The organism is Pseudomonas reactans (assembly GCF_013387025.1).
Lineage (GTDB): Bacteria > Pseudomonadota > Gammaproteobacteria > Pseudomonadales > Pseudomonadaceae > Aquipseudomonas > Aquipseudomonas reactans.
Genome location: NZ_JACAQP010000042.1, coordinates 1 through 57,671 on the forward strand (window position 1 = coordinate 1; position 57,671 = coordinate 57,671).

The following is a 57,671-nucleotide window of genomic DNA, read 5'->3' on the forward strand; positions in this document are numbered from 1 at the left end:
CTACTTCAGACCATCCTTAGTGAGATCCGCTTTTTCAGCGATGGCGGCTGCGAGTTCTGGTTTACGCATAAGTGAAGCCTCTTTGACGGTTTTTTGTTGTTATGTCCGTGCTGCTCTCTTCTGGAGCAGCGCCCAAAGCGCCGCAGGCTCTACTCTGCGGCAGACGGGAGTGAGGATGGCATGCCCTCGCACGCTCCGCCAGTCTTGCGGCGACCTTTCTAGGGTGAAAAACGCGGTTATTCCGACAGAACGACCGGTATTTACGCCAGTAACGGCGGAAGCTCTTTATTGAGGGCGAGTTTTTCCATCACGGCGCTGCCGGTCAGGGCATAGCCCAGCAGGCGGCCGCTGGCATCGCGGCACAGGGCCTTGATATCGGCGCCTTCGCCTTCAACACTCCAAACGCCTTCGGTGCCCCGTGGCGGTGGCGAGACCACCAGCGGGCAGACTGGCGTCTTGACGGTCACCGGCATCGGACCGTAGCTGACCGCCGTGGCGTTGCCGGCCAGCGTCTGGGCCAGCGCGCGGGCGCAGCTCATCAGCGGCATCACGTACAGCAGGTTCAGTCCGTCGACTTCGGCGCAATCGCCCAGAGCGTAGATGTTGGCGTGGGAGGTCTTGAGGTGGCGGTCCACCATGATCCCGCGATTGGTCTGCAGGCCGGCGGCGGCGGCCAGGTCGACGCGTGGGCGCAGGCCGATGGCCGAGACCACCAGGTCGCAGGCGATCACTTCACCGTCCGACAGGTGGGCCTCCAGGCCGTCAGCGGTGCGCAGCAGGCGATTGAGCACTGGACCGAGATGGAAACGCGCGCCGAGGCTTTGCAGTCCGGCCTGTACCGCTGCGGCGGCGGCCGGGTGCAGCAGGGTCGGCATGACTTGCTCGCAAGGTGCCACCAGGTCGATTTCATAACCGCCCAGAATCAGGTCGTTGGCGAATTCACAGCCGATCAAGCCCGCGCCGAGCAACAGCACACGGCGCTTGCCGGCAGCGGCGGTACGGAAGCGTGCGTAATCTTCGAGGTCATTGATCGGGAAAATCAGCTCAGCCGCATCACCTTCCACCGGTACACGCACGGTTTCGGCGCCCCAGGCCAGGATCAGGTCGCGGTAAGCCACCGCTTCCTCACCAATCCACAAGCGCTTGTGGCCAGGGTCAATGCCGCTGATACGGGTGTGAGTGCGCACTTCGGCCTTGAGTTGTTCGGCCATGGTGCCAGGTTCAGCCATGCTCAGGCCATCGGCTTCCTTGTTCTTGCCAAAACCGGTGGAGAGCATGGGCTTGGAGTAGGAGCGCCCGTCATCTGCGGTGATCAGCAGCAAGGGGGTCTCGCTGTCGAGCTTGCGAAACTCCCGGGCCACGTTGTAACCGGCCAATCCTGTGCCGATGATCACGACAGGTGCGTTCATTCCTTTCTCCTTGTAGTACTTATCTGAAAACCAAAAATCAGCCGATTTCGATCATTTCGAAATCCATTTTGCCCACGCCGCAGTCCGGGCACAGCCAGTCTTCCGGGACGTCTTCCCAACGGGTGCCAGGCAGAATTCCGTCATCCGGCCAGCCGTCTTTCTCGTCATAGATCAGGCCACAGACTACACATTGCCACTTCTTCATCACTTGCTTCCTCAGGGTCAGGCATCTTGGCCGACGGTCGATAGACCCGCGTTGCCGTGCGGCTCAGGGCGTTTTGTACTGATCGGGGCCGGCAGATGCAAGCACGATCGACGCAAACAGCCGGTTCGGTCCGGCAAAAACCCAGGGCACCATGGTAAGCTCGCCGCCTCTTTTGCTGCCAATACTGACTCACCGTGCCGCACTCAATCGACCCTCCCGATGCTTGCCAATGGCTGATCCAGAGCCTTCTGCTCCCTGCGCCCGCGCCCTTGACCCTCAATTGGCTGTTCAACGAAGACTCGCTGACGCGGCGGCTGACGTGGCTGTCCAACGATGGTTTCAGCGTGACGCCGCTGTTCGAGGGCTGGCAACCGCTGCGCGACGATGAATGCGCCGCACTGGGCCTGCCCCCGGCGACTATCGGCTGGGTACGCGAGGTGTATTTGCGTGGGCACGGACAGCCGTGGGTGTTTGCCCGCAGTGTGGCGGCACGCAGCGCCTTGCAGGGCGACGGCTTGCATATGGATGAATTGGGCAGCCGCTCACTGGGCGAATTGCTGTTCTGCGACCAGGCATTCACGCGCCAGGCCATCGAGGTGTGCCATTACCCACAACAATGGCTGCCTGTGGCGGATCAGGTCGACGGCCTATGGGCGCGCCGTTCACGTTTTGATCGCGGGCCGCTGAGCGTGTTGGTCGCGGAGATCTTTCTGCCCAACTTCTGGCACGCGTTGCACGCCCATCCGGAGAACTGCTGATGTACCAGCGTCTGCTCAAATCCCTGAACCATCTGAACCCCAGGGCCTGGGATTTCATCCAACTGACCCGCATGGACAAGCCCATCGGCATCTACCTGCTGCTGTGGCCGACGCTGTGGGCGCTGTGGATCGCCGGCAAGGGCTCGCCCTCCCTGCTCAATATCGTAATTTTCGTGCTGGGCGTGGTGCTGACTCGCGCCGGTGGTTGCGTGATCAATGACTGGGCCGACCGCAAGGTCGACGGCCATGTGAAGCGCACCGAGCAGCGCCCGCTGGTGAGCGGCAAGATCAGTTCGAAAGAGGCGCTGGTATTTTTCGCGGTGCTGATGGGCATCAGTTTCCTGCTGGTGCTGCTGACCAACGCCACCACCATCCTGCTGTCCCTCGGCGGCCTGGCCCTGGCGGCGAGCTATCCGTTCATGAAGCGCTACACCTACTATCCGCAGGTGGTGCTGGGGGCGGCGTTTTCCTGGGGCATGCCGATGGCGTTCACTGCCGAGACCGGCAGCCTGCCTGCCACTGCGTGGCTGCTGTATATCGCCAACCTGCTGTGGACGGTGGGCTACGACACGTATTACGCGATGACCGACCGCGATGACGATTTGAAGATCGGCGTGAAGTCCACGGCCATCCTGTTTGGTGAAGCCGATCGCGTGATCATCCTTACCCTGCAGGGGCTGTCGCTAGCGTGCCTGCTGCTGGCCGGAGCCCGGTTTGAGCTGGGAGGATGGTTCCACCTGGGGCTGCTGGCAGCGGCGGGCTGTTTTGCCTGGGAGTTCTGGTATACGCGGGACAAGGATCGGATGAAGTGCTTCAAGGCCTTTTTGCACAACCACTGGGCAGGGTTAGCGATATTTGTCGGGATTGTGGCGGATTACGCATTTCGATGAGGGGCCAGGCCCCTCACCGTTAGAGGTATGCATCAAGGTTTGGCGACTTTCCAGGCCCCGTCCATTTTGCCGTCACCGGTCATGTCGCCCGCCTTCTTGTCCATGATGAAGGTATAGAGCGGCTTCCCGCTGTAAGCCCATTGGCTTTTCTGATCATCACGGGTGACGACGGTCCATTTCCCCATGGGCTTATCGGTGGACTCAGCCATCAGTGGAGGCCAGTTGGTGGCGCACTTGTCGTTGCACATGGACTTGCCATCGGCGTCCTTGGCAAAGGTGTAGAGGGTCATGCCCTTGTGGTCGACCAGCATCCCGTCTTTCGTCATCGCCGGTTCCGCCGCGAATGCCAGGGTCGGCAGCGTCAACGCCGCCGTTACCAGCAGGGCTTTCCAGGAAATCATGCTGTAAGTCATCGGAACCTTCCTTTTGTGGTTGTCAGGATTCGGACCCAAAGCGTAGTCCAGAGAGGCGGGAATTGCCCGAGCGACTAAATTACTGTCACACGACTGCAATAATTCCGTTATCTAATGCGGCGCAAGACAGTTAAATGACAAGAGGATTTTTGAGCATGGTTGGCAGGAGCATTCTGATTGTTGACGACGAAGCGCCCATCCGCGAGATGATCGCCGTTGCGTTGGAAATGGCCGGCTACGACTGCCTGGAGGCCGAGAACTCCCAGCAGGCCCATGCCATTATCGTCGACCGCAAGCCGGACCTGATCCTGCTGGACTGGATGCTGCCCGGCACCTCCGGCATCGAGCTGGCCCGCCGCCTCAAGCGCGACGAGCTGACCGGGGACATCCCGATCATCATGCTCACCGCCAAGGGTGAAGAGGACAACAAGATCCAGGGCCTGGAAGTTGGCGCCGATGACTACATCACCAAGCCGTTTTCCCCACGGGAACTGGTCGCACGCCTGAAAGCCGTATTGCGCCGTGCCGGCCCGACCGACGGCGAAGCGCCGATCGAAGTCGGCGGCCTGCTGCTGGACCCGATCAGCCACCGCGTGACCATCGACGGCAAGCCGGCCGAGATGGGCCCGACCGAATACCGCCTGCTGCAATTTTTCATGACCCACCAGGAGCGCGCCTACACCCGCGGCCAACTGCTGGACCAGGTGTGGGGCGGCAATGTGTATGTGGAAGAGCGCACCGTGGACGTGCATATCCGTCGCCTGCGCAAAGCCTTGGGCGATGCCTACGAGAATCTGGTACAAACCGTGCGCGGCACGGGCTACCGCTTTTCAACCAAAGGCTGAGCCGGTCCCTTCCTTCCTTAACAGCTGACAAGGACGCATGTTTAAGTGAACCAAAACTGGCATGGCACCCTGATCCGCCACATGCTTTTGCTGATCACCGGCTGCCTATTGGTGGGTTTGGTCAGCGGTTACTACGGCTGGAGCCTGGCAGCCGGTATTGCCTTGTACCTGGGTTGGACCCTCAAGCAACTGCTGCGCCTGCACGAATGGCTGCGCCAGCATAAACCCGACGAAGCTCCGCCCGATGGCTACGGCCTATGGGGCGAAGTGTTCGACAGCATTTACCACCTGCAACGCCGCGACCAACGGGTGCGCGGACGCCTGCAAGCGGTGATCGACCGGGTGCAGGAATCCACGGCCGCGTTGAAAGATGCGGTGATCATGCTCGACAGCGACGGCAACCTGGAATGGTGGAACCGCGCCGCCGAGACCCTGCTGGGCCTCAAGACGCCCCAGGACAGCGGCCAGCCGGTGACCAACCTGGTGCGCCATCCGCGCTTCAAGGAGTACTTCGAACAGGAGAACTACGAAGAAGCCCTGGAAATCCCCTCGCCCACCAATGACCGCGTGCGCATCCAGCTGTACCTGACGCGCTATGGCAACAACGAGCACCTGATGCTGGTGCGCGACGTCACCCGCATTCACCAGTTGGAACAGATGCGCAAAGACTTCGTCGCCAACGTCTCACACGAGTTGCGCACACCGCTGACGGTGATCTGCGGCTACCTGGAGACGCTGCTGGACAACGTCGACGAGATCAACCCGCGCTGGAGCCGTGCCCTGCAACAGATGCAGCAACAGGGTTCACGCATGCAGACACTGCTCAACGACCTGCTATTACTCGCCAAGCTGGAAGCCACCGATTACCCGTCGGATAACCACCCAGTGGCGGTGCAGAGCCTGCTGCAGACCATCAAGAACGACGCCCAGGCCCTGTCCGGCCAGCGCGGGCAGCAGATCACCCTGGAAGCCGACCCGGCCGTGCTGCTCAAAGGCAGCGAAGGCGAATTGCGCAGCGCGTTTTCCAACCTGGTGTTCAACGCCGTGAAGTACACCCAGGACAAAGGCAATATCCGCATCCGCTGGTGGGCCGACGAACAGGGCGCGCACCTGAGCGTGCAGGACTCCGGCATCGGCATCGACGCCAAGCACTTGCCGCGCCTGACCGAGCGCTTTTACCGCGTCGACTCCAGCCGCAACTCCAACACTGGCGGCACCGGGCTTGGCCTGGCGATCGTCAAGCACGTGCTGCTGCGTCACCGCGCACGTCTGGAGATCAGCAGCGTGTTGGGCCATGGCAGTACGTTTACCTGCCATTTCCCGCCGGCACAGATGACCCGTTCGCGAGTCATTGACCCAGGTGCCTAGCGCCCCGCCCGGCAGTGGGCACTAGGCAAGCGCCCCGTCAGCCGCTACATTGGCCGACTTGCGCCTGCCTTTCAGGCCCACCTGCCACCCCTTATTGAACACACGGAACCTGCAAAACCCCATCATGGACCCTTCCCCTGGTATCACCCTCGCTACACTCTTCGCCGACTTCGGCATGATTCTTTTTGCACTGATCCTGGTACTGCTCAACGGTTTCTTCGTTGCGGCGGAATTTGCCATGGTCAAACTGCGCGCCACCCGGGTCGAGGCCATCGCCCATAAGAACGGCTGGCGCGGACAGATCCTGCGCACCGTGCACAGCCAGCTCGACGCGTACCTGTCGGCCTGCCAGCTGGGCATCACCCTCGCCTCCCTGGGCTTGGGCTGGGTCGGTGAGCCGGCCTTCGCGCACATCCTCGAACCGCTGCTGGGCGCCGTGGGCGTCGAGTCGCCGGAAGTGATCAAGGGCGTGTCGTTCTTTGCCGCCTTCTTCGTGATTTCCTACCTGCACATCGTGGTCGGTGAGCTGGCGCCCAAGTCCTGGGCGATTCGCACACCCGAGCTGCTATCGTTGTGGACGGCGGTGCCGCTGTACCTGTTCTACTGGGCCATGTACCCGGCGATCTACCTGCTCAACGCCAGCGCCAACGCCATCCTGCGTATCGCCGGCCAAGGCGAGCCTGGCCCGCACCACGAACACCATTACAGCCGTGAGGAACTCAAGCTGATCCTGCACTCCAGCCGTGGCCAGGACCCGAGCGATCAAGGCATGCGCGTGCTGGCCTCCGCCGTGGAAATGGGCGAGCTGGAAGTGGTGGACTGGGCCAACTCCCGAGAAGACCTGGTCACCCTGGACTTCAATGCCCCGCTCAAGGAAATCCTTGCGCTGTTCCGCCGCCACAAATTCAGCCGCTACCCGGTGTATGACGCGGTGCGCAACGAATTCGTGGGCCTGCTGCACATCAAGGACCTGCTGCTGGAACTGGCGGCCCTGGACCACATCCCCGAGTCGTTCAACCTGGCCGAGCTGACCCGCCCGCTGGAGCGTGTGTCGCGACACATGCCGCTGTCGCAACTGCTGGAACAGTTCCGCAAAGGCGGCGCTCACTTTGCTCTGGTGGAAGAAGCCGACGGCAAGATCATCGGCTACCTGACCATGGAAGACGTGCTGGAGGTGCTGGTGGGCGATATCCAGGACGAACACCGCAAGGCCGAGCGCGGCATCCTGGCCTATCAGCCGGGCAAGCTGCTGGTGCGTGGCGACACGCCGCTGTTCAAGGTCGAGCGCCTGCTGGGCGTGGACCTGGACCACATCGAAGCCGAAACCCTGGCCGGCCTGATCTACGACACCCTCAAGCGCGTGCCGGAAGAGGAAGAAGTGCTGGAGGTGGAAGGCTTGCGCATCATCATCAAGAAGATGAAAGGGCCGAAGATCGTGTTGGCCAAGGTGCTGCTGCTGGATTGACCCTCAATTGCCCAACGCAAAGTTGGGCAATGCTCCCACGGGCTGGTTGAACTCGTACGGGATCGACACCAGCCCCGCCTCAGTGGCGCGCTGTACCACGAAATGCAAGTGCGGCCCGCTGCTGTTGCCGGTATTGCCCGACAGGGCCAGCGGGCTTCCCACCGCCACACGTTGCCCTGTCCGAACGCTGACCGAACCTTGCTTGAGGTGCAGGTACACCGCCTCACTGCCGTCGTCATGACGCACTCGCACAAAATTCCCGGACGCATCATTGCCACGCCCGACCTGCTCATTCTCGGTCTTCACCACCATTCCGCTGCGTGCCGCAATGATCGGCGTGCCTTCGGGCATGGCGATGTCCATGGCGTAGCGGCTCTTGGCGTCGGTATGGCTGAAGCTGCCGTTGGGGCCTTGGCTCAGGCGGAATGGGCCGCCACGCCAGGGCAAAGGGTAACGGTAGGCCTGCTGTTGATTGCTCGGTTTGGGCACGACCAGCATCGGCGGCTTCACGCGTTCAACCCTACGCTCCTGGATCACAAATACCTGGGCGCCCGGGGTATGCCGGTCACTGAAAAACACCACGCCATTGGCATCGGTGGATTTGTAGAGGGTCATGGCCTGGGTCGACAGAGCGACCGTTGCCAGCCCACCGCACAGCAATAAGCGCATGAGCATGGCGTGAACCTGCCGGGATGACTTGGCGGCAGGTTAGCGAGGTTTGATGACAACTTTAGGCTGGCAGCCCGTTGAAACAAATATCCACGTTCATTTGGGCGGCGGCCGACAGATTGACCAAGGCATCCAGAGAGAGCTTGTCGATCTTGCCGGTGAGGACGTCGTTAAGTCGGGGCTGACTGATGCCCAACCTATGTGCCGCCTCTTTTTGAGAAAGCTCCCAGCTGCGAATGGTCTGGCACAGCCCCAAGAGCAATTTTGACCGCAGCCGCATATTGGCGGCTTGCTGGGGCGTATCCTCCAAAGCGTCCCAAACACAGCTGAAACGCTCACCGTAAACTTTTTGATTGGTCATGGGCTCAACCTAACTCCTGCAATCTGGCGCGAGCCAGCTCGATATCATGCCCTTCGGTTTTTTGTGTGGTCTTGCGCAGCGCGTGCAGCACATAGATGGCCTCTGGCCGGTTGACCACATAAAACACTCGAAAAGCTCCTGACTCCTCAGTAATCCGAATCTCACTGACGCCTCTTCCGATGGTTTTCATCGGCTTGCAATCAAAGGGTTGCTCACCCTGTTGCAAGAGATCCAATTGAAAGCCTGCAGCCCTACGGGCGTCGAGAGGAAACGTTTTGAGGTCCTTGAGCGAACTTCCTAGAAACACCACATCCTTGTGCCTTGGCATTGGCTTCTCCTTTCCTGGAAAGAAAAAGCGTAATCGACGATTCGGCCAAGGGTCGTAGAGGTTTGTTTCAAGGCATAGCGAAGGCTCGATAACCCTGAGGCATTATCAGGAGACTATATCGAAACAGATATAAATCAAGCCAGACACCGGGAATCAGACAGTCGGTCGATTCCCAGTATTCAGAGGATTACGCACCCGGCACAAAATGCTTCTGCGCCGTACCCCGTGCGATCAGGCGGGAGATGTAGTCGAGCTTCTGCGCGTCCTGGTCGATAAACCGGAAGGTCAGCTGCAGCCAATCGCTGTCAGGCTTGGGCTCGAAGGCGACGATGGCGTGCAGGTAGCCATTGAGACGAGCGACTTCGGCGTTGTCGCCCTGCTCCAGGTCGAGCACGGCGCTTTCCAGTACCTGAGGCAGGACTTCGCCACGACGTACCACCAGCAGCGCTTCCTTGATGCTCAGCGCCTTGATCACGCATTGCTGGTTGCCGCTGGACAGGCGCAGTTGGCCCTGGCCACGACCGCCAGCCGGCGCCGCTGAAGGTGCCTGTACCGGTGGGCTGTTGAGCAAGCCTTTGCTCGGCGCTGGGGCAGCTGCAACCACTGGCGCTGCACGCGCCGCTTCGGGCTTGCCGCCGGTCAATGCGCTGAGGGAGTCGTTGCCGAACGCCGAGTTCATCTTGGTGGGCGCGCTGGCGACCAGCGCGTCGAGCCGACCGATCTTGTGCAGGGCCTGCTTGACCTTGTTCAGCAACTGTTCGTTGGTGAACGGCTTGCTGACATAGCCCGAAACTCCGGCCTGGATGGCCTGGACCACGTTTTCCTTGTCGCCACGGCTGGTCACCATCACGAATGGCATAGCCTTGAGGTGAGGCTGCTCACGGCACCAGGTCAACAGTTCAAGGCCAGACATCTCCGGCATTTCCCAGTCGCACAGCACCAGGTCGAAGCTCTCGCGCATCAGGATGGCCTGGGCCTTTTTGCCGTTCACCGCGTCTTCAAGCTTGATCCCGGGGAAGTAGTTGCGCAGGCACTTCTTCACCAGGTCGCGGATAAACGAGGCGTCATCCACCACCAATACACTGACTTTACTCATCGACCCTTCATCCTAATTAAAACTTCGGCACGCAAGACGCCTGACTGATGGCATTTTGCCAAAACTCGGTAGTCACGTTGGGAATTTATCTCGCTCAACGTGCAAAAAATTCAGTGGCCACAAACAAAAACGCCCGACCAAAGGCCGGGCGTTAATTTCTCGGGCAACCTTACTTATCGTCAGTTTGGCCCGGAACATTAGGGATAAGATCAGCCGAACCTTCAACTTCGGCCTTCATGCGCTTGAGGCCCATGTGCCGTACGTCGGTGCCGCGCACCAGGTAAATCACCAATTCCGAGATATTGCGCGCGTGGTCGCCGATACGCTCCAGGGAACGCAGCACCCAGATAATGCTCAAGACCCGCGAGATAGAGCGTGGGTCTTCCATCATGTAGGTCGCGAGTTCACGCAGCGCGGTCTTGTATTCGCGGTCGATGATCTTGTCGTACTGGGCCACCGACAGTGCCAGCTCAGCATCGAAGCGAGCAAAGGCGTCGAGGGCATCGCGCACCATGTTGCGCACCTGGTCGCCGATGTGGCGCACTTCCACGTAACCGCGTGGCGCTTCGCCTTCTTCGCACAGTTGGATGGCGCGGCGGGCGATCTTGGTGGCTTCGTCGCCGATGCGCTCCAGGTCGATCACCGACTTGGAGATGCTGATGATCAAACGCAGGTCGGACGCTGCCGGCTGGCGACGGGCCAGAATGCGCAGGCATTCTTCGTCGATATTGCGTTCCATCTGGTTGATCTGGTCGTCGATCTCGCGCACTTGCTGGGCCAGGCCCGAGTCGGCCTCGATCAGCGCGGTGACGGCGTCGTTGACTTGCTTCTCCACCAGCCCGCCCATCGCCAGGAGGTGGCTGCGCACTTCCTCAAGCTCGGCGTTGAACTGCGCGGAGATGTGGTGGGTAAGGCCTTCTTTGCTAATCATGTTGGCGTCCTTGGAGCGTCCGGTAAGGTGCGGAGAACCGCAGCGTCAGTGCGAGGAAAATCCCGGCATCCTAGCCGTAGCGACCCGTGATGTAGTCTTCGGTCTGCTTCTTCGCCGGATTGGTGAACAGGGTATCGGTATCGCCGAATTCCACCAGTTTGCCCATGTACATGAACGCGGTGTAGTCGGAAACCCGCGCCGCCTGTTGCATGTTGTGGGTCACGATGACGATGGTGAACTTGGACTTGAGTTCGTAGATCAGCTCTTCGACTTTCAGCGTCGAGATCGGGTCGAGTGCCGAGCAAGGTTCATCGAGCAGCAGCACTTCCGGCTCAACCGCAATGGTGCGGGCAATAACCAGACGCTGTTGCTGGCCGCCGGACAGGCCGAGGGCCGATTCGTGCAGGCGGTCTTTGACTTCGTCCCACAGCGCCGCGCCTTTCAAGGCCCACTCGACTGCTTCGTCGAGGATGCGCTTCTTGTTGATGCCCTGGATGCGCAGGCCGTAGACCACGTTTTCGTAGATGGTCTTGGGGAACGGGTTGGGCTTCTGGAACACCATGCCCACACGGCGACGCAGCTCGGCCACGTCTTCGCCCTTGCGGTAGATGTTGGTGCCGTAGAGGTTGATGGCACCGTCTACGCGGCAGCCGTCCACCAGGTCGTTCATGCGGTTGAATGTGCGCAGCAGCGTGGACTTGCCGCAGCCCGACGGGCCGATGAAGGCGGTCACGCGCTGCTTGGGGATGTTCATGCTGACGTCGAACAGCGCCTGTTTTTCACCGTAGTACAGGCTCAGGCCCGGCACTTCGATGGCCACGGTTTCCTGGGCCAGGCTCAGGCTCTGCTTGTCGCGACCCAGGGCAGACATGTTGATGCCGTGGGTGTGGGTGTCTTGTTGCATGGGATGCTCCCTGTGCTACCAATTCGTTGTGTTGAACCGCAGGCATCGGGCCTGCGGCAAGCAATATTCAGATCAGCTATCCAACGCTTTGTATTTTTCGCGCAGGTGGTTACGGATCCACACCGCCGACAAGTTGAGCGTGGCGATCACCAGCACCAGCAGCAGCGCGGTGGCGTACACCAGCGGCCGTGCGGCTTCGACGTTGGGGCTCTGGAAGCCGACGTCATAGATATGGAAGCCCAGGTGCATGATCTTCTGGTCCAGGTGCAGGTACGGGTAGTTGCCATCCAGCGGCAGCGACGGCGCCAGTTTCACCACACCGACCAGCATCAGCGGCGCCACTTCACCGGCGGCGCGGGCCACGGCGAGGATCATGCCGGTCATCATCGCCGGGCTGGCCATCGGCAGCACGATCTTCCACAGCGTTTCCGCCTTGGTCGCGCCCAGTGCCAGGGAGCCTTCGCGTACGGTGCGAGGAATCCGCGCCAGGCCCTCTTCGGTGGCCACGATCACCACCGGCACCGCCAGCAGCGCCAGGGTCAGCGAGGCCCACAACAGGCCCGGCGTGCCGAAGGTCGGGGCCGGCAGGGCTTCGGCGAAGAACAGGCGGTCAACCGAACCACCCAATACGTACACGAAGAAGCCCAGGCCGAACACGCCGTAGACGATGGCCGGTACACCGGCCAGGTTGTTCACGGCGATACGGATAACGCGGGTCAGGGTGTTTTGCTTGGCGTATTCACGCAGGTACACCGCCGCCAGCACGCCGAACGGAGTGACGATCATCGCCATGATCAGGGTCATCATCACGGTGCCGAAGATGGCCGGGAAAATCCCGCCTTCGGTGTTGGCTTCCCGTGGATCATCGCTGAGGAATTCCCAGACCTTGCTGAAGTAGAAGCCTATCTTGGTGATCGTGCCCATGGCGTTCGGCTGGTAGGCGTGCACCACTTTGCCGATGCCGATTTCCACTTCCTTGCCATTGCCGTCACGAGCGGTCAGCGCGTCGCGGTTGAACTGGGCGTGCAGGTCGGCCAGGCGGGCTTCGATGTCCTGGTAGCGGGCATTCAGCTCGGCGCGGTCAGCATCCATGTCGGCCTGGGCGGCAGCGTCGAGCTTGCCTTCCAGTTCCAGTTTGCGGCCGTGCAGGCGAATGCGTTCGAGACCGGCGTTGATCGCGCCGATGTCGGATTTCTCCAGGGTCTTGAGCTGGGCGGCCAGCTTGTTGACGCGATCCACACGGGCCTGCAGCTCCGGCCATGCGGCCTCGCCTTCGGCGATGACTTTACCGTCCTGTTTGACGTTGACCAGGGTGCCGTAGAAATTGCCCCACTCACGGCGCTCGATGGTCATCAGGTTCGCCGGCGTGGTCTGGTCCTTGAGCCACTCGCCGACGATCCAGGTGAAGTCGTTGCCGTTCAGGTCACGGTTGCCCACCTTGATCAGCTCGCGGGTCATGAACTCCGGGCCTTGGTCCGGCACCGGCAGGCCAGCGCTTTTCAGGCGCTCGCGGGGGACTTCTTCTTTCTGCACCACTTCGCCGATGACGATATGGTTGGCCTGGCCCGGCACGTTGTAGTTGGCCTGGATCAGGTCGGCCGGCCAGAAGTGGCCCAGGCCACGCACGGCGATCACCGCCAGCAAACCAATGGTCATGATGACCGCGATGGACACCGCGCCACCGCTGATCCAGACGCCGGGGGCGCCGCTCTTGAACCATCCATTCAGGGAGTTCTGTTTCACAGACTTCTACCTTTCTTAAAGCGACGAGTATTTCTTGCGCAGACGCTGACGGATCAGCTCCGCGAGGGTGTTCATGATGAAGGTGAACAGCAGCAGTACCAGTGCCGAGAGGAACAGCACGCGGTAGTGACTGCCGCCTACTTCCGACTCGGGCATTTCCACTGCGACGTTGGCCGCCAAGGTGCGCAAGCCTTCGAACAGGTTCATCTCCATCACCGGGGTGTTACCGGTGGCCATCAACACGATCATGGTCTCGCCGACTGCACGGCCCATGCCGATCATCAGCGCCGAGAAAATGCCCGGGCTGGCGGTCAGGATGACCACGCGTGTCATGGTCTGCCACGGCGTGGCGCCCAAGGCCAGCGAGCCCAGGGTCAGGCCGCGTGGCACGCTGAACACAGCGTCTTCGGCGATGGAGTAGATGTTCGGAATCACTGCGAAGCCCATGGCCAACCCCACTACCAGAGCGTTGCGCTGGTCGTAGGTGATGCCCAGGTCGTGGGAGATCCACATGCGCATGTCGCCGCCAAAGAACCAGGTTTCCAGGTACGGGCTCATGTACAGCGAGAGCCAGCCCACGAACAGGATCACCGGGATCAGGATCGCGCTTTCCCAGCCATCGGGAACGCGCAGGCGGATCGATTCAGGCAAGCGGCTGAAGATGAAACCGGCGACCAGGATGCCAATCGGCAACAGCATCAACAGGCTGAAGATGCCCGGTAGATGCCCTTCCACATACGGCGCCAGGAACAGGCCGGCGAAGAAGCCGAGGATCACCGTCGGCATGGCTTCCATCAGTTCGATCACCGGCTTGACCTTGCGGCGCAGGCTCGGGGCCATGAAGTACGCGGTGTAGATCGCGGCGGCAACGGCCAGAGGCGCTGCCAGCAGCATGGCGTAGAACGCAGCCTTCAAGGTGCCGAAGGTCAGCGGGGCCAGGCTCATCTTGGGTTCGAAGTCGGTGTTGGCGGCGGTCGATTGCCAGACGTATTTAGGCTCGTCGTAGTTCTCGTACCAAACCTTGCTCCACAGTGCGCTCCAGGACACTTCCGGGTGCGGGTTGTCGAGCATCAACGGCTGCAGCTTGCCGCCGGCTTCCACGATCACGCGGTTGGCCCGTGGCGACATGCCGTACACGCCTTGGCCATCGACTACAGGTTCGACCAACAGGGTGCGGTGCGCGGTGCTGTGGAACACACCGAACTTGCCGGAAGCATCGAGGGCGGTGAAGCCTTTGCGACGTTCTTCGGCAGAAATTTCTACGATAGGCGTGGTTCCCATCTGGAAGGTGCGGATCTGCTTGAAGCGCTGCTCGCCATCCGGGTCGCGGGCCATGAACCACTGGGCCAGGCCGCCTTTGGAGTTACCGACGATCAGCGAGATACCGCCCACCAGCTGCGTGCTGGCGGTGACTTCAGCGTTGCCGTCTTCAAGCAATTTGTAGCGACCGTTGAGGCTCTTGTCGCGCAGGCTGAACACGTCGGCCAGGGCGCGGCCGTTGATCACGTACAACCATTGCTGACGTGGGTCGATGAAGATCGCTTTCACCGGTTCGGTCATCTGCGGCAGCTCGATGCGCTTCTGCTCGCTGGTGACTTCGCCGGTCATCATGTTTTCTTCGCGGCTCAGGGACAGCACGTTCAAGTGCGAACCGGCGGAACCCGCAACCACCAAGGTTGAATCGGTGGCGTTAAGGGCGACATGCTCCAGCGGGCGACCGGCGTCATCCAGCACGATCGGCGTTTCACCGTAGGGGTATTCGATCGCAGGCGTAATGGTTTTCTTGCCGTCCGGGTAGGACACCTTATAGGTGTGGCGGAACACCATGGACTGGCCATTGGACAGACCCAGGATCACCAACGGGCTACCGGGCTGGTCTTCACCGATAGAGGCAACGCTGGTGCCGGCAGGCAGTGGCAGGTCGACACGCATGAGTTCGGCGCCGGTTTCCACATTAAAGAACAGTGCCTGGCCCTTGTCGGAAACCCGCATGGCGACTTGATTCTGCTCTTCGAGGGAGATCATCAGCGGCTTGCCCGCGTCCTGGATCCAGGCCGGGGTCAGGGCGTCTTCCTTGGTCAATGAGGCACCTTGGAACAGCGGCGCGACGACATAGGCAAGAAAGAAGAAAATCAGGGTGATGGCGCCGAGGACGGCGAGGCCGCCGACCAGCACATACCAACGGGTCAGGCGATCCTTGAGCGCGCGAATGCGGCGCTTGCGTTGCAGCTCAGGCGTATTGAAATCAATGCGCTTGGGGGGAGAAGTCGTCGTCATGGTGGAATTGGCCAGATCATTCATGCGCACACCCTAGCGATCCTGTATGACAGAAAGATGACAGTGCAGTGACGCAACAAATCCGCCGCGAAGCAAGGCTGGCAGCGGACTAGAAAATTCGGATGCGGGGCCGGTACTCCGGCCCCGCAGAGGCAATCAGTTGCCTTCTTTCAGACCCAGGTCAGCCAGGGCCTTGGCGGCGACTTTGGCTGGCAGTGGGATGTAGCCGTCTTTCACCACAACTTCCTGGCCCTGTTTGGACAGAACCAGCTTCACGAACTCAGCTTCCAGCGGGGCCAGAGGCTTGTTCGGGGCTTTGTTGACGTACACGTAGAGGAAACGCGACAGCGGGTATTTGCCGTTCAGGGCGTTTTCTTCACTGTCTTCGATGAAGTCAGTGCTGCCTTTCTTGGCCAGGGCCACGGTTTTCACGCTGGCGGTCTTGTAGCCGATGCCCGAGTAACCGATGCCGTTCAGCGAGGAGCTGATCGACTGCACGACCGAAGCCGAGCCCGGTTGTTCGTTCACGTTTGGCTTGTAGTCGCCTTTGCACAGGGCTTCTTCTTTGAAGTAGCCGTAGGTGCCGGATACCGAGTTACGACCGAACAGCTGAACCGGCTTGTTGGCCAGGTCGCCGGTCACACCCAGGTCACCCCAGGTTTTCACGTCGGCTTTGCCACCGCACAGGCGAGTCGAGGAGAAGATCGCGTCGACTTGTTCCATGGTCAGGTGCTGGATCGGGTTGTCCTTGTGCACGAACACGGCCAGGGCATCCACGGCAACCGGGATGGCAGTTGGCTTGTAGCCGTACTTCTGCTCGAAGGCCGCCAGTTCGGTGTCCTTCATCTTGCGGCTCATCGGGCCCAGGTTGGAGGTGCCTTCAGTCAGCGCAGGTGGCGCAGTAGCAGAACCGGCAGCTTGAATCTGGATGTTGACGTTCGGGTATTCCTTTTTGTAACCCTCGGCCCACAGGGTCATCAGGTTAGCCAGGGTATCGGAACCGACGCTGGACAAGTTGCCCGACACACCAGTGGTCTTCACGTACGCCGGGATTGCCGGATCAACACCAGCGGCCACCGCGTTGGCGGTCGCAACGCCAGCAGCGACAAAAGTCATTGCCGCCATCAAACGTTTCAGTTTCATGCCTTGCTCCTAGCAGATAGGGATAGTTGGATCGGGGCCAAGTATCGGGAGGCCGTGTGAACACTCTATGTCTGGAATGTGACAGTTAGATGAAAGGCCACTATTGGCAAGGAGAAGGGCCGCAGCGAGGAGTTGCCATCGCTCCCACGCAGGACGCGGGAGCGAGCATGTCAAGGAATCAGCGCGAACGCTTCCACAGATACCCACCCACCACCATCCCCATCAGACACAGGGCGGCAACGTAGTAGGCCGGGCCCATCGGGCTTTCCTTCATCAGCAGCGACACCGCCAACGGCGTCAGTCCGCCGAACACGGCATAGGCCACGTTGTAGGAAAACGACAGGCCACTGAAACGCACAACAGGCGGGAAGGCTTTGACCATCACATACGGCACCACGCCGATGGTGCCCACGAACAGGCCGGTCAGTGCGTACAGCGGGAACAACCAATCCGGGTGGGCCATAAGGCTGTGATACAGCGTCCAGGATGTCGCCAGCAGCAGTGCACAACCGGTGACCAGCACGCGGCCGGCGCCGAAGCGGTCAGCCAAGGCGCCCGAGGCGATGCAACCCAGGCTGAGGGTGACGATGGCCAGGCTGTTCGCCTGCAGCGCAACGGTCGGGCTGAAGTGGTAGACGGTTTGAAGCACGGTCGGGGTCATCAGGATGACCACCACCACGCCAGCCGACAGCAGCCAGGTCAGCAGCATCGACAACACGATGGCGCCACGGTGATCACGCAATACCGCACGCAATGGCAGTTCGGCGGCCAGGGTCTTGCGCTGCTGCATCTCGGCGAAGATCGGCGTCTCATGCAGCCAGCGACGCAAGTACACCGACAGCAGGCCGAACACGCCGCCGAGCAGGAACGGAATGCGCCAGGCGAAATCCGAAACCTGCTCCGGGCTATAAAGGGTGTTGATCGCGGTGGCCACCAGCGAGCCCAGCAAAATACCGGCAGTGAGGCCGCTGGTCAGGGTGCCGCACGCATAGCCGATATGGCGAGGCGGCACGTGTTCGGAGACGAACACCCAGGCGCCCGGTACTTCTCCGCCGATTGCCGCGCCCTGGATGATGCGCATCAGCAGCAACAGGACCGGTGCCCACAGGCCGATCTGCGCGTAGGTTGGCAACAGGCCCATGATCAGGGTCGGCACGGCCATCATGAAGATGCTCAGGGTGAACATCTTCTTGCGGCCCAGCAGGTCGCCGAAGTGCGCCATGATGATGCCACCCAGGGGGCGGGCCAGGTAGCCGGCGGCGAAGATGCCGAAGGTCTGCATCATGCGCAACCATTCGGGCATGTCCACGGGGAAGAAGAGTTTTCCGACCACGGTGGCGAAAAACACGAAAATGATGAAATCATAAAACTCCAGCGCCCCGCCCAAGGCAGACAGCGACAGGGTTTTGTAGTCGTTGCGGGTCAGCGGGCGCGAAGGTTGCGCACTGCTTGCGGGCACAGAGGACATGGCAAGGCTTCTCTTATAGTAATCGGGACGGCAAGCCCGGGACTTGCGGCAGGCTTGGCAAGATAGCAAATCGCTAGAAAAAGCACAGCGTTGAGCGAATAACAGTTCAAAGGCACTAAATATTCCCCATTAACTGCGCCCAGAAGCACAGTTGCCGGAAAAAGCCGCGATACAGCCGCTAAATGCCGACCAAATGAACGCCCAGAGGTCGTCGTGGCGACAGGGTCTCGATATACTCGGCCCTTGCAAGCGCAAGAACCGCAGTCTTGAGGGGCTGCTGTGCCAAAACGCCGTTGGGTGCCATCCAGCCGATTTGGCAGAGTTTCCCTTTAGTACGCCTTACGAGAAACGCATCACGCGGTGTATGTTGGTGCTGAAACGTTTTTTTCGAAGACGGCTATCCACTTGAAATACCCATGAAGCGTTACGGGTCAGAGGCCCTCGGCATGATCGAACTCGAACAAGAAGATCCTATCCCGCAAGGCGATCTCGCCCTGCAAATCACCGCGCTCCCGCGTGAAACCAACGGTTTTGGCGACATCTTCGGCGGCTGGCTGGTCGCGCAGATGGACCTGGCCGGCACGGCCATGGCCAGCAAGGTCGCAGGTGGGCGTGTGGCAACCGTGGCCATTGATCGCATGGCGTTCCTGGTACCGGTCGCGGTGGGCGCGCAGCTCTCCTTTTATACCCAGGCCCTGGAAATCGGCCGCAGCTCGATCCAGATGATGGTCGAAGTGTGGAGCGACGACCCGCTGTCCAGCGAATGGCGCAAGGTGACCGAGGCGGTGTTTGTATTCGTCGCCATCGACGGCAGTGGCCGCACGCGCTCGGTTCCTTCGCGCGCACGTTAAACCTCGCCGGGATTTGACGGTCAATTGCCCCATTGCCTGCCATGAAGAGTGCTTTGTTATGCCGACGCCCCACGTTGAAACCGTGAAAATCGACGAGCTGGACTGCTGGCGCATTCGCCACAACGGCGCCGAACTGATGGTGGCCCAGCAGGGCGCGCACATCTTCAGTTACGGGCGCGATGGCGAACAGCCGCTGATCTGGCCGAACCCTGAAGCGGTGTTCAAGAAGGGCAAGGGCATCCGTACTGGCGTGCCGGTGTGCTGGCCGTGGTTTGGTGTATTCGACCGCAACCCGCAAAGCGTCAAGGCGATGCGCCAGAGTGACCAGCCCGCCGGCGCCCACGGTTTCGTGCGCACCGCGTTGTGGGAATTGGCCGCAACCGAGCTTGAAGGTGAAGCGCTACGCGTGGATCTGGTACTGCCGGTGCCGGCAGGCGGCTATCCTGGCTGGCCCCACCAGGTTGACCTGACGCTGAGCCTGCTGCTGGATGAGCAACTGCATATCCGCCTGACCAGCCATAACCGTGGCACCGACACCGTGACGCTCAGCCAGGCACTGCACACCTACTTCGCCGTCAGCGATGTGCGCAATGTGCAGGTCGAAGGCCTGGACGAGCGGGCTTATATCGATACCGCAGACAACTGGGCCGAGAAGACGCAATCCGGCCTGCTGCACTTCACCGCCGAGACCGATCGCATCTACCTCGATACGCCGTCCCAGTTAACTATTTTCGACAACGACTGGCAACGCCGTATTCAGCTCACTGCCGAGGGTTCGAAGTCGACGGTGATCTGGAACCCCTGGACCGAACGTGCCAAGGCGTTTGACGACATGGCCGATGATGGCTGGCAAGGCATGCTGTGCATCGAGACGGCGAATGTGCTGGATGATGTGGTGACGCTGGCGCCTGGCGAAAGCCACACCTTGGGTGTGAGCATCACCGGGGTCAGTCTGTAGGCAGATTCACTGCAAGAGTCGGATTTACAAATCCGACTCTTTCACTACCCGTACCTTCCCCGCCTCCAACGCATACGCCGCATCCGCCAGATCGTTATTCACCTTCTCCACCTTCAACGTGCCGGTGACCCACAGCGGCGTATAGATATCATCCAGCTTCAAGCCCTTGGGGTAGCGCACCAGCACCAACTGGTTCGGAGGTGGCGGCGGCACATGGATGCACGCGCCTGGGTACGGCACCAGGAAGAACAAGGTGCTACGGCCCTTGGCATCGGTCTCCAACGGCACCGGGTAGCCGCCGATGCGGATGTTCTTGCCATTCATGGCTGCGACGGTCTTGGTGGAATACATCACCGCCGGCAGGCCTTTGCTTTGCTTCAGGCCACCTTTGTCGGTGAACGTGCCTTGGGCTTCGGGGGAGTTGTGGTCGATCTCGGGCATGGCTTCGAGGGCTTTCTGGTCGGAAAGCGGCATCAGGTCGAGCCAGTCGGTTTCCGGCAGTTCACCGGCGTGCGCCAGGCCAGGGCCCAGCAAAAGGAGAGTCAACAGAAGACGGCGCATGAAGAGGCTCGGCAAGTACAAGTGCCGAGCATTCTAGCCCCCTGCGCCTGCGCAGCGCAGAGGACTTTGTCGGCTGATTACTTCTTTTTGATCAGGCCGTAGATCACCAGCAGGATGATCGCGCCAACCAGGGCACCGATGAAGCCTGCGCCTTGGCCCGCTTGGTAGATACCCAGCGCCTGACCACCGTAGGTCGCGGCCAGGGAGCCGGCAATACCCAGCAGGATGGTCATGATCCAGCCCATGCTGTCGTCGCCTGGTTTCAGGAAACGCGCCAGCAGGCCGACGATCAAGCCGATAAAGATGGTTCCGATGATACCCATGGCATTTCCCTCTGATTGAAGTGAGCTATGCCAAAGCCTAGTCAGGCTTTGGCATCCTGCAATCAGAGAGACGACGGTCACCAATGGTTCCCGTCGGACTTGCCTTATTGCTCGGCGATCAGGGCTTCAACCTTGAGGATCTGCGCTTCCAGCGTTGCGCGGTCCTTGCAACGCAAGTTGGCGTGGCCGACCTTGCGCCCGGCCTTGAAGGCCTTGCCGTAGTGGTGAAGGTGGCAGTCGTCGATGGCGATGACTTTTTCCACCGCCGGCACGGTGCCGATGAAGTTGAGCATGGCGCTCTCGCCGACCTTGGCGGTGGAGCCCAATGGCAAGCCCGCGACCGCCCGCAGGTGGTTTTCGAACTGGCTGCACTCGGCGCCTTCGGTGGTCCAGTGCCCGGAGTTGTGAACGCGCGGCGCGATTTCGTTGGCCTTGAGGCCGCCGTCGACTTCAAAGAACTCGAATGCCATCACGCCGACATAATCCAGCTGCTTGAGCACACGGCTGGAATAATCTTCCGCCAGGGCCTGCAACGAGTGATCGGTGCTGGCCACGGACAGCTTGAGGATGCCGCTGTCGTGGGTGTTGTGCACCAACGGGTAGAAGCGGGTTTCGCCATCACGGGCACGCACGGCGATCAGCGAGACTTCGCCGGTGAACGGCACGAAGCCTTCCAGCAGGCAGGCCACGCTGCCCAGTTCGGCAAAGGTGCCGACTACGTCAGCGGCGGTGCGCAGGACTTTCTGGCCCTTGCCGTCGTAGCCCAGGGTGCGGGTTTTCAGCACGGCCGGCAGGCCGATGCTGGCGACGGCCGCGTCCAGGTCCGCCTGCGACTGGATGTCGGCGAAGGCCGGGGTCGGGATGCCCAGGTCCTTGAACATGCTTTTCTCGAACCAGCGGTCACGCGCGATGCGCAGGGCTTCGGCGCTCGGGTACACCGGCACGAACTGCGACAGGAAGGCCACGGTTTCAGCCGGGACACTTTCGAATTCGAAGGTCACCAGGTCGACTTCGTCGGCCAGTTGGCGCAGGTGGTCCGGGTCGCTGTAGTCAGCGCGCAGGTGTTCACCCAAGGCGGCCGCGCAGGCGTCCGGCGCCGGGTCCAGGAAAGCGAAGTTCATCCCCAGCGGGGTTCCCGCCAGGGCCAGCATGCGGCCCAGTTGGCCGCCACCGATTACACCGATTTTCATCGTCAACAACCTCAGGCGATGCGTGGGTCTGGATTGTCCAGCACGCTGTCTGTCTGCTCAGCACGAAATTTCTTCAGCACCGCGTGGAACTGCGGGTGCTTGGCGCCCAGGATGCTGGCGGAGAGCAAGGCTGCGTTGATCGCGCCGGCCTTGCCGATCGCCAGGGTCGCCACCGGAATGCCGGCCGGCATCTGCACGATGGACAACAGCGAATCCACGCCCGAGAGCATTGCCGACTGCACCGGCACGCCGAGTACCGGCAGATGGGTCTTGGCCGCACACATGCCAGGCAAATGCGCTGCACCGCCGGCACCGGCAATGATCACCTCGATGCCACGGGATTCTGCTTCATCGGCATACTGGAACAGCAAATCCGGAGTGCGGTGGGCAGAGACCACTTTCACTTCGTAGGGAATGCCGAGTTTTTCCAGCATATCGGCGGTGTGGCTAAGGGTGGACCAATCGGACTTGGAGCCCATGATCACGCCAACCAATGCACTCATCGTCGTGCCTCTTCTCTCTGGGCGCCCGCAGGCGCGTCAAAAAACAACAAGCCACGCGGGAAATCCGGCGTGGCTTGGTGTACGAATTAAGGCCGGTTGGACCGGCCGAAGGCCGCGCAGTATACCGTAATAATCGAGATAAACAGCCCCTCGGATGACCATCTGTCTAGCGGCGCAAACCGGCGGTTTTATTGACTCTGAGGTCAGCGCTCCCCGGCCGGATTCTGCGCTGCTCCACCTTCCAGTTTTCGCCACAATAACCGCACATTTGCCTTACGTACCAAGGCGCAGCGATACAGGCGAATCTCCAGCGGAACATGCCATTGCGGGCCGCCGCACACCACCAGCTCACCGCGCGCCAACTCCGCCCGTACGCTCAGTTGCGGCACCCAGGCGATGCCCAGCCCTTCCAAAGCCATGCTCTTGAGGCTGTCAGCCATGGCGGTTTCATACACGGTGGTGAAGCGTAGGGCGCGCTGGCGCAACAGCAGGTGCACCGAACGACCAAGAAACGCACCGGCGCTATAGGCCAACAACGGCACGCTGCCCTCGCCTTCCAGGTCGAACAGCGGCTTGCCATCGGCATCGGCAGCGCATACCGGCAGCATTTCAGTGTTGCCCAGGTGCAGGGAGGGGAAAATTTCCGCGTCCATCTGCATCGCCGCATCCGGATCGTAGAACGCCAGCATCAGGTCACAACCGCCTTCGCGCAGGGCATGCACGGCATCACCGACGTTAGTGGCGACCAAACGCGTGGCAATGTTCAAGCCTTCGTTACGCAATTGCGCAATCCAGCGTGGGAAGAAACCCAGCGCCAGGGAATGCGCCGCCGCCACTTGCATGACCTCGCCCTGCCCGCCTTCCAGATGATGCAAATGGCGCAGCACTTCGCCGAGCTGCTCGACCACAGTACGTGCGGTGACCAGGAACAGTTGCCCCGCTGCCGTCAGTTCAACCGGCGTGCGTGAGCGGTTGACCAAGGTCAAACCCAAAGCGGCCTCAAGGCTGCGAATGCGTCGGCTGAACGCCGGCTGGGTAACGAAGCGTCGCTCCGCCGCCTGGGAAAAGCTGCGGGTGGCCGCCAGGGCGCTGAAGTCTTCCAGCCATTTGCTCTCAAGGTTCATCACTTCCTCCCACGGGTACGCACCATTTTGGCACACACGCCCGTCATCATAGCTGGGTCACACTCACATTATGCCGTTTGTGCATAGGCCAGTGTTTAACAGCATTGGCCCAAAAACTTCCACAAGCCTAGCATTCGCAGCGTTCCGGCCAGTTCCGGGTCCCTATCGAGATGATTTCCGTCATGTCCTCTGCTGCATCATTCCGTACCGAAAAAGACCTGCTTGGCGTACTCGAAGTACCGGCTCAAGCGTATTACGGCATCCAGACCCTGCGAGCGGTGAACAACTTCCGCCTCTCGGGTGTTCCGATTTCGCATTACCCGAAATTGGTGGTCGGTCTGGCAATGGTCAAGCAAGCGGCGGCTGACGCCAACCGCGAGCTGGGTCAGCTCAGCGAAGCCAAGCACGCTGCCATCAGCGAAGCCTGTGCCCGTCTGATCCGCGGTGATTTCCACGAAGAGTTCGTGGTGGACATGATTCAAGGCGGCGCTGGCACTTCAACCAACATGAATGCCAACGAAGTCATCGCCAACATCGCGTTGGAGGCCATGGGCCACAACAAGGGCGAATACCAGTACCTGCACCCGAACAACGACGTGAACATGGCGCAGTCGACCAACGACGCCTACCCGACCGCGATCCGCCTGGGTCTGCTGCTGGGCCATGACGCGCTGCTGGCCAGCCTCGACAGCCTGATCCAAGCCTTCGCCGCCAAAGGTGTCGAGTTCGGCCATGTGCTGAAAATGGGCCGCACCCAGTTGCAAGACGCCGTGCCGATGACCCTCGGCCAGGAATTCCGCGCCTTCGCCACCACCCTGAGCGAAGACCTGGCCCGCCTGAAAACCCTGGCGCCAGAGCTGTTGACCGAAGTGAACCTGGGCGGCACCGCCATCGGCACCGGCATCAACGCCGACCCACGCTACCAGGCCCTGGCCGTGCAACGCCTGGCCACCATCAGCGGCCAGCCGCTGGTGCCGGCAGCCGACCTGATCGAAGCTACCTCCGACATGGGCGCCTTCGTGCTGTTCTCCGGCATGCTCAAGCGTACCGCGGTGAAGCTGTCGAAGATCTGCAACGACTTGCGCCTGCTGTCCAGCGGTCCACGTACCGGCATCAACGAGATCAACCTGCCGGCCCGCCAGCCAGGCAGCTCGATCATGCCCGGCAAGGTCAACCCGGTAATCCCGGAAGCCGTGAACCAGGTCGCGTTCCAAGTCATCGGCAACGACCTGGCCCTGACCATGGCAGCCGAAGGCGGCCAACTGCAACTGAACGTGATGGAGCCGCTGATCGCCTTCAAGATCTTCGACTCGATCCGCCTGCTGCAACGCGCCATGGACATGCTGCGCGAGCACTGCATCGTCGGCATTACCGCCAACGAAGCGCGCTGCCGCGAACTGGTCGAGCACTCCATCGGCCTGGTCACCGCGCTGAACCCGTACATCGGCTATGAAAACGCCACCCGCATCGCGCGTATCGCTCTTGAAAGCGGCCGTGGCGTGCTGGAACTGGTGCGTGAAGAAGGCTTGCTCGACGACGCCATGCTCGACGACATCCTGCGCCCCGAAAACATGATTGCCCCACGCTTGGTCCCGCTGAAGGCCTAAACGTTTGTTGCACCGCTCACCAGGTTGAGGGACTAGACACCTCTCACCTTTTGAGGGCCTGAAGGCTCGTTCTTCAGGCCCTTTTTTTTTGCTTGAAATACGCTCGACCGAACACCGAAGGACCTTGTGGGAGCCGGGCTTGCCCGCGATGCGGTGTGTCAGGCACCCACACTATCAACTGACCGGGCCTCATCGCGGGCAAGCCCGGCTCCCACAGGAGATGTGCCGTGCGCAAAGCATTTTGGTGAAACCTTTAATCAGCCCAAGCAGACGGATCACGTTCGCCTAGGTATAGTGCCGCCCCTCTTCGCGTCAGAGATCGTCGGTAACGAGGTCCTGGACAGCGCGAAACCGCATGAATAACAACCCGCAAAAGGATTGGGGTCGAACTGCCGCGCACTGCCTGGTGCCATGCGGCGTGGTCGGACCGTCCTGCGTTTGCCATTAGAAAAATCAGCGAGGAACACTCCATGCTCGAAGTCATCAACGACTTCCTCTCAGGGAAAGTACTGATCGTGCTCATTGTCGGGCTCGGCGGTTATTTCACGATTCGCTCGCGTTTCGTTCAACTGCGTCACTTTTTCCACATGTTCTCGGTGTTCAAAGACAGCCTGAAGAGCAGCTCTGGCCAGCTCAGTTCCTTCCAGGCCCTGATGCTCAGCCTGGCCGGCCGCGTGGGTGCCGGCAACATCGCCGGTGTCGGCATTGCCGTGACCCTGGGTGGCCCCGGTGCCGTGTTCTGGATGTGGGTCACCGCATTGGTGGGCATGTCTTCGAGCTTTATCGAGTGCTCCCTCGGCCAGCTGTACAAGCGCACTGACGCCGAAGGCACTTACCGTGGTGGCCCGGCCTACTACATCCAGCACGGCCTGCAGAAGCGCTGGCTGGGTATGGTCATGGCTTTCCTGCTGCTGGTGACCTTCGGTTTTGCGTTCAACGGCCTGCAAGCCCACGCCGTGACCCACTCGCTGAACAACGCTTTCGGCCTGGACACCACCTACACTGGCCTTGCGCTGGCTGTGCTGCTGGGCCTGGTGTTCATCGGCGGGATCAAGCGTATTGCCTCGATTGCCGACCTGCTGGTGCCGGTCAAGACCCTGGTCTACATCGCCGTGACCCTGTACGTAATCGTGCTGCAGTTCGACCACGTTCCGGCCATGCTCGCGACCATCGTCAAAAGCGCCTTCGGCCTCGACCAAGCCTTCGGTGGCCTGGTGGGCAGCGCGATCATCATGGGTGTGAAGCGCGGCGTATTCGCCAACGAAGCCGGTCTGGGCAGTGCGCCTAACGTGGCGGCGGTGGCTTCCGTAGAGCACCCGATCGCCCAGGGCGTGGTCCAGGCGTTCAGCGTGTTCCTCGACACCTTCGTGATCTGCACCTGTACTGCGTTGCTGATCCTGCTGTCCGGTTTCTACACCCCAGGCTTTGAAGGCGACGGCATTGCCCTGACCCAGAACTCCCTGGCGGCCGTAGTGGGTGACTGGGGCCGCATGTTCATCTCCGTGGCCCTGGCGTTGTTCGTGTTCACTTCGATCATGTACAACTACTACCTCGGCGAGAGCAATCTGCGCTTCCTGGTCGGTAACAACCGCAAGGTGCTGATGGGCTACCGTGCGCTGGTGCTGGTGTTGATTTTCTGGGGTTCCATCGAGAACCTGAGCACCGTGTTCGCGTTTGCCGACATCACCATGACCATGCTCGCCTTCGTCAACCTGTTCGCCCTGGCGTTCCTGTTCAAGATCGCCATGCGCATCCTGAACGACTACGACAACCAGCGCGCAGCCGGTATCAAGACTCCGGTGTTCGACTCCAGCCAATTCCCTGACCTGGACCTGGACCGCAAGGCCTGGCCGGCCAATCCGGTAAAACCGGAAGCGGTGCCATCGGCAGAGCTGAACGCTCAAACGCAACGCTAAGCGTAGATAGATGACACGCCGCCTCGCCTTGGGCATGCTCTGGGCCCGGCGGCGTTTTTCGTTCAGGAGAATCTCAATGTCAGCATCCAACAACGTCATGGTGCTCTACACCGGTGGCACCATCGGCATGCAGGCCAGCGCCAATGGCCTGGCCCCGGCGTCCGGTTTCGAAGCGCGCATGCGCGAACAGCTTGCCAACGAGCAACTGCCCAACTGGCGTTTTCGCGAGATGGCGCCACTGATCGACAGCGCCAACATGACTCCGGACTACTGGCAGCGTTTGCGCACGGCCGTGGTCGAGGCGGTGGATGACGGCTGCGATGGCGTACTGATCCTGCATGGCACCGACACCCTGGCCTACAGCGCGGCGGCCATGAGCTTCCAATTGCTCGGCCTGCCTGCTCCCGTGGTGTTTACCGGCTCGATGCTGCCCGCCGGCGTGCCCGACAGCGATGCCTGGGAAAATGTCAGCGGCGCGCTGCTGGCTTTGGGCGAAGGCCTGGCGCCGGGTGTGCAGTTGTACTTCCACGGCAAGCTGATGGTGCCGACGCGCTGCGCGAAGATCCGCAGCTACGGGCGCAACCCGTTTGCCGCGCTGCAGCGTAATGGTGGCGCGGCCAAGGCTGATTCGATTCCGGCGACACTGAGTTATCGCCAGGCCAAAGCGTTGGCCGGCGTCGGCGTACTCCCTCTGGTTCCGGGTATCGCGGCACAACAACTGGATGCGTTGATCGACAGCGGCATTCAGGCGCTGCTGCTGGAATGCTTCGGCAGCGGCACGGCGCCGAGCGACAACCCGGCGTTTCTTGCCAGCCTCAAGCGCGCACAAGCGCTGGGCATCGTTGTGGTCGCCCTCACCCAATGCCACGAAGGCGGTGTTGAGCTGGATGTGTACGAGGCCGGCAGCCGCTTGCGTGGTGTGGGCGTGCTGTCCGGTGGTGGCATGACCCGCGAAGCGGCGTTTGGCAAGTTGCACGCCTTGCTCGGCGCGGGACTTGGCGCCGACGAGGTCCGCCGCCTGGTGGAACTTGACCTGTGCGGTGAACTGTCCTGATTAAAACTCATGGGGCGACTACATAGTTACCCTCTCTCCTGACTTGCCACTTTCTAGCATGCCGAAGCTGTTCTTCCGGCAGCGTCCATGAAATGGCAAGGCAGGAACCCATGAGCCCACAACCTTCACCCCCTCCTTACAACCCCACCCACTCGCTGCTCACCCAACTCTGCGTGGGGCCCGCGTTCAGGGAAGTAGCCGGCGTGTTGTTGCGCCAGTCATTGCAAGAACTCTACCCAGAGCTGGACATCGACCCGGACATTGCGATGGTCGGCACGCCGGCGTGGGACATTGTCGGCGATGAGATCATCGTCGGCCCGCCCAGGCACCAACACCTTTCCGACATCCTCGCCCATCAGGCGGTTTCAGGCGTGCCCACGCTGTACATCGAAGGCGTGCATTACCTTATCCAGCAAAAAAACACACACCCGACCACCCACTTGCCGGTGCGCATCAGCGAGATCGCCAACTTGCTCAACGTGCTGGCGCCGGTGATGCTCACCGCCTTTCAGGAGCAGCAAGTGGCGTACTGGAATGCCAGCAACGGGAACGACCGACCACACTGGAGAGCCTTGTCCGACACATTGCGGTCGGCCTGGAATGTGACCGAAGTCGAAGGGTGGACTTGGGAGGAATGCAACATGGCCTTCACGCTGTACCGTTCGCCCGAACTGACACGCCGCCAGGAATATGAAACCCATGAAACCCGGGCCTGCCTGATCGATGTGGACCGGGTGGTAGGGGAAACCGTCAAACACTGGGGCATATTGTCGATCGCCGTGCTGATCGGCACCGTTGAGGAACAATCCGTGATCCTCACCTATTCAATGCTCAACGGTTACCAGAAGTTCACCTCACTGGAGCAGTTGGGCCAGAGCTTGACCGACTACCTGAAGATCCATGCACCAGAGAAGATCCAATGGCGACTGTTCGAACCCAGCGGGCATTTTTTCGATCACCAGGCTTGCACACTGATTGCCCAACAGTTGGCATTCATCGGGCAAATCGATCTGCTGCACGCACGTCGCACCCACCCTTTTGAGTCATCACTCAATATCCCACCGGCCACCCAGGAACTGGCCGGAGGAAACCAGCCGCAGCTCAAACCCTACCTGGACGCGCTGCCTGACTGGCTGACACAGGGCTCGTCCACCGACCTGAGCCTTTACGCACGCTACTTGAAAGACCTTTCCGCCCTGCACACCCTGAATGCTGGCAAGTCCTATGACGATGACATCCCGAACATCCAGAAATACGCGCTGAACCGGCTGCGCGAAGAAATGCTCAAGGAACATTCGGACGCTGGGAACCTGCGCCTGGAAAAGGTCGAGATCCGTGTACGCAGCGTCATTGTCTGGGGCAGTTTTACCCTGCCGGGCAAGTTCGAGGACACCACCTTCACCCTGGCAGAACTCGCCCTGCAAAACCTGATCAGTCTGCCCATCGGCGAAAAAAACATTCGCCTGCACAACGGCAATACCCTACCAGCCTGGCTGACCGTGCCCTACGTTGAAACCCTGATCCGCCGGGTGGACATCGGCAAAAACTACCCAATACTGGCCAAGAGCAAATTGCTCGATGACGTGCTGGAATCCAACCGCAGGAAAGCCCTGTTCAGCAGCCACTTGCGCATCCAACTGCCACTGCTGGCCTTGCAATACAAAATGAGTGAGAAAGCCGGGCTCGACGAGTTGGGGTACCGCTATGTGGTTGGCGTGCTGGCGCCCGAGGCAGCGGACCGCAAAATCGACGGGCTGACCATCGTCCTTCGCCCTCTGGCCTTCGTGCCGAAAAACCGCGGCAACGGTTCGCCCGATGTGGTGACCAACATGTTTGTGATCGGCCCCGAGGACTTGGGTGCCGGTCCTTGCCTGTTGTACCGCCCCATGGCCGAACAGCAACTGGTGCAATACGCTTCACCGGCCGACCTGCTGTATGCGGTTCGGCAATCCCCGCACTTACGCGACTCGGTCCTGGCCTGGCTGCCGGACAGCGTACGCAGCGACTACGCCCGCTACGCCTTCCCTGGCGAATTACCCTCGCCCTGGGCGGCCGTGGAACTGTTGGTAGACCCGGTCAAACTGTTGATGATGAGCGGCCCCATGGACCTGGGTACCGACGTACTCAACGGCGACCTGCCCGGCGAGCTGTTCAAGGCCAACGCCAACGCGCTGATCACACTGGCAGAGCGCCAATCGGTATCCAACAGCGAGGCGCGCTGGGCATCGATCAAACAGGCGGGCTGGCTGGTCTTCAATGCAGCCTTGCCTTTTTTGGGCCGGACCGTGAATACCGCCGCCTGGATCTGGCAGATTCTGGACCAACTGCAAGACGTGGCCGACGCGCAGCAACAAGGCGACAAACCGGCCGAGTGGTCCGCCCTGACGGCGTTGCTGCTCAACCTGGGCATGGCGTTGACCCTGCATATCGCCAGCCGCAGCGCACCGCCAGGCATGCGCTTGACCGACGAGGAGCAGGAGCTGAAAAAGCTCACCGAGGCTCCCGAGGTCAAGACGCCTGCCGCAGTCAAACAGGTTGCCGACCTCGTGACACCCTCCCTGCCAGGCGATCACCCCCATGCGCTGCACACCCTTGGGGCGCTCAACCGTGATACCAACAGCCTGAGGCGTTTGCTGGACAGTTTCGAAACCACAAACCCGGACGTGCCCGACCCGGCCGTAACCCGCGTCGGGGCGCGGCGCTACCTGTATCCACGCCTTGATAAATGGTATGCACCGGTAGGTGAACGCTGGTTTGAGGTGACGGTGGACGAAAATGACCACGTCCAGATAACCGACCCGAAACAACCCACCCGCAAAGGCCCCTTTCTGATCAGCAACCTCAGAGGCAACTGGTTTGTAGACACCCGGCTGCGCTTGCGGGGCGGTGGCTCAAGGAGTCGGGTCAGGGCCGCCAGGGCGGTGGCCGAACTTGAAGCGGCCAAACTGCGCAAGCAAATCACCGACTTCGAGCAACAGAAAAAAGCCGCCCAGGAGCGTCTGCAAACCACCCAGCGAGCGATGAGTGAAGCGCCCTCCACCTCGACGCAAACTGCACGCGAGGCCTACCTGCGCCTGCTGGACAGCCAGCGCGCTGGCTACGAGACAGCCCTGCAGAACCTTAAGGAATTGAACGTCTTTGATCCGACACCCGACTTCCAGCCCAAGAGCATCGGGTACATCAAGGCGCAACTAGGCCTGAGCCAGGCGGGCCTCTTTGAGGTCATGAAAGTCTTCAGCCCCAAGCTCAGGACAACCCTGGATAACATCGACCGTCAGGCCGAGAACCCACAGGTGCGCCATATCGCAGCAGCGCGCGAGATGACCGAAATGCTGCGCGAAATGATCAGGCGCCTGGACTACTTCCAGACGCGCTTCGACGAATTGCGTGAGCTTTCGGCCGCAGGGCTGCGTGTGATAACCATCGCTAAAGGCCAGCTGCCCAGCTACGGCAGCGAAACCCTCAAGACGCTGCAAGTCACACTGGCCCGTAACCTGTGCCTGCATGAAAACAGCACCCTCAGCACCCCGCTGGCGTGGACGGCCATCGACCATATCGTCGACGCCTGCGACATCGCCATCCAGGCCCTGCACGATACGTTAATCGAGCGCAGCAACCGGCGGATCGATGAACGTATCGACAGCTTGGGTAGCCTGATCGAACAGTTCACCGTGCTGGGCGAACGCCTGCAAGACCTGCCCGACGAGTTCCCAGGGGTCACGCTGGAGGAGTCCTTGACCCGTTTGGGCGATCAGCTCAGTGAGTACAAGAAAAAAGCGGCCATTCACCTCGCACTCTTGACCGACGACCGTAACGCCCTGCGAGCGAACCCCAGGTTGCCAGTCACTGCGCCACGCCCAGAGAAGAAATTTATCCGCACCCGCTACAACGGTGTAGTGGTCGGCGAGCCGCAATTGTCTGCGGTGGGTCAGGACACGGGATTGGTCGACGTTCGCTCGCCGCTGTCAAACAAGGTCGTCGCCACGTTTCACGAGAAGACGCCTGGTGTCTGGGTCCAGCAGCACCGGAGTGTGCCAGCGGTAAGTGCTCCCGCCGACCTGCACACCAGCGTGGATGCCGGCCAGGAGTTGCTCGACGAACTGCCGGCGTTCAAGCGACGAGTCACCCTGCTTGCAGAACAGCCCCAGCGAACCCCCATCGGCATCGAGTACCTGTTCCACCAACACGCCCAGCGCCTGGAACAAGCTACTCGTAACATCGAACAAGCCCTGACCCGCAAAAACCTTGCGCATGGGGACATCGCCTTAGCCAGCAGCGCCAAAAAATCACTCAGCGATGCCGCCACCGCACTCTATAAACAAGCCACAGACCAAGTGCTGAAAATGACCAAGCAGCGCCCGCCCACACCCTCCGGCGTGCAATGGCTCAAGGACCGCAACGCAATCGTCATCAAGAAAACCGTTACCCGACGACGTATCAAGTCTAAGTCTCCGGACTATCTGGACGAGTACACCCTCACTGACAGCGTCACCCATAAGGTGCTCTGGTATGCGCACTTTCATTACTCAACAGACTGGACCCCGCCAAGAGCGTTTCTCAGCGCACGCCTGAAAACACCACAGGAACACAGCCTCGGCGCGGCAGCCGATACCACCCACGGCATGACCAACGCGCAGCGTGTGGAGTTCCACCGCAGCGAGATCGGCGAGCAGCAGGCCAGGGCGTTGTTTTTCACCTGAGCCAACGGCACGTAACTTGCTCCAATCCAGCACCTGTTACGTTGGAGCCATCGATGCTGCATGCTCATCTCACGACCCTTAATGCGGTGTCGCTGGTGCTCGACACCTTCAAGGCCCAGGGCCTGCCCAGCGAGGCCTTGCTGGCGGGCAGCGGCATCTGCGCGGCGGACTTGAGCCGCGCCGACACGCGCATCACCACCAACCAGGAGATGCGCGTGTGTGCCAACGCCGTGGCCCTGCGCCGCGACGTCGGCCTGGTGCTGGGCCGCCAGATGCATGTGTCGGCCTACGGCATGCTCGGTTACGCCCTGCTCACCAGTGCCACCTTCGGTGACGCTTTGCGCCTGGCGCTGCGTTATCCGGCACTGTTGGGAACCTTGTTCGAGCTGAGCCTTGAGAGCGACGGCGAGCGCATCTGGTTGACCGCCAGCGATTACCGGGAAAATCCAGACCTGGAAATGTTCAATGTCGAGTTGTGCCTGGCCTCGTTGAAAGTGATCTGCGACGACCTGCTCGGCCAGCCCCTGGCGTTGCTCGGCGCACGCTTTGAATACAGCGCGCCGGATTATCGGGCGCGCTACGCCGAATGCTTCCCCTGCCCGCTGCAATTTGAAGCCGGCACCAACGCCTTTGCCTTCGATAAGCGTTGGCTGGAGCAATCCCTTCCCCTGGCTGACACTGTCACGCACCAAGCCATGGCCGAGCGTTGCCGCAAACAGAACCTGGAGTTCACCGGCCGCCAGGCGTGGCTCGGCCGGATTCGCCAGTTGCTCGCCAGCCAACTTGGCGCTGCACCTGGGATTGAAGGCCTGGCCGCGCAGATGAACTGCTCGGCGCGCACCTTGCGTCGCCACCTGCACGAACTGGGTTGCAGCTACCAGGAACTGCTCGACGAACTACGCTTCGAACGGGCCAAGCAATGGCTGGCGGAGGATGAACTGCCCATCTACCGGATCGCCGAGCAGCTGGGCTTCAGCGAAACCGCGAGTTTCAGGCATGCATTTGTGCGCTGGAGCGGCGTGGCGCCCAGCCAATTTCGAACCTGAGCCATTTTGGGGCGAATTTCGGACAAACACTTTGGCCATATCGATCCCCTTTTGGCCGCTCCTGCCGTTCTCATAAACCCTGCTGGCCGCAACACTGCAAGGCACCGATACCGCCTGCGGAGAACAACACATGCTGACGATCTACTCGGACGATCACCACCTGCACCACGGCCGCTGCGAACTGATGGACGGGCAACTGATGCCCTGCTTTGAAATGCCCTCGCGCGCCGACCATGTGCTGCAACGGGTCAAGGACCGCGAACTGGGCCCGGTCCACGCCCCACAGGACTTTGGCTTGGCGCCGCTGCAACGCATCCACAGCCGTGACTATCTGGACTTCTTCCAAGGCGCCTGGCAACGCTGGACCGCCTTCGGCCAGGACGGCGACCTGCTGCCCTACACCTGGCCCGCACGCACGTTACGCCGGGTATTGCCCACCAGCCTGCATGGCCAACTCGGTTACTACAGCTTCGACGGCGGTGCACCGATTACTGCCGGCACCTGGCAAGCCGCGTACAGCGCGGCGCAAGTCGCACTCACGGCGCAACAGGCCATCGCACAAGGCGCCCACAGTGCCTTCGCCCTGTGCCGCCCACCGGGACATCACGCCGCCAGCGACTTGATGGGTGGTTATTGCTACCTCAACAACGCCGCCATCGCGGCCCAGGCCTTTCTCGACCAGGACTACCAGAAAGTCGCGATCCTCGACGTCGACTACCACCACGGCAACGGCACCCAATCGATTTTCTACGCGCGCAGCGACGTGCTGTTCACCTCGATCCACGGCCACCCGGAAGCGGAGTTTCCGTTTTTTCTCGGTTATGCCGATGAGCTGGGCGAAGGCGCGGGCGAAGGTTTCAACTTCAATTACCCGCTGCCGGCAGGTTCCGGCTGGGAGCAGTGGAGTGCAGCGCTTGAGCAGGCGTGCACAGAGATCGAGCGCTACGGCGCCGACATCATCGTCGTGTCCCTGGGCGTGGACACCTTCAAGGACGACCCTATCTCGCAGTTCAAACTCGACAGCCCGGACTACCTGGCGATGGGCGCACGCATCGCCCGCCTGGGCAGACCCACGCTGTTCGTGATGGAAGGCGGCTACGCCGTCGAAGCAATCGGCATCAACGCCGTTAACGTCCTCGAAGGTTTCGAACAAGGATCAGCACCATGAAGATGCTCAAGTACGTCGCCCTCTGCGCCGCAGTACTCGGCGGCGCGGCCCACGCCGAAGAGAAAACCCTGCGGGTCTACAACTGGTTCGACTACATCACGCCCAAGGCGCTGGAAGACTTCAAGGCGCAAAACCCCACGGTCAAATTGGTATACGACATCTTCGATACCAACGAAGCCCTGGAGGCGAAGCTGCTCACCGGCAACTCCGGCTATGACGTGGTGGTGCCGTCCAATGTGTTCCTGGCCAAACAGATCGAAGCGGGCGTGTTCCAGCCCCTGGACCGTAGTCAATTGCCCAACTGGAACCACCTCGACCCCAAACTGATGAAGCTGATCGAGGCCAACGACCCCGGCAACAAATTCGCCGTGCCCTACATGTACGGCACCATCCTGATCGGCTTCAACCCTGACAAGGTCAAGGCGGCGCTGGGTGCCGACGCACCGGTCGACAGCTGGGACCTGATCTTCAAGGAAGAAAACATCAGCAAGCTCAAGCAATGTGGCGTCGCCCTGCTGGACTCGCCTTCGGAGATCCTGCCCCTGGCCTTGCAACACCTGGGCCTGGACCCCAACAGCAACAATCCCAAGGACTACGAGAAAGCCGAAGCGCTGCTGATGAAGATCCGCCCCTACATCACCTATTTCCACTCGTCCAAGTACATGGCCGATATCGCCAACGGTGACATCTGCGTGGCCGTGGGTTATTCCGGCAGCTTCTCCCAGGCCGCCAACCGCGCCAAGGAAGCCAAGAACGGCGTGGCTGTGGACATGCGCCTGCCCAAGGAAGGCGCACCGATCTGGTTTGACATGCTCGCCATCCCCAAAGGGGCGAAAAACCCGCAGGACGCCTACACCTTTATCAACTACCTGCTGCAACCGCAGGTGATCGCGCCGATCAGCGATTTTGTCGGCTACCCCAACCCGAACAAGGACGCTACCGAACAGGTCGATGCAGCAATTCGCAACAACCCCAACCTGTACCCCACCGAGGCGGCGATGGCCACGTTGTATACCTTGAAGCCATTGGGCCGCGACGCCGAGCGTGCCAGGACACGAGCCTGGACCAAGATCAAATCGGGTACCTAACTACCACCGCCTGATGGGCAGGCGCCCTAACGTGGGCGAGGTCTTGAGTTGCGTTGTGCAGCTCATCGCCTCGCCTATCAGGAGCGCCCCTTGCCCTCATTACCCTCCACGCCCAGTGGCAATGATCTGCTGGCCCAATTGACCACCGGCCCCTCGTTGCGTGAAGTCGCGGCGACCACCCTGCGCACGAGCTTGCGCGAGCTGTACCCAGACCTCGACATCGATCCCGACCTGGCCACACTGGTCACGCCACGCTGGTTTATCAGTGGTGAGCAGATCCTCCCCGCAGCGCCAGACTTCCAATCGCTGACCGGTGCGCTGCACCGCAGTACAAAATTCGGCACCCCGGTGACCTGGATCGACGGCGAGCATTACCTGGTCTATCAATCCATCACCGGGCCGAATACTCACCTACCGGTGAAGGTCGACGCCATCGGCCGTTTGATCAATGAGCTGGCACCGCTGCTGCTGGTCGCGTACCAGGAGCAGCAACTCGCGTTCTGGAACCAGGGCGTCAACCATAGCGGCCCGCGCTGGCGCACGCTGGCCAGCTCGCTGCGCGCGATCTGGAATGTGCAAAGCGTCGAAGGCTGGGACGAGGAACAGTGCGCGCTCGCCAGGACGGTGTTTCACTACCCCGATTACGCCCAGCGCCTGCCCCATGACAAGTACGGCACCAAGGTCTACTTGATCGATGTCGACATTCAACGCGGCGCACAGGTCAAACACTTCAACCTGTCGGCGCTGACGGTGCTGGTCGGACGCCTCGGCGAGCGGGACATTATCCTCAGCTATTCGATCATCGACGGTTACGCTTCTTTCAGAACCCTGAAGGCATTTGGCGATGCCCTGAGCCTGCAGATTGGCATTAAACCCCCCGCCGTTGTGAGCTGGCGCTTGTTCGAACCTGCCGGTGATGTGTTCGAACGACAGGCCTGCTCATTTATCTCGTTGCAGATTCAGGCGCTTGGCGCTGTGTCGTTTGAGGACGGTGAACTAGTTAGCAGCGTAGACCTGGAGCCACCGAGCGACGAAGTTGACTCGTTTGAGCTGATGAACCCCGCCCGGGTTGACTGGGTGCGTGATGCCTTGCCCACCTGGATGCTCGAGGCTTTGCCGTCCGATCAAACAGCCTTCGGGCGCTACATGATGGACCTGGCGGCCCTGCATATTCAGGACGCCGGTAAAAAGTTTGACGATGGCATCAAGCCCATCGACGAATTCGCTCTGGACGCCATTCACACGCTTATGGTCAGGGACCATCCCGGCATTGCCCGCTCGACGCTCAATAACGTGCGGATCAGCGTCACCAGCCAAGTCGTTTGGGGCACATTGGTGGTGCCGGGAGATACCCAAACCCAAACCTTTACCCTGGCCGAACTGGCCCTGGAAAACCTGATCGCGCTGCCCTTGGGCAACAAAACCGTCAGTTATCAAAACGGCAATGGCGTGCCCGCCTGGATGACGGCAACCTACCTGGAAGGGCTGATCACCCGGGCAAATGTCGGTGAGCGGTATCCAGCCCTGGTCAAACGCACCTTGCTGGACGACACGACCGAGTCATTACGCCGCCAAAAGCTCTACAGCGCCCAATTGCGCCTGCAACTTCCGTTGCTGGCGTTGCAGTACAAGGTTCGACACGCCTACGGCCTGACCGAACAGGGTTATCGCTACGTCTGCGCCGCCATGAATGAGGACCGTACAGCCCGTGAAGTCGACGGCACGCCGATTGTCATCCGCCCGTTGTCACTGCACCCCAAGCGCCGCCTGACGAGCGCCGTCGATGTGGTCGGCAACATGTTCATCATTGGCCCCCGGGACCGAAAAAAAGGCCCTTGCCTGCTCTATCGTCCAATGAGCAACGAGCAACTGATGGAGTTCCCCTCACCGGCCAACCTGCTATACGCCATCAAACAACCAACCTCGTTGCGCGAATCGGTCCTGGCCTGGCTTCCTGATCGAGTGCGGACGGCTTACGCGCAGTTCGTGTTTCCGGGCAACCTGCCTTCACCCTGGGTGTTCACCAATGTGATAAACGACCCGCTGAACGCGCTGGTGATGACCGGGCCTATCGACCTGGGGGGCGAGGTGCTGCATGACGACGACTTCGCGACGCTGTTCAAAGCCAACGCCAACGCGCTGGTCACCCTGGCCGATCGCCAATCGGTATCCAACGCCGAGGCACGCTGGGAAAGCTTCAAGCACGCCGGATGGCTGATCCTCAATAACGTGCTGCCATTCATGGGCGGCACTGCGGGCGCCGCGACCTGGATTTGGCAACTGATGGATGACCTGCAACAGTTGGTCGACGCTGAAGAAATTGGCGATCGTTCTGCCGGGCTCTCCGCCGTGGTGGATATCCTGCTGACGCTGGGCGTGGTGCTGGTGACGCATGTCGCTACGCGGTATCGCCCTGAGTTGCCGGTCGAGAAACCGGCCACGCAGACAGAATCACCACCCGTTGCGGCCAATGTCGAGGTCATTCAAAAGCCTGCTATCGACACGGCGGAACTGCCCGTCGGCCACGAGCATACCCTGCATATCAGCGGTGCGCTCAGTCGTAGCGCGTTAAGCCTGGGGGCTTACCTGGACGGTTTTGCGCTGCCCAAGCCGGATCAGTTGGGCGAGCAACACAAGGTCGCCGGGCCCCATCTGAACCTCTATGCCAAAGGCGAACACTGGTACGCCCCGGTCGGCGCGCGATGGTTTGAGGTGGTGGTCGACGAAAACGACGAAGTACTGGTCGTTGATCCGAAACAACCGGCCAGACGCGGCCCGCCACTGATCGGCAACCGACTGGGCCAATGGTTTGTCGACACCCGCTTGCGCCTGCGCGGCGGCGGCCTGCGTGCCCGGCGCAAAAAGGGTGAAGCCCTGCGACCACCGAAAATTGCGGATCTGCGTGAGCAACTGGCAACCTTTGACCGGGAGCACCCCCAGCGGCATAGGGATCTCGAAGTGTTGCACGGCGCGATTGACCGTGCGGCGGATGACACCGCAAAGGAGACGGCCAGAACCACCTTTATCGAACAGGTGGACGTGCAGCTCAAAACGTTGGATGTGCCGATTTCACAGCTGAAATCCTTGAACATTCTCGACACGGTGCCCAACTATCAGGAGGCCATGGCGGGCTATCTGAACCACCAGATACTGCTCGCACGCTCGGCTGCCGCCGAGCAGCAGATTCCGTTTCGCGAGGAACTCAACACCATTCACGAGCACCTCGACGTTGAGGGCGGGCAAGAAGACGCCTTGCCTGAGGCCCGCTTTCGGAGCACGTTTACATCGACCCAGGGCATGATCGATCGACTGGAATATATACGCGCACGCTTCAAGGACGCCCGCGGCCTGGGTGCGCCGGGAGTCAAGCTGATCCAGCTCAACGAACCCCACCTGCCCACCTATGACATAAATGACCTCAGGGCTTACAAGATCACCTTGGGTAACTTTCTATGCGTAAAGGTAGGCGAGTCGGTAACCCACGCTGATGCCAAGGAGGCCGTAAGCGGCATCATTGAAGCTGCAGAACTGGCGGTACAAACGCTGAGGGAGGCCCTGCGCCCGGCCAACTTCGCCCCCCAGGAGCAATTGATCGAGACCCTGGACAGCCTGCAGGAGCAATTTGCCAGGGTTGACCAAAACCTGGTGGACCTGCCGGCGGAGTTTCCCGACAACCTCAACAAGCCCGATCTGGAAAACCTGCGTACACAAATAAACGAATTTGCCCAACTGGCAGAAAAACGACTGACCGAAGAGCTTCGTTCACGAAAGAACCTGGCCCCCACCCCAGGCCCGTCTCGCCCCTCACCCAAGGCAAAAAAGAAATACATCAAAACGCGCTACCAAGGAATGCTGGTCGGCGAAGAGCGTGAAAAGCCCGCCGAAGACGGCAAGACCCTGGTCGACGTGAAAGAGCCGCTGACCGGCAAAGTGATCGCCACCTTCCATGAAAAAGAACCTGGAGTTTGGGTTGAACGAGAGCGCACGCCCAAACCTGCCACCCGGGCCCAGGTTCGCGATGTGGCGATGAGCATCAACGCCGGCCAGGACCTGGTCGACGGCGTCGACGCCTTTATCACCGACAAGGAAGCCTGGGCCAAGGAAACCACTCAGTTGCCGGTGGAAATTGAAGAGCGCTTCCACCGTAGGGCCGCCAAGCTGGAACGGGCCAGCCAGGACATCGAAGCGGCGTTGACCGCCAGCAATCAGACCGAGAGCAGCACCCCCTCAGCGGCGGTGACCAATCGCAATCTCGAAGAGGCCATCAAAAAACTCTACCGGGAGGGTAAACGCATCAAGATCGACGTGCTCAAGCGCCGTCCACCGCAAGCGGCACATGTGGAATTGCTGTTGCGCGAAGGTGAAGTGACGGTCGAGCCGCCCGCGGGGCCGCGTATCAAACTCAGCGGCCGCGACAAGGGTTTCCTGCAGGAATATGCGGTGGTGGACACCAAGACCAAGCGCCCGTTGTGGTACGCGCATTTTCACTACACCACGCTGACCGGAGCCGAAGAGGCCTATACCGCGGCCCACCTGAAAACCCGCTCGCAACGACTCATGAAAGGCAAGTTCGAACCCTTGAGCGATATCGCCATCTACCGCAGTGAAATCGGCCCACAACTGGCCCGCTCACTGTTCCTCAAGGCCAAGCCAGGTCGGCTCATCGGCTAACCGATCCAGGCCTTGCGCAATCGGCCCAGCGCCTGGCTGATCGCCGCCTCGGGCACTGCGGCAAACCCCAGCACCAGCCCGGCGCGTTGATCGGGTGGTGTGCTGGAGTCGGGCAGCCAGTAGGTGCTCAGGGCATTGACCTCTACCTGCGCCGCGCGGGCCTGCTCGACTAATTGGTGTTCGCGGGCCAGGCTGCCCACACGCACCGTGAGGTGCAGGCCTGCGGCCGTATTCGGCAGGTTGTCCACACCCGGCAGCTCGCTTGGCCAGCCGTTCAGCAACACGTTACGCCGACTGAGCGCAGCACGGCGCATGCGCCGAATGTGTCGTTGGAAATGCCCGGCCGCCATGAACTCGGCCATCACCGCCTGGGTGCTCACTTCGGAATGGCGCATGTCCACCGCACGCCGCCGGGAGAAGGCGTGCACCAGCCCCGCCGGCAAAACCAGATAACCCAGGCGCAACGCGGGAAACGCCACCTTGCCGAACGTGCCGACATACAGCACCCGCCCGCTACGATCCAGGGCAGCCAAGGGCGACAACGGTGCGCCGCTGTAACGGTACTCGCCGTCGTAGTCGTCTTCGACGATCCAGCCACCCGCGCGCTCGGCCCAGGCGAGCAATTCCAGGCGCCGCGCCAGGCTCATCACCACCCCCAACGGGTATTGATGGGACGGCGTGACATAAGCCACGCGGCAACCCTGCAGGGTGTTGAGCACCTGGCAATCAATACCCTCGCCATCCACCGGCACGCCGTGCAACTTTCCACCCGCCAGGGCGAACGCATGCCCGGCTGCGCGATAGCCAGGGTTCTCCACCGCCACGCCATCCCCCGGCTCCACCAGCAACTGTGCACAAAGGCTGATCGCCTGCTGTGCGCCACTGGTGATCACTATTTGTTCAGCGGTGCACTGCATGCCCCGTGAGCTGCGCAGGTAAGCGGCGATCAAACCGCGCAGGCGGCCGTCGCCCGCTGGGTCGCCATAACAGAGCTGTTCCAGGTCCGGCTTGCGCCAAAACGCCCCATTCAGCTTGGCCCATACCTCAAATGGGAACAGATCGAACGCCGGTACGCCTACCCGGAATGCCCGTGGCGGTCCCGCTGGAGGTTGTGGCAGGTGGTTGGTTTTTATCCGCGCCAAGCCACCGCTGTGGATAACTTCACTGTCCAAATCTTCCGGCAAATTGGCCCACTTTGTGGATAAGGCTGGGGATAAGCCTGTTGATAACCTTGTGGATACTTTTGTGGATAGTTTTTTAGCCGTGGGCAATTGGGCTACGTAAGTGCCGTCACCGACCCGACTCTCAATAAACCCTTCCGCATACAACTGGTCATAGGCGCGCACCACGCTATTGCGGGAAATCGACAACGCCGCCGCCAAGTCACGGGTAGCCGGCAAGCGCGTGCCGCTGACCAGACGCCCGTCCAGCACGCGCTGGCGCAGCGCTTCATACAGCTGGCGCGTCAGCCCTTGGCGGCGGTCCAGCTCAATACCGGCGGGGTTAAATGACAAGGGCGGTGAGACAGGCGACATATTGGACCTATGAAATGTGTGCCAGATGGATCTTTAAACGAGCCATTAGCCTGCCTAGGATGCAAGCATTCGCCAAGGAATATTTCCATGTACACACCGCGCGCCTTTGCCCTCGATGATTTGCCCGAAATCCAGCAACTGATCCAGCACACTCGCCTGGCACAGCTAGTGACGTTTGGTGAGCACGGCTTGCTGGCCAGCCACTTACCGCTGCTGCTTAACCCCGATGAAGGCGCAAACGGCACGCTGTACGGGCACCTGGCCAAGGCCAACCCTCAGTGGAAGGATTTGCAGAGCGGCAGCGAAGCCCTGGTGATTTTTGCCGGTGCCGAGGCCTATATCAGCCCGGCGTTTTACCCGGCCAAGGCCGAGCACGGCAAAGTGGTGCCCACCTGGAACTACATCGCCGTACACGCCTATGGCACGCCTGAGGTGTTCAGCGACGCCGAGCGTTTGCTCAGCGTGGTCACGGCGCTGACGGATCGCCATGAAGCAGGCCGCGCCCAGCCCTGGAAAGTCAGCGATGCCCCGGCCGACTACATTGAAGGCATGCTCAAGGCCATCGTCGGCTTCGCCCTGCCGGTGGAACGCCTGATCGGCAAACGCAAACTCAGCCAGAACCGCAGCCCGGCCGACATGGCCGGCGTGCGCGAAGGCTTGGCTGCCAGTGCAGACGTGCGCGACCAGACCCTCGCCCGTTTTATTCCCCAAGGAGTTTCAGAATGAGCCCGATCGACATCCGCCCCGTCACCGCCGCCGACCACGCAGCCTGGTTGCCGCTGTGGCAAGCGTATTTGACGTTCTACAACACCGAGCTGCCGGACGCCGTCAGCCAAAGCACCTGGCAACGCTTGATCGACGCCAACGAGCCGACCCACTCGGCGCTGGCCTGGCAGGATGGCAAGGCGGTGGGCATGGTCAACTTCATCTACCATCGCTCCAACTGGAGCATCGAAAACTCCTGCTACCTGCAGGACCTGCTAGTGGACCCGGCCCAACGCGGCACCGGTGTCGGCCGCAAACTGATCGAATTTGTCTATGCCACCGCCAAGGCCGATGGTTGCTGCAAAGTGCACTGGCTGACCCACGAGACCAACGCCACCGCGATCCAACTGTATGAGCGCATCGCCGAGCGCCCGGGTTTCATCCAATTTCGTAAAGGCCTTTAAGGAGCGCAGCATGTCCATTTCTCTCACTGACTGGAAAGGCGTCCCGGCGCCGACCGTGCAACTGCTTGAAGGGCGTTTTATCCGCCTGGAAAAACTCGACCCGGCGCGCCATGGCGATGATTTGTTTCAAGCCCTGCAAGGTCCCAATGCCGACCCGAAACTGTGGGATTACCTGCCCTACGGTCCATTCCCGGAGCGCAGCGCCTTCAATGACTGGCTGAACAACCACGCAGCCCACAAAGACCCGTACTTCTTCAGCGTGATCGATCGCTCAACGGGCCAAGTGCAGGGCATCCTCAGCCTGATGTCCATCGTCCCCGAGCAAGGCCGCATTGAAATCGGCCACGTCACCTTCGGCGCCCCCATGCAGCGCTCGCCGAAAAGTACCGAGGCGGTGTACTTGCTGGCCAAGCATGCGTTTGAGCAGGGGTATCGTCGATTGGAGTGGAAGTGCAACAACGGCAATGCCCGTTCCAAATATGCGGCCGAACGCCTGGGTTTCAGTTTTGAAGGTGTGTTCCGCCAGCACATGGTAGTGAAGGGGCAGAACCGGGATACCGCGTGGTATTCGATCATTGATGCGCAGTGGCCAGCGATTGGAGCGGGGTTTGAGGAATGGCTGTCGCAGGCCAATCAGAGCGGTGACGGGCAGGTGAAAAGCCTGGCACAGTGCCGTGCCTGATGACCTAGAGGATTGTTCCCACAGGAGTGGGAACAGTCGCGTCAAAGATCGCGCCGAACCTTCACCACGCCCATCCTCAACCCGAACGGCCTGAACACCGCATTCAGCGATTTCAGGGTCTGATTGCCCTCGCCATGTTCGATATGCACCAAGGTCCGCACCGAGATTTTGCACATCCTGGCAAATTGGCTTTGGTGCAGGCCGGTGACTTCGGTGCGCAGGCGGCGTACGGCGTCGCCTATCTCAAGCGAACCATTGGTTAGGCCTTGTTCAATGTTCTCAATAACGCGCGCGCTGACAGATGCGTTTCATCGCGCCGTACTTAGAGACAACTCCCGCAAACCAGAGGTTGGTAGCCTGACAGTTATCGCCTCGCCATCTCGCTAAATTCCCGGCCTCATTCATCAGAGGTTGGGAATTCATGCACTTCACACATCACAGACTTGCACTGGTCATGACCCTCGCGATCAGTGCCGCCAATGCTCAGTACGCTCATGCGCGAGGCGATATGGAGCCCGATGGGGAGGCTGAATATGAGCAGCCGTATAGGGCGAATGAAGCGACTCCCATCAGAAGTTATGTCACTCGAAAGGTCACCACGAACGACGGTCTGCAGACCGCCACAGTCATAGTGCCGAGTCCCGATGAGGGGCATGATCATAGGCCGCCTAACCCGGTTCCAGAGCCGGCCGCTCCCGTAAAAGGCTATCTCACTGGACAGGCCACCACGTACAACGGCCTGCAAGTCGCCAAGGTCTTGGAACCCGAGCTTATTCGACAAATGGGGCTTCCCTATATGCCCGGGGAACTCAGTAACTCGTTAGTTGATCTCGGTGAGTCGCTTGAGCAACGACCCGGCGGAAGTAGCGGTGCCCTTGAACAACTGGCCGGCAGCCAGAACGCCAATCTTGCAGGCGCAACCCAGAACGCCACGCAGCAACTCAGTACCCAATTGCTCTCGCGCCTGCGCGCACTGCCCACCGGCGAAGACGGCAACTTCTGGGTGCAAGGCCTGGGCAACAGTGCCACCCTCGACAAGCACCGTGGCAGCGCCGGCCTGAAACACGGTACCCAAGGCCTGTTGCTGGGTGCCGACTGGGCGCTGGACCACGCCTGGCGTATCGGGGTGATGGGCGCAAAATCCAGCACCAACCTTGATGCCCAACGCTTTTCCGCCGACCTCGACAGCTGGCACCTGGGTGGTTATGCGGTGCGCCAGGATGGCCCGTTGGCTCTGCGCCTGGGGGCGATCTACAGCGACCATGTCGGCCAGAACAAACGCAGCGTTCACCTGCTCGATTACAAAGAACAACTCAGAGGCGAGTACAACGCCCAAAGCCAAACCGTGTTCTCAGAACTGGGCTATCAGTTGGACAGCGGCGGCATCAGCATCGAGCCCTTCGCCGGTCTCGGTTACCAGCGTTACCACCGCGACGGCTTCAAGGAGCGCGGTGGCCTGACCGCGTTGAACGTTCGCTCACAAACCCAACAAAACCTGAACAGCACCTTCGGCCTGCGCCTCGCGACGGTGTACCAACTCGATAACCAGATGAGCCTCACGCCGCACCTCAGCACCAGCTGGAAACACCTTTACGGCGAAGTTGACAGCCAAGTGCGGCAATCCTTTCGCCATACGCCAGTTCCCATAGACGGATTCACCATCGCTGGCACCCCGCTGGACCGTGACAACCTGAACGTGCAAGTCGGGCTGAATCTCGCGCTGTCGCCGCAGCACACTGTGGGCCTGACCTACAACGGTGAGGCTGGCACCCACAGTCGCAACCAGGGCCTGATGGGCCAGTGGCAGATGCAGTTCTAAACCCACACCCGACTCAGGCACCAAATCGCAGGCAAAAAAAAGGGGAGCACCTGCCCCCCCGAGGATTAAACGGTCGTGTCGAAGGCTGTATCAGCCTTCGATTTCAATCAGGATTTCGCCAGGGTTGACCCGGTCGCCCTTAGCCACATGAACGGCGGTCACCTTGCCGGCAATGGCTGCCTGCACTTCGGTTTCCATCTTCATGGCTTCGGTGATCAGCACGGCCTGGCCGGCCTTGACCACGTCGCCTTCCTTGACCAGCACGTCGACGATGTTGCCCGGCATTGCAGTGCTGACATGACCCGGCGCGGTGGCGTGCTTGCGGTTGCTGCTGCCGCCGCTGACAAACTCGTTGAGCGGTTCGAACACCACTTCTTCCGGCATGCCGTCGATGGACAGGTAGAAGTGACGCTTGCCTTCCGCCTTCACGCCGACACCGGTGATGTCCACGCGGTAGCTTTCGCCGTGCACGTCGATGACGAACTCGGTCGGCACGCCTTCGCCACCGGCACGGGCTACGCCGCCGGCTTCAGGGATTGGCAGAAGCACTTCCGGCGCCAGGGTGCCGGCATCGCGTTCTTCGAGGAACTTGCGCCCGATGTCCGGGAACATGGCGTAGGTCAGCACGTCTTCTTCGGACTTGGCCAACGCGCCGATTTCGCCGCGCAGCTTGGTCATTTCCGGCTTGAGCAAATCAGCCGGGCGTACGTCGATCACTTCTTCACTGCCGATGGCCTGGCGACGCAACTTCTCGTTCACGGTGCCCGGCGCCTTGCCGTAGCCGCCTTGCAGGTAGAGCTTCACTTCGTTGGTGATGGTCTTGTAGCGCTCGCCGGCCAGCACGTTGAAGAACGCCTGGGTGCCAACGATCTGAGAGGTCGGCGTCACCAGCGGCGGGAAGCCGAGGTCTTCACGCACGCGCGGGATTTCGGCCAGCACTTCGCTCATGCGATTGAGTGCGCCCTGCTCTTTCAACTGGTTGGCCAGGTTGGAAATCATCCCGCCCGGCACCTGGTTGACTTGCACACGGGTGTCGACGGCGGTGAATTCGCTTTCGAACTGGTGGTATTTCTTACGCACGGCGTAGAAGTACAGACCGATTTCCTGCAGCAGTTCCAGGCTCAGGCCGGTGTCGAATTCGCTGCCTTTAAGGGCGGCGACCATCGACTCGGTCCCTGGGTGGCTGGTGCCCCAGGCAAAGCTGGAAATGGCGGTGTCGATGTGGTCGGCACCGTTTTCGATGGCCTTGAGCTGGCACATCGCGGCCAAACCCGCCGTGTCATGGGAGTGGATGAAGATCGGCAGGTTCTGCTCGGCTTTCAGCGCCTTGACCAGTTCGCCGGTGGCATACGGCGTCAGCAGACCGGCCATGTCCTTGATCGCGATCGAGTCGCAGCCCATGGCTTCCAGTTGCTTGGCCTGGGCCACAAAGGCCTCGACGGTGTGCACCGGGCTGGTGGTGTAGGCGATGGTGCCTTGGGCGTGTTTGCCGGCGGCTTTCACCGCTTCGATGGCCACGCGCAGGTTACGCACGTCGTTCATCGCATCGAAGATACGGAACACGTCGATGCCATTCACCGCAGCCTTGGCCACGAATGCCTTGACCACATCGTCGCTGTAGTGGCGGTAGCCCAGCAGGTTCTGGCCGCGCAGCAGCATTTGCAGGCGGGTGTTGGGCAACGCGGCGCGCAGTTTGCGCAGGCGCTCCCACGGGTCTTCTTTCAGGAAGCGCACGCAGGCGTCGAAGGTCGCGCCGCCCCAGACTTCCAGGGACCAGTAGCCGACTTTATCGAGCTTGTCGCAGATCGGCAGCATGTCGTCGGTGCGCATGCGGGTCGCGAGCAACGATTGGTGGGCGTCGCGCAGGATGGTGTCGGTGACAAAGATTTTCTTGGACATTGTTGTATTCCTCACAGGCCTGCGTGGGCGGCGATGGCGGCGGCGATGGCCAGGGCCAGCTCTTCGGGTTTGCGCTTGATCGAGTAGTTGGTCAGTTCAGGGTGGGCTTCAACGAAACTGGTGTTGAACTGGCCACTGCGGAATTCCGGGTTGCGCAGGATTTCCTGGTAGTAGGCGGCAGTGGTCTTCACGCCTTGCAGGCGCATGTCGTCCAGGGCACGCAGGCCACGGTCCATGGCTTCTTCCCAGGTCAACGCCCACACCACCAGTTTCAGGCACATGGAGTCGTAGAACGGCGGGATGGTGTAGCCGGTGTAGATCGCCGTGTCGGTGCGCACGCCAGGACCGCCGGGCGCGTAGTAACGGGTGATCTTGCCGAAGCTCGGGAGGAAGTTGTTTTTCGGGTCTTCGGCGTTGATACGGAACTGCAACGCGAAGCCACGGTGCTGGATATCTTCCTGTTTCACCGACAGCGGCAGGCCGGACGCGATGCGGATCTGCTCACGAACGATGTCGATCCCGGTGATTTCTTCGGTGATGGTGTGTTCCACCTGCACGCGGGTGTTCATCTCCATGAAGTACACCTCGCCCTCGGCGAGCAGGAACTCCACGGTGCCGGCGTTCTCGTAGCCCACCGCCTTGGCCGCACGCACCGACAGGTCGCCGATGTAGGCACGCTGTTCCGGTGTCAGTTGCGGGCTTGGAGCGATTTCAATGAGCTTCTGGTTGCGACGCTGGATCGAGCAATCGCGCTCGAACAGGTGCACCACGTTGCCGAAGCTGTCACCGAGGATCTGCGCCTCGATGTGCTTGGGGTTGACGATGCACTTTTCCAGGAACACTTCCGCCGAACCGAAGGCCTTGGTGGCCTCGGAGATGACGCGGGGGAAGGCTTGTTCAAGTTCTTCGCGGCTGTTGCAACGACGGATACCACGGCCGCCACCACCGGAAGTGGCCTTGAGCATCACTGGGTAACCGATGCGGTCGCCTTCGGTGAGCGCTTCGTGGATGTCCGCGACGTTGCCTTCGGTGCCCGGCGTGACCGGCACACCGGCCTTGATCATGCTGCGGCGCGCTTCGGTCTTGTCGCCCATGCGGCGGATCACTTCCGCCGACGGACCGATGAATTTGATACCACGTTCGGCGCAGATATCCGCCAGTTCGGCGTTCTCCGACAAAAAGCCGTAGCCGGGGTGCAGCGCATCACAACCGGTTTCCACCGCCAGGTTCACCAGCTTGCGCGGGTTCAGGTAACCGGCCAGGGGCTCAGCACCAATGCTGTGGGCTTCGTCGGCACGCTTGACGTGCAACGCGTGGCGGTCGGCATCGGAGTAGACCGCGACCGAGCGAATGCCCATCTCGGCGCAGGCACGCACGATGCGTACGGCAATTTCACCACGGTTGGCGATCAGGATCTTTTTTATCACTTGGAAATTCCCTTGAGCCGATTGCTGCGTTCTTCGACCCGCTGGATCCGGGTCGGCGCGTGACCAAATGTTTCATGACAGTCGCGAGACACACACTAAGCCCGCCGAGGGATTAACAAAAATCAATAATTATTGGGTCGTGCATAAGTAAAGACTTATAGTTGTATTCATCAAGTTTCGCGGGAACGTGCTAAAAATGCGTAAGTCATTGATGCGTATGACATTGCGTCAATTGCAGATCTTCAATGAAGTGTGCGATTTGCGCTCTTACAGCCGCGCCGCCGAGGAAATGTCCCTCACACAACCGGCCGTAAGCCTACAAATTCGCCAGTTGGAAGAGCTGATCGGCCAGCCGCTGTTCGATTATGTCGGCAAAAAGCTCTACATGACCGAGGCCGCTGAGGCGCTACAGCGTGCCAGCCGCGACATTTTCGGGCGCCTGGAAAACCTCGATATGCAGCTCTCGGACATGCAGGGTTCGCTGCAAGGCCAGTTGAAGCTGGCGATTGAGTCCAGCGCCAAGTACTTCGTGCCGCACCTGTTTGCCGCCTTCAAGCGCCAGCACCCGGAAGTGCAGTTACACCTCACGGTGGTGAACCGCGCCCAGGTGATCCGCAGGCTTTCGGACAACCGCGATGACCTGGTGATCATGTCCATGGTGCCTCAGGACATGGGCCTGGAATTCCTGCCGTTCCTCAACAACCCGATCGTCGCCGTGGCGCCACCCGATCACCCGTTGAGCCTGCAAGGGCCGCTGCGCCTGCAGGACCTGGAACCCTACACGCTGCTGCTGCGCGAACCGGGTTCCGGTACGCGACTGGCGTGCGAGGAGTATTTCAAGGAGAAACGCGTGCACTTCACCCAGACGGTGGAAGTGGCCTCGGCCGAGGCGCAGCGCGAGTGTGTCTGCGCGGGGTTGGGCGTGGCGCTGCTGACGCGTCACGCGGTCAACATGGAACTGGCCACCGGCGGGCTCAAGGAGCTGCCGGTGGAAGAACTGCCGCTGTACCGCAGTTGGTGCCTGGTGCAAGCCAAGGCCAAGCGCCTGTCACCGGTGGCCCATGCGTTCCTGGGCTTTATCCGCAGCGAACGGGCGCAGATCAGCGTATTGGCTGAGCGTTTCGCTGGGCAGCCGCGGGTGCCTGCCAGTGGAGTTCCGGGTAGTCACTGATGCTCTGGAGCAGTTGGCGCTCCTCGCAACGGTCTTCGATTGCGCGACGGAACGCCATGCGGCGTTGGTCTTCCTGCTGACGACGGGTTTTGACGGAGCTGTTGCTGTCTTCGTAAGGCCGGGCCATTTGGAGTCTCCCAATGCGAGTGCGGGGAGTTCAGGATGGCCCTGGGCGATGACGGTTTGGCGGCGCGGGGATTACAAACTGATGAAAGTTTGATCAATCATCCAATGCTTTGACGGATTTCGGTGACAGGCGAAGGCTGCGCAGACTGCGCTTCACGCTCTTGAGGTGGTTGACCAGGCTCGGCCCACGCGCCATGGCCACGCCCATCGCCAGGACATCAATCACCACCAGGTGGGCGATGCGCGAAGTCAGTGGCGTGTAGATCTCGGTGTCTTCGTGCACGTCGATCGCCAGGTTGACCGTAGACAGTTCCGCCAACGGCGTCTGGCTCGGGCACAGGGTAATGAGCGACGCGCCGCTTTCACGCACCAGGTTGGCGGTGATCAGCAGATCTTTGGAGCGGCCCGACTGGGAAATGCAGATAGCCACGTCGGTAGGCTTCAAAGTCACCGCCGACATCGCCTGCATATGCGGGTCGCTGTAGGCCGCTGCGGTGAGCAACAGGCGGAAAAACTTGTGCTGGGCATCGGCAGCCACCGCGCCAGAGGCACCAAAACCATAGAACTCGACGCGCTGGGCCTGGGACATGGCGGTCACGGCCTTTTGCAACTCCACCGGGTCGAGCTTCTCGCGCACTTCCATGAGGGTGTGCAGGGTGGTGTCGAAAATTTTCAGGCTGTAGTCGGCGACGGAGTCGTCTTCATGGATCGCGAACTGGCCGAAGCTGGCACCAGCGGCCAGGCTTTGCGCCAGCTTGAGTTTCAAGTCCTGGAAACCGGAGCAACCGATGGCGCGGCAGAAGCGCACGATGGTCGGTTCGCTGATGCCCACGCTGTGCGCCAGGTCAGCCATGGAACTGTGCATCACAGCCGCAGGGTCAAGCAGCACGTGATCGGCAACCTTGAGTTCCGATTTGCGTAACAGGTGGCGCGACTGGGCGATATGTTGCAACAGGTTCAAAGGGCAGGACTCTTGTTATGGGCAGGGCCAGGGATGTAGCAAGCTTGTAGTTATACTACAAGAATTGTCGTTTTGCCCGTCCGACGCATCACTAAATCGCCCTGCTCCCCTTTGAATCTAGGGGCGGCCAAGTTGTAGCCACAGGGGCGGCCCAGGCATCACTAGGGAAAATCTGCATTTTTCCGTAACAAATCTGCCAGCCCTTCGGCCTGCATCGGCCGACTGATCAGGTAGCCCTGAACCTCGTCACAACGCTCACCACGCAGGAAATCCAACTGCTGCTGATCTTCCACGCCTTCAGCCACCACCTTGAGCGCAAGGCCGTGGGCCATGGCGATAATGGCGCGGGTGATGGCGGCGTCTTCACGCCCCTGACCCAGCCCACGGATGAAGGTCTGGTCGATCTTCACGTAGTCCACGGGAATGCGCTTGAGGTAGCCGAGGGACGAATAACCGGTGCCGAAATCGTCGATCGCCAGCTTCACGCCCAGGTCCCGCAGTTGCTGGAAGGTGGCGATGATGTGTTCGACGCTGTCGAGCAACTGGCTTTCGGTCAGCTCCAGCTCCAGGTACTGCGGGTCCAAGCCGGTTTCTTCGAGCACCTGGCGCACCAGGCTGACCAGCTTGCCCTGGCGTAGTTGATGCACCGACAGGTTCACCGACACCCGGATCGGCGCCAGGCCCTGGCGCTGCCATTCACACGCCTGCCAGCAAGCCTCGCGCAGCACGAATTCGCCCAGCGGCACGATCAGGCCCGTCTCTTCAGCCAGGCCGATAAAGTCCCCCGGCGGCACCATGCCCCACTGCGGATGCTCCCAGCGGATCAACGCTTCAGCGGCATTCAACTTGCCGGTCGCCAGGCACAACTTGGGTTGGTAGAACACCGTGAGCTGGCGCTCTTCGATGGCCTTGCGCAAGTGGTTTTCCAGCTGCAAACGCTCTAGCGTGCTGGCTTGCAGGCTGTCGGTGTAGAACTGGAAATTATTGCCGCCCAGGTGCTTGGCGTGTTGCATGGCCATGTTGGATTGGCTGACCAGTGCGGAAATTTCCCGCGCATTGTCCGGCAACAGGCTGACGCCCATCGAGGCACTCACCACCAGCTCGTGCCCTTCAACCGTCACCGGCACCCGCAGTTTGGCCAGCAGCCGCGTGGCGACCCGCGCCAGGCTCGACAGGTTGCCATAGGCGTCGAACAGCACGGCGAATTCATCCCCAGACAAACGGGCAATGGTGTCAGCCTCGGGTAACGCATTGATCAGGCGACGCGCCATTTTTTGCAGCAGTTGGTCAGCCACTTCATGGCCGAGACTGTCATTGAGCAACTTGAAGCGGTCGAGGTTGATGTGCAGCAGCGCCAGGCTGCGCCCGCCCTGGCGTACGCGCTGGTGGGCCTCACGCAGCCGTTCACGGAACAGCGAGCGGTTGGCCAGGCCGGTCAGCTCGTCGTAATGGGTGAGGTAGCGCATGCGTTCTTCAGATTCGCGCCGCGCCGAGAGATCGGCGAAGAAGCCCACGATATGGCTGACTTTTCCCCGGATATCGCGCACCACATTCAATTGTAGCCACTGCGGGTACAGCTCGCCGTTCTTGCGCGTCTCCACCAGTTCACCCTGCCAGGTGCCGTGGCTGAGCAACGCCTGACGGATCACCGGGAAGTGACGGCGAGCGTCACGGCTGCTGGGCAGTTCGACCACATTGCGGCCGATCATATCGTCGGTTTCAAAGCCGGTGACACGGCTGAATGCCTGGTTGACGGCGATCAGCTTGTAGTCCGGATCGAGGATCACAATGCCTTCGCTGGCGGCCTCGAATACCGTCGATGCCAAACGCTGCTGTTCTTCCAGAGCCTTGCCGGCAGTGATATCGCGACGAGTACCGAGCATGCGCGTGACCCGCCCACTGGGCGCGCGCTCTACGGCGCGGCCACGGTCTTCGATCCACACCCAGTGCCCATCGCCATGGCGCACGCGGTATTCCACCTGGTAGTCCTCGCTGCGGCCCTTGAGGTGTTCTACCAAGGCACGCTTGAGCAGCGGCAGGTCTTCGGGATGCAGGCGCGGCTTGAGGTGGCTGAGCATCGCCGTGACGTATTCCGGCTCCAGGCCGAACAGTTCCTTGAGCTGCGTGTGATGGACTTCGTCGGTTTGCAGGTTCCAGTCCCACAGGCCCAACTCACTGGCTTGCAGCGCCATGGCCAGGCGCGCTTCGCTTTTATTCAGGGCCAGGCTGGCAGCGTCCAGCTCCTGGCTGCGTTGGGCCACGCGGTCCTGCAGGCCGATCTGGGCTTCGCGCAGTTCTTGCTCGACCTGACGACGTTGTTCAACTTCGCGCACCAGCTCCTGATTGAGTTGCTCGCTGCGCTGTTGTGCCTGCTGCAGATGCTCGATCAGCGCCTGATTCTGAAAACGGCGCAGTAGCCCGCGCTGGATCAGGCGATTGACCTGCCACGCCACCAGGCTCAAGGACGCCAGCAGGATCAGGCCAAGCACGCCCCAACCGCGCTGCTGCGGATCGCCCGTCCAGAACAAATAGACGATAGCCGGCACCAGGCACGGCAAGGCAAACGACAAGAACGCCGGCAAGCTCACGGCATAGGCCACGCTGGCCGACAGCGTCGCCGCGCCGATCAGGCCGAACACCCAGGCCTGTTGCATGAAGCTGTCCACCGGCACCAGCGCGATGGCGGCCGTAGCCAAGGTCAGGCCGCTGACGGCCGAGCCGAGCATGAACATACGCCGCCACACCGGTTGGGCCTGGCGACTGGGCATGGCCGAATCGAACGCCGCCACTTGGATCACGCGCATCGCCACCAAGGCCAGCAGCCAGACCAGCCAGATGCTGTCCAGCAGATATTGCTTGGGGTTCCACAACAGCCAGGCGCAGACCAGGCCGTTGACCAACATCAATAGGGTCGGCAGCAGCGAGCCTTGATACAGCAGGCGCGTGCGCTCGACCGCCATCTCCGTGGCGTAGTGTTTGCGAAGAACCTGCGCGGGGGCCGTCGAGGGGCCGAGCAGGTCGGGGCTGAGGGTCATAGGCAGTGTTCTTATAATGGTGAGCCCGAAACGTCGACGGAGCATACACAAGCAAGCGCCTGGGCCAAACTGCTCTGCGTCATAAAAACTGCACGGTGATGCAGCGCAAACTCCGGGGCCAGACGGCTTGAGCGAGATGCCGCGCGGGCTGTGGCCATTGACCGACCGGTCATCACCCTGGCGGTTTTGTGTCGACCACCCGGCATTGGTATTTGCCCCACTCCCCCGGGCACCCTAGAATGCGCCGATGCGCGATGATCTCTCCCTTTTGCTGAACTCCCTCAACGATGCCCAACGCCAGGCCGTAGCGGCCCCCGTTGGCCGTCAGTTGGTCCTGGCCGGTGCTGGCTCCGGTAAAACCCGAGTGCTGGTGCACCGTATCGCCTGGTTGATCCAGGTCGAAAACGCGTCCCCGCACTCCATCCTGTCGGTGACCTTCACCAACAAGGCCGCTGCCGAGATGCGCCACCGCATCGAGCAGTTGATGGGCATCAGCCCGGCCGGCATGTGGGTAGGCACCTTCCACGGCCTGGCGCACCGCCTGTTGCGGGCGCACTGGCAGGAGGCGGGCCTGGCCCAGACCTTCCAGATTCTTGACAGTGATGACCAGCAACGCCTGGTCAAGCGGGTGATCCGCGAGCTGGGCCTCGATGAGCAGCGTTGGCCGGCGCGTCAGGCGCAATGGTTCATCAACGGCCAGAAAGACGAAGGCCTGCGCCCGCAACATATCCAGGCCAGCGGCGATTTGTTCCTGGCCACCATGCGCAGCATCTATGAAGCCTACGAGGCTGCCTGCGTGCGCGCCGGGGTCATCGACTTCTCCGAACTCCTGCTGCGCGCCCTCGACCTGTGGCGCGACAACCCAGGCCTGTTGGCCCATTACCAGAAACGCTTCCGCCACATCCTGGTGGACGAGTTCCAAGACACCAACGCCGTGCAGTACGCCTGGTTGCGCCTGCTGGCCAAGGGCGGCGACAGCCTGATGGTGGTGGGCGACGACGACCAGTCGATCTACGGCTGGCGTGGCGCGAAAATCGAGAACATCTACCAGTATTCCGAAGACTTCCCGGACGCGGTGACCATCCGTCTGGAACAGAACTATCGCTCCACCGCCGGAATTCTCAAAGCGGCCAACGCCTTGATCGCCAACAACACCGGGCGCCTGGGCAAAGAGCTGTGGACCGACGGCGGCGAAGGCGAGGCGATCAACCTGTACGCGGCGTTCAACGAGCACGATGAAGCGCGCTACGTGGTGGAAACCATCGAAAGCGCGCTGAAAACCGGCCTGGCGCGCAGTGATATCGCGATCCTGTACCGCTCCAACGCCCAATCACGGGTCTTGGAAGAAGCCTTGCTGCGCGAACGCATCCCGTACCGCATCTATGGCGGCCAGCGCTTCTTCGAGCGTGCCGAAATCAAGAACGCCATGGCTTACCTGCGCTTGCTGGAAGGCCGTGGCAACGATGCGGCGCTGGAACGGGTGATCAACATCCCGGCGCGTGGCATCGGTGAGAAAACCGTCGAGGCGATTCGCGACCACGCGCGCCATGCCGATGTGTCGATGTGGGAAGCCATGCGCTTGCTTATCGTCAATAAAGGCCTGACCGGCCGCGCAGCCGGTGCTTTGGGCGTGTTTGTCGAGCTGATCGAGAACTTGGCGGCCAAGTGCGCGGAAATGCCGTTGCACCTGATGACCCAGACCGTGATCGAACAGTCCGGGCTCATCGCCTACCACGAAGCGGAAAAAGGCGAGAAAGGCCAGGCCCGGGTAGAAAACCTTGAGGAACTGGTGAGCGCCGCCCGTGCGTTCGAAAACACCGAGGAAGATGAAGAACTGACGCCGCTGGCCGCGTTCCTCGGCCACGCATCACTGGAAGCCGGTGATACCCAGGCGGATGAGCATGAAGACAGCATCCAACTGATGACCTTGCACAGCGCCAAGGGCCTGGAATTCCCGTATGTGTTCCTGGTTGGCATGGAAGAAGGCCTGTTCCCGCACAAGATGAGCCTGGAAGAGCCCGGCCGTCTTGAGGAGGAACGCCGCCTGGCCTACGTGGGCATCACACGCGCCATGCAGAACCTGGTGATGACCTACGCTGAGACCCGGCGCCTGTACGGCAGCGAGACCTACAACAAGGTGTCGCGCTTCGTACGTGAAGTGCCGAAGGGTCTGATCCAGGAAGTGCGGCTGTCCAACAGCGTCAGCCGCCCGTTCGGTGGTGGTCAGCAGCAGAACGCCAGCACGCTGTTCGCCGGTTCCGAGATCCCGGAAACCCAGTTCAGCCTTGGCCAGCAGGTCAGGCATTCAGTGTTTGGCGAAGGCGTGATTCTCAATTTCGAGGGCGCGGGTGCACAGGCGCGGGTGCAGGTGAATTTCGCCGAAGGCAGCAAGTGGCTGATGATGGGTTACGCGAAGCTCGAAGCCATCTGACACACCTTCCCTGTAGGAGCCGGCTTCTGTGGCGAGGGAGCTTGCTCCCGCTGGCGTGCGTAGCGCGCCACAAGAAACACTGCGTTACATGAAGCTTATTGGCCCGCCCTTGTTTTTAACGAGCGCGGGCCAATATCTGTAATAAGTCCTACAGACCATTCTGAATCGGCCCTACGCAAAAGCCCGAAACATTATGTCGCTAGCCACTGTCACTCCACCTGTGCAACATGGCGCGCGTGCAATCCACAAATGGGAATTCCCTTTATGAAACGTTTTCTTAGCATCGCCATGGCGTTGTGCATCGGCCTGACGATGAGCATCGACGCCAACGCCAAACGCTTCGGTGGCGGCAAAAGTTCCGGTGCAGCACCGACTCACCAGAC

Annotated in this window: 47 protein-coding genes (1 of these 47 running past the window's edge); 22 read left to right on the plus strand and 25 right to left on the minus strand. The window is 61.0% G+C overall.

What is annotated here, in order from left to right; genetic code table 11:
- Positions 1–260 precede the first annotated feature (260 nt).
- Together HX793_RS28085 and HX793_RS28090 are read right to left on the minus strand one after the other, a co-directional pair.
- On the minus strand, positions 261–1,409 hold the full coding sequence (locus tag HX793_RS28085) for an NAD(P)/FAD-dependent oxidoreductase (RefSeq protein ID WP_177052576.1): 1,149 nt from the start codon (positions 1,407–1,409) through the stop codon (positions 261–263).
- Between the two features lie 37 nt (positions 1,410–1,446).
- On the minus strand, positions 1,447–1,614 hold the full coding sequence (locus HX793_RS28090; protein ID WP_015886569.1) for a rubredoxin: 168 nt from the start codon (positions 1,612–1,614) through the stop codon (positions 1,447–1,449).
- Between the two features lie 194 nt (positions 1,615–1,808).
- On the opposite strand from HX793_RS28090, the gene HX793_RS28095 reads away from it, so the two are divergent.
- Together HX793_RS28095 and ubiA are read left to right on the plus strand one after the other, a co-directional pair.
- Entirely contained in the window at positions 1,809–2,372 is a 564-nt protein-coding gene (locus HX793_RS28095) for a chorismate--pyruvate lyase family protein (protein WP_177052575.1), read from the plus strand.
- A complete protein-coding gene (gene ubiA / locus HX793_RS28100) occupies positions 2,372–3,262 on the plus strand; it encodes a 4-hydroxybenzoate octaprenyltransferase (RefSeq protein ID WP_016978626.1) in 891 nt (296 codons plus the stop codon). Before HX793_RS28095 ends, ubiA begins: the two co-directional genes overlap by 1 nt.
- 32 nt (positions 3,263–3,294) lie before the next feature.
- Here the strand turns inward: ubiA and HX793_RS28105 are convergent, their stop codons facing one another.
- Positions 3,295–3,675, minus strand: coding sequence for a COG4315 family predicted lipoprotein (locus HX793_RS28105; protein ID WP_095014023.1), 381 nt, complete (start codon positions 3,673–3,675; stop codon positions 3,295–3,297).
- Between the two features lie 155 nt (positions 3,676–3,830).
- On the opposite strand from HX793_RS28105, the gene phoB reads away from it, so the two are divergent.
- The 3 genes from phoB to HX793_RS28120 all read left to right on the plus strand — a co-directional run bounded on the left by phoB (position 3,831) and on the right by HX793_RS28120 (position 7,353).
- Positions 3,831–4,520, plus strand: coding sequence for a phosphate regulon transcriptional regulator PhoB (gene phoB, locus HX793_RS28110; protein ID WP_003176964.1), 690 nt, complete (start codon positions 3,831–3,833; stop codon positions 4,518–4,520).
- An 81-nt stretch (positions 4,521–4,601) separates the two neighbouring features.
- Positions 4,602–5,888, plus strand: coding sequence for a phosphate regulon sensor histidine kinase PhoR (gene phoR, locus HX793_RS28115; protein WP_218178764.1), 1,287 nt, complete (start codon positions 4,602–4,604; stop codon positions 5,886–5,888).
- 124 nt (positions 5,889–6,012) lie between these two features.
- On the plus strand, positions 6,013–7,353 hold the full coding sequence (locus tag HX793_RS28120; RefSeq protein WP_177096619.1) for a hemolysin family protein: 1,341 nt from the start codon (positions 6,013–6,015) through the stop codon (positions 7,351–7,353).
- Positions 7,354–7,356: 3 nt separating this feature from the next.
- Here HX793_RS28120 and HX793_RS28125 read toward each other — a convergent pair whose 3' ends face one another.
- From HX793_RS28125 to HX793_RS28170, 10 genes are all read right to left on the minus strand, one after another.
- Positions 7,357–8,028 carry a peptidoglycan DD-metalloendopeptidase family protein gene (locus HX793_RS28125; RefSeq protein ID WP_177052573.1) on the minus strand — a complete coding sequence of 224 codons (672 nt, stop codon included), beginning with the start codon at positions 8,026–8,028 and terminating at the stop codon, positions 7,357–7,359.
- 55 nt (positions 8,029–8,083) lie between these two features.
- Positions 8,084–8,383, minus strand: a complete 300-nt coding sequence (locus tag HX793_RS28130; protein WP_177052572.1) for a helix-turn-helix domain-containing protein — start codon at positions 8,381–8,383, stop codon at positions 8,084–8,086.
- Positions 8,384–8,387: 4 nt separating this feature from the next.
- The gene (locus tag HX793_RS28135) at positions 8,388–8,711 is read right to left on the minus strand and encodes a type II toxin-antitoxin system RelE/ParE family toxin (RefSeq protein WP_177058436.1); all 324 of its coding nucleotides are present in this window, start codon (positions 8,709–8,711) and stop codon (positions 8,388–8,390) included.
- A 187-nt stretch (positions 8,712–8,898) separates the two neighbouring features.
- Positions 8,899–9,807: a response regulator gene (locus HX793_RS28140; RefSeq protein ID WP_016978633.1), complete on the minus strand. Its 909-nt coding sequence runs from the start codon at positions 9,805–9,807 to the stop codon at positions 8,899–8,901.
- A gap of 169 nt (positions 9,808–9,976) precedes the next feature.
- Positions 9,977–10,738, minus strand: a complete 762-nt coding sequence (gene phoU / locus HX793_RS28145; protein WP_016978634.1) for a phosphate signaling complex protein PhoU — start codon at positions 10,736–10,738, stop codon at positions 9,977–9,979.
- Between the two features lie 70 nt (positions 10,739–10,808).
- Entirely contained in the window at positions 10,809–11,642 is an 834-nt protein-coding gene (gene pstB, locus HX793_RS28150; RefSeq protein WP_010207582.1) for a phosphate ABC transporter ATP-binding protein PstB, read from the minus strand.
- 72 nt (positions 11,643–11,714) lie between these two features.
- Entirely contained in the window at positions 11,715–13,385 is a 1,671-nt protein-coding gene (pstA, locus tag HX793_RS28155; RefSeq protein WP_033897271.1) for a phosphate ABC transporter permease PstA, read from the minus strand.
- Between the two features lie 15 nt (positions 13,386–13,400).
- Positions 13,401–15,434: an ABC transporter permease subunit gene (locus tag HX793_RS28160; protein ID WP_177096725.1), complete on the minus strand. Its 2,034-nt coding sequence runs from the start codon at positions 15,432–15,434 to the stop codon at positions 13,401–13,403.
- A gap of 384 nt (positions 15,435–15,818) precedes the next feature.
- A complete protein-coding gene (locus HX793_RS28165) occupies positions 15,819–16,805 on the minus strand; it encodes a phosphate ABC transporter substrate-binding protein PstS (RefSeq protein ID WP_016978637.1) in 987 nt (328 codons plus the stop codon).
- Between the two features lie 178 nt (positions 16,806–16,983).
- Positions 16,984–18,273 carry an MFS transporter gene (locus HX793_RS28170; protein WP_010207587.1) on the minus strand — a complete coding sequence of 430 codons (1,290 nt, stop codon included), beginning with the start codon at positions 18,271–18,273 and terminating at the stop codon, positions 16,984–16,986.
- A 446-nt stretch (positions 18,274–18,719) separates the two neighbouring features.
- Between HX793_RS28170 and HX793_RS28175 the strand changes: the two genes are divergently transcribed.
- Both HX793_RS28175 and HX793_RS28180 read left to right on the plus strand, forming a co-directional pair.
- Positions 18,720–19,124 (plus strand): acyl-CoA thioesterase, encoded by a 405-nt coding sequence (locus HX793_RS28175; protein WP_003176975.1) that lies wholly within the window; start codon positions 18,720–18,722, stop codon positions 19,122–19,124.
- A gap of 58 nt (positions 19,125–19,182) precedes the next feature.
- Positions 19,183–20,082, plus strand: coding sequence for a D-hexose-6-phosphate mutarotase (locus HX793_RS28180; RefSeq protein WP_177052570.1), 900 nt, complete (start codon positions 19,183–19,185; stop codon positions 20,080–20,082).
- 24 nt (positions 20,083–20,106) lie between these two features.
- Here HX793_RS28180 and HX793_RS28185 read toward each other — a convergent pair whose 3' ends face one another.
- From HX793_RS28185 to HX793_RS28205, 5 genes are all read right to left on the minus strand, one after another.
- Complete coding sequence (locus HX793_RS28185; protein ID WP_177052569.1) at positions 20,107–20,643, minus strand: DUF3299 domain-containing protein; 537 nt, start codon at positions 20,641–20,643, stop codon at positions 20,107–20,109.
- Positions 20,644–20,720: 77 nt separating this feature from the next.
- Positions 20,721–20,966 carry a GlsB/YeaQ/YmgE family stress response membrane protein gene (locus tag HX793_RS28190; protein ID WP_016978642.1) on the minus strand — a complete coding sequence of 82 codons (246 nt, stop codon included), beginning with the start codon at positions 20,964–20,966 and terminating at the stop codon, positions 20,721–20,723.
- Positions 20,967–21,070: 104 nt separating this feature from the next.
- Positions 21,071–22,156 carry a 5-(carboxyamino)imidazole ribonucleotide synthase gene (locus HX793_RS28195; protein ID WP_177052568.1) on the minus strand — a complete coding sequence of 362 codons (1,086 nt, stop codon included), beginning with the start codon at positions 22,154–22,156 and terminating at the stop codon, positions 21,071–21,073.
- 11 nt (positions 22,157–22,167) lie between these two features.
- The gene (gene purE / locus HX793_RS28200) at positions 22,168–22,659 is read right to left on the minus strand and encodes a 5-(carboxyamino)imidazole ribonucleotide mutase (RefSeq protein ID WP_003176980.1); all 492 of its coding nucleotides are present in this window, start codon (positions 22,657–22,659) and stop codon (positions 22,168–22,170) included.
- Positions 22,660–22,862: 203 nt separating this feature from the next.
- Positions 22,863–23,783 (minus strand): LysR substrate-binding domain-containing protein, encoded by a 921-nt coding sequence (locus HX793_RS28205; protein WP_177052567.1) that lies wholly within the window; start codon positions 23,781–23,783, stop codon positions 22,863–22,865.
- Positions 23,784–23,965: 182 nt separating this feature from the next.
- On the opposite strand from HX793_RS28205, the gene aspA reads away from it, so the two are divergent.
- The 8 genes from aspA (at position 23,966) to HX793_RS28245 (ending at position 41,033) form a co-directional block, all read left to right on the plus strand.
- Positions 23,966–25,390: an aspartate ammonia-lyase gene (gene aspA, locus HX793_RS28210; RefSeq protein ID WP_028618519.1), complete on the plus strand. Its 1,425-nt coding sequence runs from the start codon at positions 23,966–23,968 to the stop codon at positions 25,388–25,390.
- Positions 25,391–25,860: 470 nt separating this feature from the next.
- Positions 25,861–27,306 (plus strand): alanine/glycine:cation symporter family protein, encoded by a 1,446-nt coding sequence (locus HX793_RS28215; protein WP_177052566.1) that lies wholly within the window; start codon positions 25,861–25,863, stop codon positions 27,304–27,306.
- A 76-nt stretch (positions 27,307–27,382) separates the two neighbouring features.
- Positions 27,383–28,360: an asparaginase gene (locus HX793_RS28220; protein ID WP_177096621.1), complete on the plus strand. Its 978-nt coding sequence runs from the start codon at positions 27,383–27,385 to the stop codon at positions 28,358–28,360.
- Between the two features lie 110 nt (positions 28,361–28,470).
- Positions 28,471–33,060, plus strand: a complete 4,590-nt coding sequence (locus HX793_RS28225) for a dermonecrotic toxin domain-containing protein (protein WP_218178760.1) — start codon at positions 28,471–28,473, stop codon at positions 33,058–33,060.
- Between the two features lie 53 nt (positions 33,061–33,113).
- Positions 33,114–34,106 carry an AraC family transcriptional regulator gene (locus tag HX793_RS28230; protein WP_177052564.1) on the plus strand — a complete coding sequence of 331 codons (993 nt, stop codon included), beginning with the start codon at positions 33,114–33,116 and terminating at the stop codon, positions 34,104–34,106.
- Between the two features lie 130 nt (positions 34,107–34,236).
- The gene (locus tag HX793_RS28235) at positions 34,237–35,274 is read left to right on the plus strand and encodes a histone deacetylase family protein (protein WP_177052563.1); all 1,038 of its coding nucleotides are present in this window, start codon (positions 34,237–34,239) and stop codon (positions 35,272–35,274) included.
- Complete coding sequence (locus tag HX793_RS28240) at positions 35,271–36,362, plus strand: polyamine ABC transporter substrate-binding protein (protein WP_177052562.1); 1,092 nt, start codon at positions 35,271–35,273, stop codon at positions 36,360–36,362. The genes HX793_RS28235 and HX793_RS28240 overlap by 4 nt, the downstream gene beginning before the upstream one ends.
- 90 nt (positions 36,363–36,452) lie before the next feature.
- Positions 36,453–41,033, plus strand: a complete 4,581-nt coding sequence (locus HX793_RS28245) for a dermonecrotic toxin domain-containing protein (RefSeq protein WP_177052561.1) — start codon at positions 36,453–36,455, stop codon at positions 41,031–41,033.
- Here HX793_RS28245 and pdxR read toward each other — a convergent pair.
- Positions 41,030–42,568 carry a MocR-like pyridoxine biosynthesis transcription factor PdxR gene (pdxR, locus tag HX793_RS28250; protein WP_177052560.1) on the minus strand — a complete coding sequence of 513 codons (1,539 nt, stop codon included), beginning with the start codon at positions 42,566–42,568 and terminating at the stop codon, positions 41,030–41,032. The genes HX793_RS28245 and pdxR overlap by 4 nt on opposite strands.
- Positions 42,569–42,655: 87 nt before the next feature.
- Between pdxR and HX793_RS28255 the strand changes: the two genes are divergently transcribed.
- Genes HX793_RS28255 through HX793_RS28265 form a run of 3 tightly spaced genes read left to right on the plus strand, consistent with a single transcriptional unit; the run spans position 42,656 to position 44,419 of the window.
- Positions 42,656–43,294 carry an FMN-binding negative transcriptional regulator gene (locus HX793_RS28255; protein ID WP_177052559.1) on the plus strand — a complete coding sequence of 213 codons (639 nt, stop codon included), beginning with the start codon at positions 42,656–42,658 and terminating at the stop codon, positions 43,292–43,294.
- Positions 43,291–43,737, plus strand: coding sequence for a GNAT family N-acetyltransferase (locus tag HX793_RS28260; RefSeq protein ID WP_177052558.1), 447 nt, complete (start codon positions 43,291–43,293; stop codon positions 43,735–43,737). The genes HX793_RS28255 and HX793_RS28260 overlap by 4 nt, the downstream gene beginning before the upstream one ends.
- Before the next feature lie 10 nt (positions 43,738–43,747).
- A complete protein-coding gene (locus tag HX793_RS28265) occupies positions 43,748–44,419 on the plus strand; it encodes a GNAT family N-acetyltransferase (RefSeq protein ID WP_177052557.1) in 672 nt (223 codons plus the stop codon).
- A gap of 41 nt (positions 44,420–44,460) precedes the next feature.
- Here HX793_RS28265 and HX793_RS31460 read toward each other — a convergent pair whose 3' ends face one another.
- Positions 44,461–44,703: a helix-turn-helix domain-containing protein gene (locus tag HX793_RS31460; RefSeq protein ID WP_025999914.1), complete on the minus strand. Its 243-nt coding sequence runs from the start codon at positions 44,701–44,703 to the stop codon at positions 44,461–44,463.
- Between the two features lie 137 nt (positions 44,704–44,840).
- Here HX793_RS31460 and HX793_RS28270 point away from each other — a divergent pair, with 137 nt between their 5' ends.
- The gene (locus HX793_RS28270; RefSeq protein ID WP_177052556.1) at positions 44,841–46,238 is read left to right on the plus strand and encodes an autotransporter outer membrane beta-barrel domain-containing protein; all 1,398 of its coding nucleotides are present in this window, start codon (positions 44,841–44,843) and stop codon (positions 46,236–46,238) included.
- A 90-nt stretch (positions 46,239–46,328) separates the two neighbouring features.
- Here the strand turns inward: HX793_RS28270 and oadA are convergent, their stop codons facing one another.
- Positions 46,329–48,137: a sodium-extruding oxaloacetate decarboxylase subunit alpha gene (gene oadA / locus HX793_RS28275; RefSeq protein WP_177058418.1), complete on the minus strand. Its 1,809-nt coding sequence runs from the start codon at positions 48,135–48,137 to the stop codon at positions 46,329–46,331.
- Positions 48,138–48,148: 11 nt separating this feature from the next.
- Entirely contained in the window at positions 48,149–49,564 is a 1,416-nt protein-coding gene (locus tag HX793_RS28280) for an acetyl-CoA carboxylase biotin carboxylase subunit (protein WP_016978663.1), read from the minus strand.
- Positions 49,565–49,760: 196 nt separating this feature from the next.
- Between HX793_RS28280 and HX793_RS28285 the strand changes: the two genes are divergently transcribed.
- The gene (locus HX793_RS28285; RefSeq protein WP_176994521.1) at positions 49,761–50,735 is read left to right on the plus strand and encodes a LysR family transcriptional regulator; all 975 of its coding nucleotides are present in this window, start codon (positions 49,761–49,763) and stop codon (positions 50,733–50,735) included.
- Here the strand turns inward: HX793_RS28285 and HX793_RS31465 are convergent.
- The 3 genes from HX793_RS31465 to HX793_RS28295 form a co-directional block, all read right to left on the minus strand.
- Positions 50,665–50,862, minus strand: coding sequence for a PA3496 family putative envelope integrity protein (locus HX793_RS31465; protein WP_095014048.1), 198 nt, complete (start codon positions 50,860–50,862; stop codon positions 50,665–50,667). The genes HX793_RS28285 and HX793_RS31465 overlap by 71 nt on opposite strands.
- A gap of 93 nt (positions 50,863–50,955) precedes the next feature.
- Positions 50,956–51,822, minus strand: coding sequence for a transcriptional regulator HexR (hexR, locus tag HX793_RS28290; RefSeq protein WP_003177007.1), 867 nt, complete (start codon positions 51,820–51,822; stop codon positions 50,956–50,958).
- 161 nt (positions 51,823–51,983) lie between these two features.
- Complete coding sequence (locus HX793_RS28295) at positions 51,984–54,857, minus strand: EAL domain-containing protein (protein WP_177052553.1); 2,874 nt, start codon at positions 54,855–54,857, stop codon at positions 51,984–51,986.
- Positions 54,858–55,104: 247 nt separating this feature from the next.
- On the opposite strand from HX793_RS28295, the gene uvrD reads away from it, so the two are divergent.
- The gene (gene uvrD, locus HX793_RS28300; protein ID WP_095014050.1) at positions 55,105–57,288 is read left to right on the plus strand and encodes a DNA helicase II; all 2,184 of its coding nucleotides are present in this window, start codon (positions 55,105–55,107) and stop codon (positions 57,286–57,288) included.
- Between the two features lie 264 nt (positions 57,289–57,552).
- Positions 57,553–57,671: the 5' portion of a Tim44 domain-containing protein gene (locus tag HX793_RS28305; RefSeq protein ID WP_016978669.1), read on the plus strand. Its footprint extends 754 nt past the window's final position; 119 of the gene's 873 nt are visible here — the first part of the coding sequence; the start codon lies at positions 57,553–57,555; its stop codon lies beyond the right edge, outside the window.

Bases quoted from the DNA above. Each gene is read 5' to 3' on its own strand.
- HX793_RS28135 (WP_177058436.1), bottom strand. From the start codon at position 8,711: ATGCCAAGGCACAAGGATGTGGTGTTTCTAGGAAGTTCGCTCAAGGAC.
- HX793_RS31465 (WP_095014048.1), bottom strand. From the start codon at position 50,862: ATGGCCCGGCCTTACGAAGACAGCAACAGCTCCGTCAAAACCCGTCGT.
- HX793_RS28090 (WP_015886569.1), bottom strand. From the start codon at position 1,614: ATGAAGAAGTGGCAATGTGTAGTCTGTGGCCTGATCTATGACGAGAAA.
- HX793_RS28295 (WP_177052553.1), bottom strand. From the start codon at position 54,857: ATGACCCTCAGCCCCGACCTGCTCGGCCCCTCGACGGCCCCCGCGCAG.
- pstB (WP_010207582.1), bottom strand. From the start codon at position 11,642: ATGCAACAAGACACCCACACCCACGGCATCAACATGTCTGCCCTGGGT.
- HX793_RS28190 (WP_016978642.1), bottom strand. From the start codon at position 20,966: ATGGGTATCATCGGAACCATCTTTATCGGCTTGATCGTCGGCCTGCTG.
- HX793_RS28270 (WP_177052556.1), top strand. From the start codon at position 44,841: ATGCACTTCACACATCACAGACTTGCACTGGTCATGACCCTCGCGATC.
- phoB (WP_003176964.1), top strand. From the start codon at position 3,831: ATGGTTGGCAGGAGCATTCTGATTGTTGACGACGAAGCGCCCATCCGC.
- HX793_RS28105 (WP_095014023.1), bottom strand. From the start codon at position 3,675: ATGACTTACAGCATGATTTCCTGGAAAGCCCTGCTGGTAACGGCGGCG.
- HX793_RS28265 (WP_177052557.1), top strand. From the start codon at position 43,748: ATGTCCATTTCTCTCACTGACTGGAAAGGCGTCCCGGCGCCGACCGTG.
- uvrD (WP_095014050.1), top strand. From the start codon at position 55,105: ATGCGCGATGATCTCTCCCTTTTGCTGAACTCCCTCAACGATGCCCAA.
- HX793_RS28285 (WP_176994521.1), top strand. From the start codon at position 49,761: ATGCGTAAGTCATTGATGCGTATGACATTGCGTCAATTGCAGATCTTC.
- HX793_RS28140 (WP_016978633.1), bottom strand. From the start codon at position 9,807: ATGAGTAAAGTCAGTGTATTGGTGGTGGATGACGCCTCGTTTATCCGC.
- purE (WP_003176980.1), bottom strand. From the start codon at position 22,659: ATGAGTGCATTGGTTGGCGTGATCATGGGCTCCAAGTCCGATTGGTCC.
- HX793_RS28260 (WP_177052558.1), top strand. From the start codon at position 43,291: ATGAGCCCGATCGACATCCGCCCCGTCACCGCCGCCGACCACGCAGCC.
- HX793_RS28180 (WP_177052570.1), top strand. From the start codon at position 19,183: ATGCCGACGCCCCACGTTGAAACCGTGAAAATCGACGAGCTGGACTGC.
- HX793_RS28185 (WP_177052569.1), bottom strand. From the start codon at position 20,643: ATGCGCCGTCTTCTGTTGACTCTCCTTTTGCTGGGCCCTGGCCTGGCG.
- HX793_RS28205 (WP_177052567.1), bottom strand. From the start codon at position 23,783: ATGAACCTTGAGAGCAAATGGCTGGAAGACTTCAGCGCCCTGGCGGCC.
- pdxR (WP_177052560.1), bottom strand. From the start codon at position 42,568: ATGTCGCCTGTCTCACCGCCCTTGTCATTTAACCCCGCCGGTATTGAG.
- HX793_RS28255 (WP_177052559.1), top strand. From the start codon at position 42,656: ATGTACACACCGCGCGCCTTTGCCCTCGATGATTTGCCCGAAATCCAG.
- HX793_RS28225 (WP_218178760.1), top strand. From the start codon at position 28,471: ATGAGCCCACAACCTTCACCCCCTCCTTACAACCCCACCCACTCGCTG.
- oadA (WP_177058418.1), bottom strand. From the start codon at position 48,137: ATGTCCAAGAAAATCTTTGTCACCGACACCATCCTGCGCGACGCCCAC.
- HX793_RS28175 (WP_003176975.1), top strand. From the start codon at position 18,720: ATGATCGAACTCGAACAAGAAGATCCTATCCCGCAAGGCGATCTCGCC.
- HX793_RS28120 (WP_177096619.1), top strand. From the start codon at position 6,013: ATGGACCCTTCCCCTGGTATCACCCTCGCTACACTCTTCGCCGACTTC.
- HX793_RS28085 (WP_177052576.1), bottom strand. From the start codon at position 1,409: ATGAACGCACCTGTCGTGATCATCGGCACAGGATTGGCCGGTTACAAC.
- HX793_RS28170 (WP_010207587.1), bottom strand. From the start codon at position 18,273: ATGTCCTCTGTGCCCGCAAGCAGTGCGCAACCTTCGCGCCCGCTGACC.
- HX793_RS28195 (WP_177052568.1), bottom strand. From the start codon at position 22,156: ATGAAAATCGGTGTAATCGGTGGCGGCCAACTGGGCCGCATGCTGGCC.
- aspA (WP_028618519.1), top strand. From the start codon at position 23,966: ATGTCCTCTGCTGCATCATTCCGTACCGAAAAAGACCTGCTTGGCGTA.
- HX793_RS28220 (WP_177096621.1), top strand. From the start codon at position 27,383: ATGTCAGCATCCAACAACGTCATGGTGCTCTACACCGGTGGCACCATC.
- HX793_RS28165 (WP_016978637.1), bottom strand. From the start codon at position 16,805: ATGAAACTGAAACGTTTGATGGCGGCAATGACTTTTGTCGCTGCTGGC.
- ubiA (WP_016978626.1), top strand. From the start codon at position 2,372: ATGTACCAGCGTCTGCTCAAATCCCTGAACCATCTGAACCCCAGGGCC.
- HX793_RS28240 (WP_177052562.1), top strand. From the start codon at position 35,271: ATGAAGATGCTCAAGTACGTCGCCCTCTGCGCCGCAGTACTCGGCGGC.
- phoU (WP_016978634.1), bottom strand. From the start codon at position 10,738: ATGATTAGCAAAGAAGGCCTTACCCACCACATCTCCGCGCAGTTCAAC.
- phoR (WP_218178764.1), top strand. From the start codon at position 4,602: ATGCTTTTGCTGATCACCGGCTGCCTATTGGTGGGTTTGGTCAGCGGT.
- HX793_RS28215 (WP_177052566.1), top strand. From the start codon at position 25,861: ATGCTCGAAGTCATCAACGACTTCCTCTCAGGGAAAGTACTGATCGTG.
- HX793_RS28230 (WP_177052564.1), top strand. From the start codon at position 33,114: ATGCTGCATGCTCATCTCACGACCCTTAATGCGGTGTCGCTGGTGCTC.
- HX793_RS28125 (WP_177052573.1), bottom strand. From the start codon at position 8,028: ATGCTCATGCGCTTATTGCTGTGCGGTGGGCTGGCAACGGTCGCTCTG.
- HX793_RS28130 (WP_177052572.1), bottom strand. From the start codon at position 8,383: ATGACCAATCAAAAAGTTTACGGTGAGCGTTTCAGCTGTGTTTGGGAC.
- HX793_RS28235 (WP_177052563.1), top strand. From the start codon at position 34,237: ATGCTGACGATCTACTCGGACGATCACCACCTGCACCACGGCCGCTGC.